Genomic DNA, 56,662 nt, shown 5'->3' with positions numbered 1-56,662 from the left:
GGCTAAACGGCTTCACGACATAATCGTCAGCCCCAACTTCAAAGCCTTGAACCCGGTTGATCTCCTCACCTTTGGCGGTAAGCATTAGAACCGGTGTGGATTTAACCTGTCTAAGCCGGTTGCAGACCTCCACCCCATCTATACCGGGAAGCATAACGTCCAGCAAAATAAGGCCGTAGTCTCCTGCACTAGCTTTACGCAGTGCAGTCTCCCCGTCTTCCGCTTCGTCAATTTCATAGCCTTCCTTCTCCAGGTACATCTTGAGCAGACGGCGGATACGTTCCTCATCGTCTACAACCAGAATGCGATTTAATTGATCTGACATCGACAACAACCCCTTTATCATCTTACCTATGGTCTTGTGCGGGACAAAGCCAATTTATCGTTATTATACTATTAATTCGTACCCGCGTAGGAGTGAAGACCTGCGATAACCAAATTGACCCCTACAAGAGTAAACATAATCACAAGGAAGCCAAGAACGGCCAACCAGGAGGCTTTGCGTCCCTGGAATCCGCGGGATAGGCGCAAATGCAGATAAGCGCTGTAATACAGCCAGCTGATAAGAGCCCACACCTCTTTCGGGTCCCATCCCCAGAACCTTCCCCAAGCCTGCTGTGCCCAGATCATGGCGAAGACAAGGGCGCCAAGCGTAAAAATGGGGAACCCAATAGCAATCGCCCGATAGCTGATTTCATCCAGATCATCCGGGTCCAGCCCTTTAAGCAGCGGAGAAACCAGCTTTCCTAGGGGTCTGCGCACAAGCAGGCGAAGCAGCGCATAAATAATGGCGCCTGCAATTACCGACCAGACAATTGTATTCAATTTACGGCCCGCTGTCACGCCTTCAATCCAAGAAGGCGCATGCAGCAGTGGACTGTTCATCCCGAGAAAGCTCTGCATGCTGTCTGTCTTGCTGTTATAAGGCGCTACAATCGGCGGCATATTATAGACAACGGAATCGCTTTTTGTGCTGACCTCAGGGGAAGTCTCGGTTGCTGCCACCACTTGTTCGCTTGAGAAGACGGCTTGATAGCCGGAAGCGCGGAATGCGAATACGACAACGATGAAGCCAATGACAATGACAATGGAGAACATGGTGAACTCCACCCACCATCTCTGGCGGCGGTCAGACTTCTCTCTTCCGTCAAAGTTCACCGTACGCAGCAAATACATGAAGGCTGCCGCAAAACCTACGGCAAAGAAGGACTCACCGGTTGCCGCAAGCGTAACGTGAATATACAGCCAAATGGACTGTAGGGACGGAATCAGCGGCTGCACCTCGGTCGGGAACACCGCTGCGTAAGCCATTACAATAATGGCAATCGGCAGTGCGAACAGGCCAAGCAGCGTTTTACGGTAGATGATAAACACGATCGTAAATGCCACCATGATCATCATCGACAGGAATGACATAAACTCATACATGTTGCTGACAGGAATCCGGCCCGCCGCAGCCCAGCGCGTTCCGAAGTACAGCAGGTGTCCAAGCAAACCTACCGTGGAAATAAAGAAAGAGAGCCGGCCCCACTTGCGCTCATGCTGCACGGGATCGCGGTTTCGCCAGCTTTTTCCGATGACTGAGACCGCAAAAGCAATAAATGAAATACAGTATAAGAAGAAAGAATACATAAATGCCTGTTTACTAATCTCAAGTAAGTCCGCTAAACTCATCCTTTGTTCCTCCCGTTATCCAGTGACTTCTCATCAACTTCGATTCCCATCGTTTTCAAAATGGCAACCACTTCACGGCGCAAGCCAAAGAAGTTCTTTGTGGTGTGTCCACCCAAAGTAAGCTGTCCGTCGTCAATCCGCAGCCAAATCCGGCGGTGTGTCCAATAGAATCCGAGCACAAGGCCTAACATGACGATGGCAAGCCCGGTCCAGACGAATGGCATCGCACGGTCCATGCGGATATTCAGATAACTCGATGCTTTCGAGAAGTCTACGTCGGTCATGTGCTTCACATCGAGTTCAAGCTTCTTCTCTACCCCGCCCAATTTCTCATTAATTAAATCCTGTTGGAAGCGTTCTTTGTCCACTTGTTTAGGAAAATAAAGGTATTGAGCCCCGTCTTTGGGTAGATCCGGACCTTTTACAAGAAAAAGAAATGCCGGAGCATTCGGGTTTGGAGACTTGGATGTCGGTTCCCCATCATCATTTAACATGAAGTCCATAAACTTGTTTTTCAGTTCAAGTGTATAAGGTCCAAGTGTAAAGCTTCGCTGGGGGTTCATCATGTCAAGCTTGAACTTGCCATATTCTTCACCAGTAACTTTATTAACCAGAACCGGCTGAACGGAACGAAGCTTCGGTGTAAGATCAAAGTCATATTGATAAGCAACCAAACCTTTATAATCCAGCGGTTTGTTGACCTCAATATCGTGACGAGTCACTTCTTTCAGCTGGGGGGTCTTGGAAGGATCATTACAATTCGATGTACATTCATACAAAACAGCTTTAGTCTGAAACAGCTTAGCCACAAGTTTGCCCTTGTTCTGAAATTCTTTCGGCAGCTCTTGTTCGGTATAATATTTAACAGTAAACTGTTCATTCTTCAAATAAAAGGTCGTACCGGGAATCCGCTTGATCTCGCCTTCCGGGAAGCTGACATATTCATCCATATGCAGTCCAGGCATTCCGCGGAATAACACCGCCAATAGAAAGATAATGAGTCCGATATGGATGACATAAGGCCCCCAACGGCTGAACCGCTGCTTCTCGGCAAGAAGCGCCGTTCCCTCCGTATGTACCCGGTAGCCCTTCTTCTTGATAACCGGAGCGGCACGCTGAATCCATTCTTCCGCGCTGCCCTCAACCTGCCCCTGATATACAACTCTTTGACGGGTAAGGAACTCCATGTGTTTCTTGATCTTTTGCTTGGAGAGCGCCTTATAGAGGGGCAGCACCCGGTCAAGGCTGCAAATGACAAGCGATGAGCCGATCATGACCAGCAGGAGGATAAACCACCAGGAATTATAGGTGTCCGCAAGTCCAAGCTGATAATAAATACTCCCAAGCGTACCATAAGTGTTCTTGTAATATTCTTCTGGGTTCTGAAGATTAACAAATGTGCTTACCTGGGGGTATATCGTACCAAGCATAGCTCCGAGCAATGTAAGAACGATCAAATAAACAGCGACCTTAACCGATGAGAAGAAATTCCAAACCAAATCGATAATGCCCGGATTGGCCCGTTGGGAGCGCCGGGCAGCCCCATCGTAACGCATCTCCAGAAGCCCGCCGGCTTCACCAAGCTCGATCAGCGGCTTGCCGCAGGCTTCACAGAGTACGGTGCCAACACGGTTCTGGTGTCCGCATTCACATTTCGTATTTTCAATCAACGTGCAGTCCCCTCCTGTCTCATCATGGCTTCACCAACTGGCTGATCTGACTGTCTAGGGTATCCAGATCAAGCTCGCCTTGATGAATGGAGGTGATTTCACCTTTAGCGCTTACAAAAAAAGTCGTGGGAAGAGGCGAGATGTTGTAATCCCGTTGAGCTTCGCTATCCGGATCCAGCAGAACCGGGAAAGTTACTCCGCGGCCCTCGGCAAAATTCTGAACCGTCATCTGATCTTCACCTGCGTTGATCCCGACAACGACTACGCCCTTGTCCTTCCATTTCTCCCACTGATGCTGCAATGCGGGCATTTCCTTCACACAGGGCTTGCACCATGATCCCCAGAAATTAATAACCATGGCCTTGCCTTCGTATTCCTTCAATTGATGTACACGGCCGTCAATACCAAGCAATGAGAAAGAAGGCGCCTTATCGCCTGTCTCCAGCCTGTCGTGGGAACCGAGCACAGCCGAGCTGATCGCATAGCCGCCCAAAATCACGATGAAGAGCAGAATCACGATTTGCACCGGTCGCCTGTATTTCTTCATACCAAAGTAGCTCCCCTTCTAATGACAATGTGATAAATACAGACACACAGCAGTAAATCACGATTTGTGATGTGACATTAGTCATAGCTGATTCTGTATTTATGGACATTCGGTGAATATCCTATGAATATTATATCGAATATCGACACATATTCAGCGCCGTAATTTGAAGATTATGTGACTACTGCCCTTTTCCGTGCTTCTTCTCTTTCTTGGCGCTCCGTTTGAGATCTTCTACTTCTGCCGGGGTCAGATGTCTATATAAACCACGCTTCATATTGCCGAGGTGAAGGTCTCCGAAAGATATTCTCTTCAGCCGTTGAACCGGATGATTAATCGACTCGAACATCCGTCGGACCTGACGGTTTCTGCCCTCATGAATCGTGATCCGGATTGTAGATTCCTTCCCGTCGGGATCAACGTCATAATAATCGACCTCTGCCGGCGCGGTCATACCATCCTCCAGCATGACACCTTTCTTCAGCTTGTCCAGCTCTGTGCCGTGCGGAACCCCTTTAACCGTCGCTAGATACGTCTTAGGCACATGGTGCTTGGGATGGGTAAGCAGGTAAGCAAAGTCCCCGTCATTCGTCAGCAGCAAAAGTCCTTCTGTATCATAATCAAGGCGTCCAACCGGGAATACCCGCTCGTTCACACCTTTTAAATAATCCGTCACGATCTTGCGCCCTTTCGGATCGGAGGCACTGGTAATCACACCTTTCGGCTTGTTGAATACCAGGTACAGCTTCTTCTCGATTCCGATGGCCTTTCCATTAACTGTGATCACATCCACAGCCGGGTCTGCTTTGGTGCCAAGCTCTGTCACCGTCTCCCCGTTCAGCTGTACTTTGCCAGCCAGAATCATTTCCTCGCATTTTCTTCTTGATGCCACTCCGGCCTGGGCCAAAATCTTTTGTAATCTTTCCATGTCTATAAGTCACCTCATCCTAATGATACCCACTAAGGTATAAAATCACAATAGCCCTCCGAAGAGGGCTATCTTAGCTTTACCATTATGGGACATGCTGATTCTTATCAGCCGAACACAAGAAGACATACGGCAATAGCGGCAACAAACCCTATTACGTCCGAGAATAGGCCTACTTTCAAGGCATACATGCCATTTCGGATGCCTACGGCGCCAAAATACACCGTCAGTACATAAAAGGTTGTATCCGTGCTGCCTTGAATAGTGGATGCAATTCGGCCGATCATAGAATCCGGACCATAGGTCTTGATCAAATCGGTGGTAAACGCCAGGGAACCCGTTCCTGTGAGAGGGCGCAGGAAGCCAAGAGGAAGAACTTCCGGCGGCGCGCCCAGCTTGGTCATCAGCGGAGCGATCCACCCGGTAAAGAAATCCATTGCTCCCGAGGCGCGAAATACACTGATCGCCACCATCATGCCGACCAGATGTGGAATAATTCCAATCGCCGTATTGAACCCATCCTTGGCCCCGTCCACAAATGATTCATAGACCGGCACTTTGCGTACAAATGCAAACAAAGGAATGAAGGCAATAATTACCGGAACCGCCCAGTTGGAGAATATATGAATCCAAGTCTGCACCTTGGGTCACCTCTCCGCCGACAAATTTGCGGCTGGCGGGATAACCGGAGGCCTTCTCCTCAAGTACCGGTTTCGGTACCACCGGTCCGCCATAATCGCCGCTAAAGTTGCAATCAGGGTTGCAAGCAGCGTCGGACCCACAATTTCCGCCGGATTTGCGGAATCAAACCCAAGGCGGATGGCAATCAGGGTAGTCGGAATCAAAGTAATACTTGCCGTATTCAGAGCGAGCAGCGTGCACATTGCCGGTGAAGCTGTTTCTTTATGAGGATTAAGTGTCTGTAGTTCCTGCATAGCTCTAATGCCCATTGGCGTTGCTGCATTTCCAAGCCCCAGGATGTTCGCGCTCATATTGGACAGTATGTACCCCATGGCTGGATGATTCTTCGGCACATCCGGGAACAGAAAGGAAACCACAGGTCCTAACAGCTTGGATAATCCACGGACCAAGCCCGATTCCTCAGCCAGCCTCATCATTCCCATCCAGAACACAAGGATGCTGATCAGGCCAAAACAGACGGTAACTCCGGTGGTAGCCCCATCAAATGCGGCTTCGGTCACGATGCCGATATTGCCTTTGGCCGCGGCGAAACCAAAACCGATTAGGATAAAGGCCAGCCAAATCTTGTTTACCATGTTAACTCCTCCCCCATGCTACTCATTTACCTTTTTTAATCAGATTGGATTCTCAGCGCTCCCCTTCCACCTGAGAATGCTTCTGGTCGTCCCCGCTCGAATATACGGGGACGCTTCCAATGGGCTTGTCAGCCAGATAAATTACAATTCGGGCACGGAGCTTGAAATCCGCCGGCTTTGGCGCAATTAACTTCAGCTTTTTGGTGATCATCTGCTCTTCCCCATCCCGCAGCGGATACTTAAAGTTTGCACCTGCATGCCAGCCCTGATGTCCTTCCACCAGTTCCCCCTTCTGTACGATGGACTTCAGCGGATAATTCTTGAAGCCATAATCGAGCAGCTTGGCATGATCATTCCAATCATCTCCGTCGTTTAAAGTCACCACGGCAAGCTGCTGGCTGTTTCTTGTGGCTGAACTTACCAGACAACGGCGGGCTATCTTGGTATAACCCGTTTTGACACCATCGGCTCCTTCATACAGACGGAGCATTTTATTTTTGTTAGCCCACTTATAATCCCAGGGGTCATTCGGGTTCGGCGCCGACTTGACTGGCGTACGAACGATCTCCCGGAAGACAGGATTATGAAGCGCATAGGCAGTTAACTTTGCTAAATCATTAGCAGAAGAATGATGCGTCTTGGCATCGAGACCATGAGGGTTCGAGAAATGCGAGTGTACGAGGCCAAGAGCTCTGGCCTTGGCATTCATTAGGAAGACAAACCCCTCTTCGGAGCCTCCAACATGCTCTGCAATTGCAGTCGCGGCATCATTACCCGAGCGCAGCATCAACCCATATAACAGATTTCTCAAAGTCATCTCTTCACCGAGTTTCAAGTACAGTGACGACCCTTCTTTGGCAAAAGCATTTTTACCGACTTTCACCTTATCATCCAATCTGCCCTGCTCAATAGCGACAATGGCCGTCATGATTTTAGTTAGACTAGCTATTGGCAGAACTTCATCACCTCTGACACTGTACAGCAAACGTCCAGAGGTGACATCAATCAAGGACGCAGCACGGGCATGCGTTCCCGGAACTGAAGGGGTTTCTTGGTTCCTCTCTGCAAAGGCCTCTGACGGCTGCAGGATAAGCACACTGAGCATGGCCGTAAACCAAAGTAGAACCAAAGGCTTGAGTTTGTTCATGTTGAAATTCCTCCGAGTGGGATAAGCCCAAATACTTATACCATAGTATGCGGCTGGACAAGACAGTATGTCCCTTTTTAAGATAGGAAAATCCCCTCCGCTACTGCAGAAGGGATTCGTAATCCAGCGGCGATTAGAGCAGAGTCTGCCCTTGCTGCGTATGTGGAACTTCATTCACAGTGACATTCATTTGACTGGCGGGATAAGCGTTCCCTGTACCTCCCCGTTGTTCACCTAATGTGCGATTGGTGCCCGAGTTCGGGAACAGGGATTGGATTTTATCGATAACGTTTGGAACGGAATCAATAATCTTCTCAACCACATGAGTCTGATTGTCCAGCGGTACAATATGGACTCCCTGCTTGCCAACAACCAGGAATGCAATCGGGTTGATGGATACTCCCCCACCACTGCCGCCTCCGAAAGGCCGGGCCTTGCTTTCACCTGCAGTCTTGTCATGTTCTTCAATATTAAAATCACTTCCTCCAGCCGCAAAACCAAAGCCTACACGGCTGATAGGCAAAATTACACTACCGTCAGGAGTTTCTACAGGCTCACCGACGATTGTATTCACATCTACCATCTCTTTAATATTCTCAAGCGCTGTATGCATCAGCCCTTGAATAGGATGTTCTGCCATTTTTTAACTCCTCCTTTCACTTTTAACACTCGAGCAATTAGCACCAGTCCAGCATATATAGCATATCCACAGCGAATTTCTGCTATACAGGTCATTTTCGTGGTAAAATGCGGCTTCCTCCCATAAATAGGTATCACAAACAGTTCAGGAGGAACCAGCAGCTTTAAATAGAAGGACAAGAGACCAACCAGGCTGTACTTAACTCCCCAGAGAGCCCCTGACAATTGGGCAGTATGAACCGCGTCAGATAAACCCACCTCGGTTGACCAATCCAGATGTTTGACCCTGACCCGCCTAAAGGTTCGCTGCATCCACACTTTCAAGTCATGGGTGGCATCCAGGATCCTATTCCAATTTTCCAGCCAGCCTTCTACTTTATCTTTGTCGATCTGCTGCTCATCTTCCTTATGATGCCCCTTCATCACGTTATCCTGCCGCTGCTGCTTTACCTGAATTCCCTGCTTCAGGTTCTCGAACTTAAGCATGGGAATTTCATATTTGTATTTGAACAAGCCAAATAAAGCCGAAACCTCAAGCAGGATCGTATCATCCTTACTATGCTTATTCACATTCAAAGTCAGCCTGATTCTGGAGATCAAAGCCGCGAAGATCAATAGCAGAAGCAGGAGTATCAAGCCTCCGAGCCAAATCCACACGCGCAACCCTCCATACCCGTTATCAAAATCAGATGCTTTGTTTATTATGTCAGCAGGGGGAGGAAATATTCACTAGTAGTGCAAAAAAAGGACCGCTCCTTGCCGGAGCGGTCCTGATTTATTATTTATCCACATCATCGAAGGTTAACTGCTGCTGTTCCTCAAGCTTCTGGAACAAGAGCTGAGTCTCTTCTTCCAGATTCTCTGTGTTCTCGAACTGTTCCATATCCGGCAGATCCACCAGGCTGCCTAGTCCAAAATAATCTAGAAACGCCTTGGTTGTCCCATACAGGATTGGTCGCCCTATAGCTTCCGCCCGGCCAACCTCTTCAATTAAGTCCTTGTTCACGAGCGTGTGAATTGCCCTCTCCGACTTCACCCCGCGAATCTCCTCAATCTCTACCCGGGTAATCGGCTGTCTGTAGGCGATAATCGATAGGGTCTCAAGTGCAGCTTGAGACAATGAGGAGCGGGAAGGCGAGTAAGCCAGCTTCTCGAAATAAGGTGCGTGCTCTGGAAGCGTGGCGAGCTGATATCCCCCTGCGATGGCAATAATCTGCAGGCCCCGTCCCTCTTTCTTAAATGATTTCTTCATATCCTTAAGCGCATCCTGAATTACCTCGGCACGCTGGTCCAGTACCTCAGCCAGCTGTTTGACTGTAAGCCCCTCATCCCCGGCCAGGAACAGCAGTCCCTCAATAATCGATTTCAACTTCTGAAAATCCATTCTTGCTTCCTTCCCCTTTCCACTCCATGACAATATCATCAAACAGCTTGTTCTGATAACAGACAATCTGCTTCATCTTCATAAGCTCAAGCACCGCCAGGAACGTTACCACGATTTCATGCCGGTGCATCTCTTCATGCAGCAGCCTGGAGAACAGTACCCGTCCGCCCTTGCCCTGCAGTTCTAGAATGTCCACGACTTCGCGTATCCGGTCTTTAACGGAGATCTCATCCCTCTGAATCCGGGCGACTGTATTACGCTTGACCGCCTTACGGATTGCTTTCTGGAACACGGCAATCAGATCTGCCGCATGAAGCCCTTTTACCGGATTCTCCTGGATTTCAGGCATGAATGGACTGAGATCCTCCGGCTCCTTGGAGAAGATCAGGCTGCGCTCCCATTCCTTATCGTGCAGATGCTCTGCAATGCCTTTATATTTGCGGTATTCAATCAGCTTGCGGATCAGCTCATCGCGCGGGTCTTCCTCTTCTTCATAATAATTATAATCTTCCTCTATTTCGATAACGGGCGGTTTTGGAAGCAGCTGCTTGCTCTTCATGGAGAGCAGCGTTGCGGCCATGACCAGGAATTCGCTTGTGATCTCAAGTTCCAGCTCCTGCATGCTGTTCAAATAGGCTAAATATTGATCTGTAATTTCACTAATGGATATTTGATGGATATCGATCTCTGCTTTATCAATAAGGTGCAGCAGCAGATCCAGCGGCCCCTCAAAGGTCTCCAGCTTGTAAAGTACTGTCACTTGTTGCTCCTCCGCCCGAATAAATAAAAATGTAGTACCATTATAACGGTACTACATTAAATAAGCACTATTTTAGCTGTTTCGTCAAGTTTGCCATTTCAATTGCTGCGGCCGCAGCCTCCCAGCCTTTATTACCTGCCTTGGTGCCTGCCCGCTCAATCGCCTGCTCGATGCTTTCTGTAGTAAGAACCCCGAAAATCGTTGGAATCCCAGTCTTAAGGCTGATCGAGGCTACACCCTTGGCCACCTCGTTGCATACATAATCATAATGGGAGGTTGATCCCCGAATCACCGTACCCAGGGTAATTACTGCGTCATATTTGCCGCTCTCTGCCAATTTCTGGGCAACCAACGGAATCTCAAATGCGCCCGGCACCCAGGCCACATCGACTTCCTCATCTTTCACGCCATGACGCTTCAGGGCATCCTGTGCTCCACCAAGCAGCTTGCTGGTAATAAATTCATTAAATCTGCCTACTACAATTGCATATCTAAGACCTTCCGATACTAAATTTCCTTCAAAGATGTTTCCCATTTCCAGATCAGCCTCTCTCTAGGTTTATATTATTGATTTGCGGATTCATTTTGTTCCAGGTCATCAAATTTCAGCAGGTGTCCAAGCTTTGCCTGCTTGGTGTGCAGATATCCCGTGTTGTCCACATTCTCTTTCATTTGAATCGGAACCCGTTCAACTACGCGCAGACCGTAGCCTTCAAGTCCTTTAATCTTCTTAGGATTGTTCGTCATCAGTCGAATTTCCCGGATTTCAAGATCCCTGAGGATTTGAGCTCCAATCCCATAGTCCCTCAGATCTGCCGCAAATCCCAGCTTCAAATTCGCATCAACGGTATCCAGCCCCTCCTCCTGGAGCTTATAAGCTTTCAGCTTATTGATCAGTCCAATTCCCCGGCCTTCCTGACGCATATAGAGCAGCACTCCGCTGCCGGCCTCCTCAATTTGCCTTAATGCCGCTTCGAATTGGGGACCGCAGTCACAGCGGTGGGAGTGGAACACATCTCCAGTCAGGCATTCAGAATGCACCCGTACGAGCACCGGCTTGCTGCTGTCTAGATTTCCTTTGACAAGGGCGACATGTTCTTTCTGATCCACTTCATTAGAGTAGGCCACGGCCTTGAACACTCCATAATCTGTTGGCATCCGTACTTCCACTTCACGCTGAACAAGCTTCTCCTTGGCATTGCGGTACGCAATCAAGTCCTTGATGCTGATCAGCTTAAGCTGATGCCGCTTGGCGATTTGCACCAGGTCTGGCAATCTTGCCATCGTTCCGTCTTCCTTAATTACTTCGCAGATGACCCCTGCCGGATAAGCTCCTGCAAGAATCGCCAAATCCACCGCAGCCTCTGTGTGCCCTGCTCTGCGTAGGACGCCGCCTTTCTTGGCAATCAGCGGGAACATGTGTCCAGGTCTGCGAAAGTCAGCAGGCTTGGCATCAGGGTCCATCAATCCTTGAATAGTGACCGAGCGCTCATAGGCCGAAATGCCGGTTGTGGTGTCTTTATGATCCACCGAAACGGTAAAAGCCGTTCCGTGAAAGTCTGTATTCTGGGCTACCATAGGCTTAAGATCGAGCTCTTCCGCACGCTCCTGACTGATCGGAACACAGACCAGGCCACGGCCTTCTGTAATCATAAAGTTGATCACCTCCGGAGTGGCCTTTTCCGCTAAGGCAATAAAGTCACCCTCGTTTTCCCGGTCCTCATCATCAACAACGATCACCACCTTCCCTTGCTGCAAATCACGAAGGGCATCCTCTACTAAATCAAGCTGTATTTCCATGGCTACCTTCCCCCTTATGACATAAGTTCCTCAGGCAAATCCATTCTCCACCAGGAGCTTCAAATCCACAGAAGAACGTTCCTTTGGCTTATCCGGTTCATGCTTCCCTCCGCCTAAACCCAGCAGGTGTTCGACATACTTGCCGATAACATCACATTCAAGATTCACCGTATCTCCCGTCCGTTTGAGCGCAAGGGCCGTTTCTGCCAGTGTGTGCGGGATGACCGACACCGTAAATGCTCCAGCTGACGACTGGACAACGGTCAGGCTAATTCCATCCACTGTAATTGAGCCTTGGGGGATAATATATTTAAAAATCCGCCCTTCCTCCGGGGCAATCTCGTAAACCACCGCGTTTTGGTCTCTTGATATGCCGGTGATTGTCCCGGTCCCATCTACATGTCCCTGTACAATATGTCCGCCAAACCTTCCGCCTGCGGCCATTGCCCGCTCCAGATTGATGCGTGATCCTGTCTTCAGCTCCCTTAGATTGGTATGCCTGTAAGTCTCCGGCATCACATCTACCGTAAAGGATGATCCTCCGTAAGAAGTCGCTGTGAGACAAACCCCATTTACCGCGATGCTGTCACCAAGCTTTAAATCACTCAAAATCACCTTAGCCTGGATATCCAGCACCATAGCTTCACCTTTACGCTGAATAGATTTCAGCGTGCCTACCTCTTCAACCAACCCTGTGAACATAGGTCATCCGCCCCTTCCATCTATGCAGCTATTATCTGTACCTAAGAATCAGACCATACTGGTGTCCCGGTAATAAGCATGTTATCCTCCAGAACCTCCACGCTAATTCCATCCAATTTCACGGCATCCTTCATCAGTTCAGGACCCTCAAACGAGAAATTGCCCGGTGAAGCCGTACCGCCGATTAGCTTTGGCGCCATAAACATATAAACCTCGTCCACTAACCGCTGAGTAATCAAGGAGCCGTTAAGCCGACCTCCACCCTCGGCCAGAATTGAGGAAATACCTGCATCGGCCAGCATCTTCATGGCAGCCCTCAGATCAACCTGCGGACCCTTTCCACATTCGAAGACTCGGATACCTTCGTCCTCAAAAGCCTTTTTTCGGCCCGGATCAGCAAGCTTGGTCGTCAAAAATAGGGTATTCTCCGGGTTAGCCTTGACCACCTTGGCATGATCCGGGGTCCTTAAGCGTGAATCTACAATGATACGAACCGGTGACAGGCCCGGAACAGATAACCGGGTTGTAAGTTCAGGATCATCGGCAATCACAGTCTCTACACCAACCATAATTCCCCGGTGCTGGTGCCTTAAGACATGGACATATTCCCTTGCCAGAGCATTTGTGATCCACTTGCTGTCACCTGAGCGGGAAGCGATCTTGCCGTCAAGCGTGCTGGCACTTTTTAGAGTTACAAACGGCAGCCCGGTGGTGATAAACTTAATAAACTTTTTGTTTAACCTTTTGGCCCGGTCTTCAAGAACTCCCACATCTACCTTGATCCCATGGGTTCTCAACATCCCGGTACCGCTTCCCGCTACCTTGGGATTGGGGTCTTCACATGCAATCACCACTCTGGCAACTTGTTCAGTTATAAGACGTCTGCTGCAGGGAGGAGTAAGACCATAATGGCTGCAGGGCTCTAGCGTCACATATACCGTGCTTCCCTTTGCCTGTTCTCCCGCCATATTCAGCGCGTGCACTTCCGCATGGGCAGTCCCCTGCTTAAGGTGGGTGCCTATCCCCACAATAGCTCCGTCTTTAACCACAACCGCACCAACGACAGGATTAGACCCTGTCTGCCCTAACGCCTTTTCCGCCATGTCCAGAGCAAGCGACATATAAAACTCGTCATTCATCCTTTCCAAGAAACAAACACCCTCCTTTCCCCAGCCTGGTGCCTAAATAAACGGTGTTTACGGTCTAAATCAACATAGAAAAACCCCAAACGGAAAATATCCGATGGGGTTAATGAGAGTTGTATTCAGCGAAACCAAAGTAACTCAAATATAAGCAGACCACGCTTTTAAAGAACAGAAAATCATCCCTTTATGCAGCAAGGTTAGATTCGTTCTGCACTAAATACGGGTTGCCCAAAAAAGTTACCTTAAAAAGCCCTTATAAGCCTAGGCTTAAAATTGCGTTCCGCGTTCTCCTTCTCCCATCCAGACTATACTGTCGGTCCCGGAGTTGCACCAGGTCAGCCGATGCGCATACACTTGCACACCGGGTCACGGACTGAGGTGTCATGAATACACCATCACCGCCGGTAGGGAATTTCACCCTGCCCCGAAGGATAAAACACTTATGATGCTGCCTTACTGTCATATCATAAACCAAAGCTGATGCACTGATTTAGGATTGCTGCAAGAATAACACAGCAAAAATAAAAAAACAACATAAGATGTTAAACAAAATAAATAATTAAAATTCATATATTTATTTATAAAATTGTATTTTACACAGCATAAACACGGAATAATTAGGCTTCCCGTCATCATCTGTAATGAAGATTTCTCCAAATTCAAATAGATCGCGGTTCGTTAAATCTCTTCGAACCTCATACAGTTTGCCTTCTGTTACTCTGCATCCTTTGAATAACACCTGCTTAATACCCACATACTTGGCTTCATTCTCCTTGGTCGTCGCCATTAACTTGAACTGTTCAACAATCTGATCGGGCATTCTCCACCTAACACCTCTCGTCTATAATATAAATATATTTACTTTATAAAAGTATCATTTTGCTACTTTAGTGTCAATAAATTATACAGAAGAATAAGACCCGCTTATTCTTCTGTATAAAGTTTATTAATTGTATTCAAATTCAGGAAATCCCTGGTTAAACGGGTTGTAATTTTCGAATCGACTCTAAACTGTCTGCACACCTCGACAACCTCTTCCCTTTCCAGCTTCCCGGATTGGTTCACAAGTTGTTTAGCCATCCATAACATGCCAGATTTCTTTATATTCATTGGAGTAAGATGCGGATAGTCAAACCATTCGCCAATATTCGTAATTCTTCTTGACACCAAATGACTGTTCGCCCGGCCATACTCCTTGGTATTCATCTTTACGGCTCTAAACACGAACTCGTTATCGATCAGTTCCCCATCTTTTGCTTTGAGATTAACATCAGGATTACCGTTGTTTTTATGATATATCGTTTCATTAGCCGCACTGAACAGCATATTCATCAGCCGGGAAGATACCGGAATCACCCGAGACTGCAACTCCCCTGACGCCGCAGCATTTCTAACCATCAAATTGTTCGAATCCCGGTCAATATCCTTTTTCAGTATATTTAAAATTTCGGAGTAGCCGTTCCCCATAATCCCCTCAAACAAACACTGTACCAGAGCAGAATCTTGGAAATTAACAAGTCCGCCTGTAAGCCTCTCAATCTCTCTCTTGGTGAAGAACATCTTGACTGAAGTATCCACAAATTTTCTAATAAATGAATCGCTCATCACCGTCTCCAAAGGATTTACATTATCTTTCCTCAAATCCTCTTGAATTGCCCATCTTATGTAGGCCCTTATAATCGATAACGCATCATTGCTGGAGGTCATTGTAGTTGGGGCAAGGAAATTCATGAACTGCTCGATTTCGGCAATATTAAAATCATACAGGTCTTTGTTCAATTGCTCCTCAATGTAAGAGGCTCTTTTTAAAATCCGTGAGTAAACGATATAGGTTCTTTCAGTTAGCCCCTTCAGATACCTCGTCTTTTGTTCCTCATTGTAGAACACATTATCATAGACACTGTTCACCTAAAGCTCACTCCCCACTTTATCCTGGAAATACTTGATCACCGAATTTCTTATTTTGCTGTTATTAATCCCTCTTCTGTCATGCAGCAGTTCATCAAGCTTCTCCTCCCTGAAATCCATGCTCTCGATAAAAGATTTAAGTTCAGCAAGTGAACGCCGGGTATCCGTGAAATGTTTGGCTATTACAATATAACCCAGAAAGATCAAAGGGTGATTCCTATTCGTGTTCCGGTACGCCTCTGGCTTACCCAAGAACTCATCCACAAAAGACCCGGCCAGATAATCAAAAAAGGTAATCAGGTTATCGGCAACTTCCTTGGCCTCCAGCTTACTCTTGGGATTATATACCGAGTCCACGCCAAAAGACATAATATCAAAGGTGGTCAGCTGACCCGCGATTTCGCTAATTTTTGACGCGGAGGCGATTTTTCCACGCAAATCAGATTTTTTCTGAATATCCCTGACGACAAGGTCTGAAAATTTCTCCTGTTTTAATTCCTTCAGCCTTTCCTTCTTGACCGTATTTACCGTATTAATCTGCCCAAAATATTTCTTCGCCGTTTCCGTATCATAAGATCGTACAGAAAGAATCATTTCAAGATCCAACTCTGGATTTATGGCCAAAGCCCTTACTCCACCCTGCAGCCGGTGAAAGCCATCCAGAATGGAAATCGTTGCCCCGCTAAGAATTTTGAGTGTTTGGGTATTTGGGTTATAGTCCAGGGCTTCCAAGTCTTCAGAATACACATTTAAAGTGATCATATCCTCAAGATACGTTTCGCTCAGCATACTCTTGGCAATATCCTTCACACTCTTCATATTGAGATCCGGCACAGGTACGACGCCTTCTTTTCCCCGTTTATACTTGGGACTCCGCTGTGTCTCATAATCATATACAATCAGTTGCGAGTGGAACAGACTCACCAGAAAAGACATCTTTACCTTGGTTATATAACTGTCCGGCAGAATCGAAATGACGTTCTCCATGGTCACAGGCAGTTCAACCCGGCTGCTTGACGGTCTCTCTGCGATGGATTCCAGAGAAACCCTGAGTTCCTTCTCCGTAAACCAGTCCCCAGGATTAATTTGGGCATCATTTGTCACATCAAACAAAACAACGGTTAGAATGCACAGCAATGGCATCTCCACCGAAGAGAGCGGTTTAATTCCTTTGGAGATCTCATCAAATACCCCAATCGGAACTCCTTTATTACTCAATCTTTTATTGACATCCAAAACTTTCTTCCTCGAAAGTTTAATTTCCTTTATCATTTCATGAAGGTAAAATTCTAAGTCTTGCCTATCTTTTCTCAAAGAACCACCCCATCTACAATTCTGACCCTGCTTAAGTGAGTTATAACATAAATATATTATATTATTTTTGTTTGTATGAATATACTTATTTTATAAACAAAATAAAAAACACTCATTTATCATCAAATGAGCGTCGATTTTTTACTGGGCAACATTTCGTATTTTAATATTAACTCCATCATTTGATCTTCAGGATTCCGCATATGAAGCCAATACATCTGCTCAGCAGTCATACCTGAACTTGCGAATCTGTGCATTTTCCCAGGCTGTATGTGCTCCTGCAGCATATTTTCCAGCGCTAAAATTGGGGCACTTCCATAGTCCGCCAAGAATTGTTCAAGCGATAGCGTTGTACTTTTCAACCTGCGAAGCCTAATTTCCCATAATAAATCCTTGGCTAATCTCCCCATCATGGTGACGGGATAATTAAATAACATCTGTTTATGCCTAGCTTCTCTAATAAAGTCAATTTTTTGCTGGTCAGATATCAAGAAATAATTTATTAAATTGATAAGTTCTTGTGCCTTAGGATTTAAGCCCAGTTCCTTCAGTACATAAGTATGAGATAGCATATCCATGTATTCCAGCCTCCAAGCGGCCTATCTTTTTTAACTTCAGTAGTTATAATATAATCTACAAAAGGCTGTGAGTCAATTAAAATTAACTCCTAAAGTTAAAATACATAACCCTATAAGATTGCCCTTGGGACCTTTGCATGGTATAATTATTTCTAAAATCTTAGTAGGAAGAGGCTTAATTTCCATGATTAAGTTTAATCTCGAACACACAATTCAACAAATTGGAATTACAAAGAATAAATTAGCTGTTCTATCCGAGGTGCGCCCAAACACGATTAATGACCTGGCTAACGGGACATCCAAACGGATTGAAATAGATACTCTCGAGAAAATACTGACAACCATTAATCAAATATCGGTCATGAGAGGACTTAACAAAAGGTTTAAAGTGTCAGATGTCGTTGAATTTGTTTCTCTGGATTTTCGCAGTGAAGATGCCGAGTCAGGCAAATTAATTTCCGATGAAGCTTTTCTCAAGATCAAAGAAATTTTATCCAAACATCATGTTCCCACTCCAATTGCAGGACTTGAGATCACCAATATCTTGCAGCTCATTGACTTATATGAAGATCATATTAAAGAAGGGGTTTATGAAGCTCTTGCAAGCAGATCCTCTTCTGCTCTTAGAACCCTTAACAGAATTCTGTATGGTATAGGGGACACTTTGGAATTATATGGGCTTGTAGAGTATAAGCAAGATACCTATGGCACTTTTTATACTTTTACAGATAAAGGTAATTTCTTCATAAAGCTTCTTAAAAATCAATAAAATAAATTTGTTTTATTTGCGGACTTCTTATAAAATAAATATATGAATAAAAAATGAAAGGAGGCGATTAATTATGGCAAAAGGAAACCAAGGCAATCACTCGATTGTGACGTGGCAGGACCAATATTTCGATGGACAAGAAGAATACATCTGTGAACAGACGTACTTAAATAAAAAAACTGATAAAACTCAAAAATTGATGACCAAGAAAGAAAATACCCAAACGCTTTGGCTTAAATACTATGCACACCAGAAGCACTTTCGGGAACCATTTGACCCTTCTTTATAAAATAAACATAACGATATTGTGAAATAAATTAAACCGCTTAGAAATTTCTACATACTCTCCCTGCACCCCCCGCCAAATCTGGGGTGTATGATCAGCCTCATTGTGGGAGTCTATATGTGTTCATTTTAAATTTACTCTGATCAATCCTTAAGGAGGCGTGAACCATGAGCAGACCCAAACCGGATAACCGTGCAGACAATGTAAAACATCTTCAGCAGCACATTCACAATTCGATCGAGAACTACAACGAAGCTGAGGACTACCTTGCTGAGCATGCGGATGAGATCACCGCAGATGAGAAAAGCGATATTCATGCCAAGAATCACAGACGCTTGGAGAGCATTAAAGGCTTCCGCGAAGAGATCAAAGACGAAGCCAGCCATGCCCGGGAATAGTCATAGCTGCTAAGGTGCCGTGTTATACGGACATTCAAACGCAATAAAATACTGCTATACAAAAGCCCCCTTGAGGATGTTATTCCTCCAAGGGGGCTTACGTTTGGTCAGATTACTCTTCCCAAACTTTTACTTCTTTCATTTTGTCACCTTGTTTGGTGTCGTCAATCAGATCCATACCTTTGGTAACTTTGCCAAACACGGTATGTACCCCGTCCAAATGAGGCTGTGGTGCGTAGCAAATAAAGAACTGGCTTCCACCTGTGTTGCGACCCGCATGAGCCATAGAAAGCACGCCCTTGGTGTGCTTGGTGGTGTTCGTAGCTGTCTCACAATCGATGGTGTAGCCTGGGCCACCCATACCTGTCCCTTGTGGGCATCCTCCCTGAGCCACGAAGCCAGGAATTACACGATGGAAGCTAAGTCCGTTGTAGAATCCGGAGTTTGCAAGCTTCTCAAAGTTGGCAACGGTGTTGGGAGCCTCTTCAGGGAAAAATTCGATTTCCACAATTCCGCCTTTTTCTAATTCAATTGTACCTTTTTTCATCTGGGGTCACCTCGTTAAGAATATTAGGGTAGGTTGTATTTGGAATCAACCATAATTCAACTGCTGTGTTTGTTACAGGGCTTAACGTACATTAGTGTACTATGAAACTTGTCCCAGTGCAAAAGCTGTTCATGTCATAATCTAAAAATAACAGCCCCCAGGGATTAAACCTGCGAGGCTGTTACTTTTATTACTCGGGGGTTCCGGCCTGCTCTGCCAGAACCGCCCCGGTTATTTAAACGAGGGCTGCTTCTGAATCCGCTCAGGAATTAGATCATTCGCCACAATATCATCCAGCGACTCCCTCTTCACAACCAGATCACTTGAACCGTCTTTGACAAAGACAACCGCCGGTCTGCGGATCCGGTTGTAATTGCTTGCCATCGCGTAGTTATAAGCACCGGTGCAGGATACCGCCAGCAAATCTCCGCTGCTCACCTTAGGCAGCTCCAAATCCCAAATCAGCATGTCGCCGCTCTCACAGCATTTGCCCGCAATAGACACGGTCTCTTCAGCTTCATCACGGCCGCGGTTAGCCAGCATCGCCTCATACTTCGACTCATAAAGGGCCGGACGCGGATTATCGGTCATTCCCCCGTCAACCGCAACATACTTTCGGACACCAGGGATATCTTTGCTGGTCCCCACGGTATATAAGGTAGTCCCCGCGTCACCGACAATGCTGCGGCCCGGTTCCACCCAGATCTCTGGAAGCTTGTCGTAGGCCCCTGCAAAATGCTGCTTCACTCCATCTGTAATCGCCTTTACGTACTCAGCTACTTGAAGTGGAGTATCGCCTTCCATATAACGGATGCCAAAGCCGCCGCCCAGGTTGACCACTTGGAATACTACCCCGATCTGCTCCTTAACCGACTTGGCAAACGCAGCCACCCGCTCAACTGCCATCTGAAAGCCTTCAACCTCAAAAATCTGGGAGCCAATGTGGGAGTGCACGCCAAGCAGGTTCAAATGAGACTGCCCACTCGACAGCTTCACCGCCTCAAATGCCGATCCGTTCCCAATATCAAAACCAAATTTGGAATCGGTCTGGCCGGTGGAAATATATTCGTGGGTATGAGCTTCAACCCCAGGAGTAACTCGAAGCAGGACGTTAACCTTCACCCCATTTTCCACAGCGATGGTGTTCAAGAGGTGAATCTCTGTGAAATTATCCACGACAAAACATCCAATACCAGCGGTAATCGCCATTTGAATCTCGTCAGGGGTTTTGTTGTTGCCATGGAAATGAATTCTTTCTACCGGAAATCCTGCCTGCAGCGCGGTGTAAAGTTCCCCTTCGGATACAACATCCAGGGACAGTCCTTCCTCTTCAGCCAGACGGCACATAGCGAGGGTGCAGAACGCTTTGCTGGCGTAGGCAACCTGGAACGAGAGGCCGGACTGCTTGAAGGCCTCGACATACTCGCGGCTGCGCTGGCGTACAAGCGCTTCATCCACAATATATAATGGTGTTCCATACTTTTCCTTTAGTTCAACTGTATCACATCCACCAATCTCTAGATGGCCTTTGGCATTAATCGTGCTTGTACCGTGTAGAAACATTTCCACAATCCTCCGATAAATTTGATTTTTTTTAGTATAACAAACAATTCGGAGTGTGAATAATGGATTTTTTCGTATTTGATTTGTGTTTTTTACCTACCGTGAGTACTCCGATTACTTTCCAGGAAGCCGTGTATTGTCACGAGTTTTGTTAAAGGATGGGCGTTTTTTGGAATATAACACCGGGACCCTAAACAATATACTGTACAATGCTTTTGCATTAAAAGGTATAAACGGCCACATATAAGAAGAATTAAACGAGCGGCGGATCGTCAGCAGCACGATAAATAAAGTGATTCCCCCGACAAAGCCTGGTATTCCGAAAATAGCTACCGCAAGAAGCAGAAGCAGCCGGACCAACCGGTTAGCCAGCCCAAGCTCATAGCTAGGCGTTGCAAACATACCGATAGCAGCGACAGCCATGTAAAGAACAACCTCATTCACGAACAGCCCGGTTTTGACAGCGATGTCACCGATTAGAATAGCCGCAATCAAGCCCATGGCTGAAGCTAACGGGGTCGGCGTGTGAACCGCCGCCATCCGCATAAGATCAACGCCAAACTCAACAAGCAGAAATTGCACAATAAGCGGGAGCTTAGCCTGGGTCTGCGGCCCGATGAAAGACAACGCTGGAGGCTTGATCTCAGGATGGATTACAACAAGCAGCCACAAGGGAAGCAGGATTAACGAGGCCAGTATCCCGGCAAAACGGATCCATCGCAGATAGGTGCCCATCGTTGAGGTTTGGCGGTTCTCCTCGGCATGCTGGCATAAATCAAAAAAGGTGGTGGGAAGAATCATGACACTAGGTGAGGTATCCACGAAGACAACGACCCTGCCCTCCATAATATGCGAAGCAACCACATCTGGACGCTCCGAATACCGAACCATCGGATACGGATTCCAGCCGCTTTCCATGATGGCCTCCTCTAACTGTTTATCCGCCAAAGGAATGCCATCCATATTGACCGCTTTGATCTTCTCCCGAATCTTGTCCACCTGAACCTTATCTACAATGTCATCGATATAAGCGATACTTACATCCGTCTGGGTTCTGCGGCCCACCTGGAGATACTCGAATTTAAGACCCGGATCACGAAGCCTGCGCCGGACCAGGGCAATATTGGACAGCAGCGTCTCTGTGAAGCCATCGCGAGCCCCGCGTACCACTCGTTCAAGCGATGGCTCCTCGGGACTTCTCATAGGATAAGTACGCGTATCCATCACAATGGCAGATTCTTCACCCTCAATGAAGAATGCGCTCATACCTGTCATCACCTTGTTGATGACCTCGCTCATTGTCTTCGCTTTAGAGACCTGGATATGAGGAATATAATAGGTGTACAGGTCTTCGAGCGCATTCCCGGAAAGCGATTCCGGCGCCAGAAAGGTTAGACGTTTGATGATCTCCTGCATGATATTATCTTTGGCGAATCCTGTAATAAAGAAGAGTGCCGCCTTCCGCCCGCCATAAGTCATTTCCCGAAAATTTACTTCAAAGCTTTCGTCCAGGCCGATGACTTTAACCAGTGTCTTGCGGACAGTGCTTAGATCCTCGCTAATCCGATCGGACCTCTGCCAATATTTAACGGATTCCTCTACATTTCCCGAGTGTTCCGTTTCCACTTTGCTCTGTTCACCTGAGCGGTCTGTATGTTCATTCTCCTGCCGGTCTTCAGCCAAAAATTCCGGAGGAGGCCCCATATCCCCACTATCCGCTGTATGCGTCTCATGTTCCCTCATGCTGTATTTGCCCTCCTATGATCCTAAGGTTGATAGATGAACCATTCAAATAGTGAGCCCGCCACCTTCCCGAACACCATTGCCAGCAGCAAGCCGAACAGATACTGCCCCATGTGCAGCCGTTTGGCAAGAATCGGGAGAACGTTTAATACCTCTGTCAACGCGGCGGCTAACATGCCTATGAAGATTCCGTTTAACATGCCAATGAAGGCGCTGAGCACCTCGGAATCAAGACCCAGCTTGAAATTCCAGAAGTCCGCCACCGTCCCTACAAAAGACCCGCTGACCATGGCTCCTTCATACCAGTGAACCTTATTGTATGTACGGCTTAGCTGGGCAAGCCGGGGAATAATATCTAGAACAACAAAGAGCGCTATAACTCCGCCACCCACGGCGATTCCCCCGGCAAGCCCCAGGAACAGGAGAATAAGGAGAGACAGCGCAGGTGTCATGGCTTCTCCCCCCTGGATTCCAGCTGGTGGATCTTTTTATATTCCTCAGTGATGACATAATGGTTCAAATTCTCCTGGTATAAGAACATTTCCACTTCAAGCGGCGTAGGCTCCTCATTCCATTTCTTCTTAAAAATGTGATTAAAGAACACAATCATCCCAAGGCCGATCCCTACGGAATATGCGGCTTGAAACGCATAGGGATGCTCATCCCGTGTCCCGGTGATCATCTCTACCAGTCTGACCTGAACCTCAGGCATACTCACATCGGCATGAAAATTCATAATGGTAAGTATGGACCCGAAGAACAGCAGCAGCCATACAACCGTAAACAACAAGACTGAAGGCTTCTTCTGATTCCCCGCAATCTCAATCAGGGTATGCGGCTCGCCGATATGCTCAATGCTGCAGCCCGGTATTACGGTATGGATTTTTCGGATAATTTGCAGCATATCAATAACAATCCGGTTGCCGTCCTGATGCTCAGGCCTGTCCATGACGAGCTTCTTTAATTTATCCTCCCATTCACCGGGAGCCAGAATTTGAGCAATATCTCCAAGCCTTATCATATGGCCTTCGCGAAGCTTGACATTTTTGCGGAGCCTTAGATATACGGTGAGGGCAGGATCATTGCCCATCCAGATCACCCCTTTGCTGCCGTAATGGCCATAGTATGCCAAGGGAAGTATTCTTTTAACCGGAATGCCTGAGTACCCGGCTTAAGCCAATCCGGTCCTACGCTTAGCCACACCAAGTAAAAAGCTGTTCCTGCGGCTGCGTTAGAGCCGTGGAACAGCTAATTTTTACTGTGCGATCTGGTCGCGGATATTCTGCAGAATTTTCTTCTCCAGCCTGGAGACCTGAACCTGTGATATACCCAGCCGGTGTGCCACTTCAGACTGAGTCTGATCCCGGTAATAACGCAGGTAGACGATCAGCCTCTCCCGTTCGCTAAGGCCATCAATCGCCTCATGAAGGGCAAGCTTATCGAACCAGCGCTCCTGGGATTCATCGGCGATCTGGTCCATCAAGGTGATCGGGTCTCCATCATTCTCGAAGACGGTCTCATGGATGGACGCCGGAGGCTTGTTCGCCTCCTGGGCAAAGACCACGTCCTCAGGCGTAACCTCAAGCGCTTCGGCCACTTCTTTAATCGTTGGAAGACGGCCCAGCAGCTTGGCCAGCTCGTCCTTTTTCTTGCGGACTTTATTAGCCATTTCCTTGAGCGAGCGGCTTACCTTCAAGGTACCGTCATCCCGCAGAAAGCGCTGAATCTCCCCAATAATCATGGGAACCGCATAGGTGGAGAACTTGACGTCGTAGCTTAGATCGAATTTGTCGACCGATTTAAGAAGGCCGATACAACCGATCTGAAACAAATCTTCGGGCTCGTACCCCCGGTTCATAAACCGCTGTACGACGGACCAGACAAGACGGATATTACAGTTCACTAACGTATCCCTGGCGACTGAGTCCCCTGTCTGGCTCAGGGCGATCAGACGCTTCACTTCCGCGTCATCCAAGTAGGTCTGTGAGGTTTGCTTCACATCGGCATTCATATACCCAACCCCTAATTGTATAAAGCTTTCTTAGATTCGATCCTCTTCTTCATGCGGATGGAGGTTCCCCCACCAACTTCACTTACCAATTCGAATTCATCCATGAAATTCTCCATAATCGTAAAGCCCATTCCCGACCGTTCCAGTTCCGGCTTGGAGGTGTACAGCGGCTGTTTGGCCAATTCCATATCCTCAATGCCCCGCCCTTTATCCTCAATCACCAGGGTAACTACATCCAGCTCAATTTCAGCATGTATATAGACAATCCCGCTTGGATCGTTGTCATAACCATGAATGATGCAGTTGGTGACGGCTTCAGAGACAACGGTCTTCAGATCAGTGATCTCCTCCATAGTCGGGTCCAGTTGCGAGACGAAAGCGGCAACGGTCACCCGGGCGAAGGACTCATTCTCCGACTTGGCCGCGAACTGCAAATTCATGAAATTTCCAGACTTCTCGCTCATAGGGCAACCTCCAGTTCAGAGAGAGCGGCGCCCTCATCATCAAATACAGGCATAATCTTGAATAAACCTGACATCTCGAACAGTCGGTACACCGGTGGGTTCACATCGCAAATCGCCATTCTCCCGCCTTTTTGCTTAATCAGCTTGTACCGTCCGAGAATGACACCAAGTCCCGAACTATCCATGAACTGAAGTGACTTTAAGCTGAATATCAGATCTTTACAGCGCCCGCGGGCAATCTCCTCATCAAGCTGCAGTCTGACGGAATCCGCGGTATGATGATCCAGTTCCCCTTGCAGCCTTACAATCAGCGTATCGCGGCGTTGTTCCATTTCCAAATGAAGATTCACGTCTGTTCACTCTCCTCTCTGACAATGAACACTCATTTCTACAATTTGACGGCCTATTCCTGCACCCCGACAAAACTAGAAGAAAACTCCTATCAATCTACAAAAAACAGTTTCGAGGTTGTCCGCTTGAACAATGTCCACCAGCCCGCTTTCTCAATCTGGGCGGAAGACTTCAACTCGAACTCCTTAAGCATCTTGTCCCCTTGGTAAACCACCAGCTTGCCGAGCACTTGCCCTTCTTTAACCGGGGCGGACACTTCTGTAGGGATCAACAGTTTATGTGTGATCTTATCCGCTGCTCCGCTTTTCTTCACCAGCACGGTATAAGGATGGGAAGCGGCCAGCTGAAGCTCCTTGGTGTCCCCCTTACGGATCTTGACCGTACCGATAACATCCCCCTTCTTAAACAAGGACTTCACCGTATATTGGGAAAATGCATAATCGAACATCGTGCCTACTTCGCTATTCCGGGTCTTGGTATTCGGCTCGCCGAGCACCACGGCAATCAATCTCAGCCCCTCACGAACTGCTGTTGCCGAGAGACAGAATTTGGCTTCAGAAGTGTAACCCGTCTTAAGACCATCTGCGCCGCTGTAGAAGCGGACCAGCTTGTTGGTATTAACCAGCCAGAACGGTTTCTCCGTATTCTTGCGTAGGTAATCCTGGTAAGCACCCGTGTACTTGGTAATCTGCGGATACTTGAGAAGCTCCTTGCTCATAATCGCAATATCATGCGCGGAGGAGTAATGATTGTCCGTAGGCAGCCCGTTACAATTCATGAAGTGGGTATCGTTCATCCCAAGGTCCTTGGCTCTCTTGTTCATCAGCTTGACGAACTCCACCTCGGACCCTGCCAGCTTCTCGGCCATGGCTACGGATGCGTCATTCCCGGACGCCATCGCAATTCCCTTCAGCATTTCATCCACGGTCATTTCCTCGCCAGGCTCCAGGAAGATCTGGGAGCCTCCCATGGATGCGGCATATTCGCTGGTAGGAACCTTATCTGTAAGCTTCAGGGTTCCCTTGCTGATCGCCTCCATGGTGAGCAGCATAGTCATAATCTTTGTGATACTTGCAGGAGGCAGCTTCTCATGACTTTTCTTCTCATAAAGAACAGTTCCGGTGTCTGCATCCATCAGGATGGCTGATCCTGCGTTCGGAGCCAGATCAGACACCTCGGATGATTTTGGTGCAGTCTCCTCTTTGGCCAGACTGGTGGCCGGCGTGGCTGCGGATGTCAGCATTAGTGCGGCTGTGCATATCAGTAGCCATTTTTTCATTAGGAATATCCCCCTCTCAAAACTTCAACTGATAGCCTATTATCGTCCAATCCGAACCAGAATATTCCTGAAAATACAAAAAAAGCACAGAGCCATCCATATATACGGACGGGTCTGCACATTCATTCAAATCTTATATCATCAATTCCAGGCCTACAATTTAGGAATGATTGAAGTAACTAATCCGAGAAACTTCTCCTTAACCAGCTCGGTTGTCTCCATAACCTCATCGTGGGAGAGAGGCTGATCCAAAATCCCCGACGCCATATTGCTGATGCAGGAAATTCCAAGCACCTCAATGCCGGCGTGACGGGCAACAATCACCTCCGAAACCGTGGACATGCCTACGGCATCCGCGCCAAGCGTACGCAGCATCCGGATCTCCGCCGGAGTCTCATAGGCTGGTCCAATCATGCCCGCATAAACACCCTCCTGCAGCGGAATCTGGTGTTCACCGGCAACCTGACGGGCCAATTCACGAAGGCGTCTGCTGTAAGCCTCTGACATATCCGGAAAGCGGGGACCGAGCGCGTTGTCATTTGCCCCGGTTAACGGGCTTTGGCCAGTAAGGTTCAGATGATCCGAAATCAGCATCAGATCACCTGGCTTGAAGGAGGTGTTCACCCCTCCTGCCGCATTGGTAACGAGCAGCTTGGTCGCGCCAAGCGCTTTCATCACCCGCACTGGAAATGCGGTAACTTCGGGCCCATACCCCTCATACATATGGAAGCGCCCCTTCATCAGCACTACTTGACGTCCTCCCACAGTGCCAAGCACCAGCTCACCCGCATGTCCTTCAACAGTAGATTGTGGAAAATGAGGGATATCACGATAGTTAATTACGACCGGATTCTCGATATGATCCGCCAGAACCCCAAGTCCCGAGCCGAGGATCAAGCCAACCTCCGGCTTCACTTTGGACTTGTCCAATATGTAAGCAGCTGCTTCCTGGATGATTCCTTGATTTAATGTTGTCATGTTCATCTCTCCATTCTTATTCATCCATCAATGAGTACAGTCTTAGTCGTGCTGGGAACCGAGTTTCGCCCTAGGATGATAGCTTTGATAGACAGATTTCAGGTTTTCCTTGGGTTTCCGTAGATATACCTGGGTTGAACTTAAATCGGCGTGGCCCAGCATCTCTTGAACGGACCGCAAATCAGCCCCATTATCCAGCAAATGCGCCGCAAAAGAGTGCCGAAGAGTATGTGGGGTAATATCCGCTTCGATACCAGCCTCCGCCCCGTACTTCTTGATCGCCTTCCAAAACCCCTGCCGGGAGATTCTTCCCCCGAGCCGGTTCGGGAACAAAGCCTCTTCCTCCTCATCCGCCAAGGCTTCCCACGCTTCACTTAAGTACTTCTCCACCCAGCCGCTCGTTACCCTGCTTACAGGAATAATCCGCTCCTTGCCCGTGTCCCCTCCGCAGCGGACGAAGCCAAGGGAAATATCCACATCAGACCTGTTGAGCAGGATTAATTCCGTCACTCTGATTCCAGTCCCATATAACAGCTCAAGCATTGCTTTATCCCTAAGCCCCACAGGCGTGGTCAGATCCGGCCGATCCAGCAATCTGGCCACCTCAGTCTCACTCAGAATCTGCGGGGCTTTTTTCTGATGTTTGGGGCTCTCCAGGTGCAGGAAAGGATCGTGTACAAGATCCTGCTCCACCATAAGATAGCGGAAGAATGAACGAATTGAGACCGAGGCACGGGTAACTGAAGCAGAAGCCCTGCCTGCCTCCTTCAGACCGGCAAAATACAAGGTCAAGTGAGTCTTGGAAACCTGACTGGCTTCGGTCAATCCCCGGTCCTCCATGGCCTGGATAAATTGCTCCAGATCTTTCTGATAAGATGACAGCGTTGCGGTGCTTAAACCCCGCTGATCCCGTAAATAGTCCATAAAGAAAGGCAAGTGCCGCTTCATCCCCATGTCTCCTTCCCATCATTACTCCCCGTACCAATAGAACGTTCTCAACCGGTCTATTACTGTCCCGCCTTCGGGTTTAAAGCCGCCATCATGCACAAATGCCTTTACAGCAGCACCCTGGGGTGTCCCGTATTTATCGGCGGGAAATACCCAGGCATCCAGCCAATGGATTGCTTTGTAGAATAACAGCGATAGACCCAGAAACACAATCAGCAGCCTGATGGAACAAAGCCATTTGCGAAGTGAAATGACCATTCCTCTCCCTCTTTCTATACCCGATTTTGTCCTGTTTACAAATAAGAAAATTCATATTCATAAAAAGATGGTATAGATTATGTATACAGACAAGAGATCAGGATTATGAACGCTTGACCAGGATTCGACTGTGAAACCGGCCTGAATATAGACAGGCCCAAAAAAAAGCCCCCGGCGGCCAAGCGGCCGAAGAGAGCTTACGGTAACCCTTGTTATTCTTTGGAATTCTTGTCGGCGTCACCGTTCTTGTCTTTATCTTTGTCCTTACAGCGGTAGCAAATCCCTTGAAAATCAAGCCGGTGATCCAGAACTGTAAAATTAAATTCCTTCTCCAACCGTTCCTCCAAAGGGCCCAGCCAGTCTTCTCTGATCTCGTCCATGGCACCGCATTGCACACAGATCAAATGGTGATGATGATGCTTGGATGTATCCGTACGAAGGTCATAACGGGCAACACCGTCGCCAAAGTTAATCTTCTCCACCACATGGAGCTCACTTAACAGCTCAAGTGTACGATATACTGTCGCAAGACCTATTTCCGGAGCTTTATCTTTAACGAGCATGAACACATCTTCCGCGCTCAAATGGTCGTCTTCGTTCTCAAGCAAAACCCTTACCGTGGCTTCCCGTTGGGGCGTAAGCTTATAACCATGGGATTGCAGCTGCTGCTTAATTTTATCGATCCGTTCTTCCATGTAATCTCCCCCTTGGAAAAAAGCCGACCACCTTCTGGCACAAATCACTTCTTTCATTATAGGGGGTTAAGATCAACAAAGTCAAACATTTTACTAGAGTGAGGAGGCCGTGGAAGCCTGTTCCAACACTGGGGCAACCCATCCTATCAGAACCGGGGTGACCCAGGTTTCAAAAGAAGAAATCCCTAAAATCAGCACCGCCATCATGAGCACCAGACCGGAGTAATTGAAAAAAGGCTTGGCAAGCGAGCCGTGGCCTCTCAGCATTACCCTGCTGCGGATAATGTTCAGTGAGAAGGTCACCGCCGCCACACTGCATATGAGCAGGACAGGGATTAGAACCAGGTTATGAGGTGCTATGGAAACCAGGGCGAACAGCATGCCTTTCCAAGTGAACTGGCCGACGAGACAGCCCACCGAGAAGCCAATCAGGACTCCCTTCAGGAAATCGATAATCAGAATTCCAGGGAGCCCGATGACCGAGAGGCCCAGAACCCAAATTAATCCGATCCACTTCAGATTCAGCACGGCAATGCTCCAGAATGAAGAGAGCCCCGCTGAATCCTCCTGGTTAAAGGAGGTGAAGAAATCCCCCAAATAGCGGGAAAGATCCTGCTGCTGCTCCAGTGTCAAAGCATTGACCATAAGCGCACCAAAGATAACGCCCATCAGAAAAAGGACGGTAACAAACACATACAGCGGGGTTTGGTCTTTAAGGGTATGACTGAAAGCTTTAAACATAGGGCGGCCTCCTTCCTTGTCCATAGAAGTCTCTATCATTCTATGTACAGGCTGGTCCGCCTATGCCCGTGGGATTTACGGTTTCCTTACCTTTCCGTAAGTTCCCCCGCCTCCTGCGGTCAGCTGGGTTCTTCCCTCCCTGGCATCCACAATCGCGGCCGACAGCTCCGGCCCTACAACAGATGCCAATTCCTCCGCGCTGACTCTGTGAAGAATGTTCATTTCGGTACCAAAAGCTTCAAGCAGTGCCGTAAGCTTTGCCGGCCCAAGCCCTGGAATGAACTCCAGTGGAATCTGGTATTTATAAGGGGGCCGATGCGCTGGAACCTCTGGTACTTCCCTGTCGGCAATCGAACGGATCCGGTCAAGTACCCCCTTGGTCAGTTTAGTGCTTCCACAATAAGAGCATCTTTGGACCGCAATGTTCTGCTCGTCCAGAATACTCTGACACCCACTGCAGTATGTCCGATGATATTTCCCAAGCCGGGGATTGAGCCCATAATTGGCGGTAACCGCACGACCATCCTGCCGATTAAGGGCCTTCTCGAATTCAAAATAGTTCGGCTTCGAGAGAGCCAGCTCATTGTATTCCCGTCCAATCTTTCCAAGGGAATGAGCATCTGAATTGGTGAGAATAGTGAACGGATCCAGCTCACTCAAATAACCGGCCATTTCCGAATCGGCGCTAAGCCCAAGTTCTACAGCCCTGATCAAGGACAAATCCAGAACATCTTCCATGCGTGGTGCCGCGCTGCCATAAATGCTTTTATGAGGTGTGAAAATATGAGCAGGAATCAGCATCCCACCCCTTGCAGCAACCTCCTCTTGTAGGGTACGGGCCGGAGCGTGCAGACGTTGAGAGCTTAAGCCCACATTTTTCATCCGCTTGCTTAACCAGCCGGTGAACTCCTCCATCACTTTCAAATGTGGAAAATAGACAAGCAGATGTGCCGGGCCCATGCCAGGCTCCCGAATCTCAATTTCACTCCCGAGGAGAATGGTTGTCCTGCCATAAGTAATACCGCCTTCTTCAAGCTCAACCATATCCCCGCGATCAAGACTTTGGTGGATGTCATATTGAACTCCTGGCGAGTGACAATCGATAATCCCGATCAACTCAATTCCCTTGCGGTCACTGGCTTCACTTGCGATTTGGGCAAAGGTCAAGTTGCGGCTGCCGCTGATCTTGACCGGCTCTCCACGCTCCGTTCTGCCGATGTGAATATGCAGATCCGCATAATACCGCTGAAGTCCCGCGTTACTCATGACCGAATCGCCCGGTATGGGCGGCCAATTCCCAAATGTATACGGCCATAATAGTTTTCGCATCCGATATCCAGCCTTCGGATATATACTTCTTCGCTTCCTGAAGGGTGATCTCATGTACCTCTAGGAATTCATCCTCATCCGGGGATGCCTTTCCCTTCTTCAAATCCTCTGCGAGATACAGATGAATCAGCTCGTCTGCGAATCCGGGTGAGGTGTAGAACGAATGCAGCAGCGAAGTCTTGCCAGCGCTATACCCGGTCTCTTCCTGCAGCTCACGCTTCGCGGCTTCAAGGGGATCTTCGCCCTTCTCCAGCTTGCCGGCTGGGATCTCCAGCTCACCTCTGCCAATGGATTGACGGAATTGATCCACCAGCAGCAGCCGTCCGTTACGAACAGCCAGCACCGCTACCGCACCTGGGTGTTTAACAATTTCACGTTCACCGGTAGATCCGTCAGGCAGCTCGACAGTATCAATCTGCAGAGAAATAATTTTGCCCGTATAAATGGATTTGGACGAAAGGGTCTTCTCATTAAGTGCGGAATTTGCAGACTTTGTCATGGAATTTTGCCTCCTTTTGATTAGAAAAAGCATAGCTTGTCACTTCTGAACATATGGTGTTATTATACCAAATCGTTCTCGAAAAGGAGTAATCGCGAGTATGAAGAGTTATTTTGCCAAGGACCAACTCCATCTATCCGGTAAAGCTTGGGAAGTTCGGGCCGTTCTGGCCATGTGGAAGAAAAAAGCAGCACAAGGCACCGAAATGAGACAATTTATTGCAGATCAGACCTACAGAAAGTAGATTATTTTACGTTTTTGACAAAATAAGAATACTTTTGATACCAATATGTGTTATTAAGAAGAGAGGAGGGTTGCCGAGTGGAAAAAAACCGTCTATTTCGATCGAATAGAACCGATTCCAAATCTTTGTCCCTTCTTTATCAGAGAAGCCTCAGGCACAGGGACCGGGGAGATATTGCGAAAGCGCTGTCATGTCTGGAGGAAGGATTGCTGAACGTGTTCAGCCAGGACTCTACCCAGATTAGCGAACGGGGAAGTCTGGCCGATTGCTGGCTGGAATACGGCAGACTGCTGCGGCTTAACAATCAACATGCCAAAGCCATTTATGCATTAGAACAATGTTCGGTATACCCTGGTTATGAAATCGAAGCCATGACCGAGTGGGGGGACCTGCTGCATGAGCAGGGTTACAGCGATGAAATTATTGCGGACCGGCTTAAGCACAAGCTGGCGCACCTGCCCGAAGCAACTGAGCTTCTCATCGACATCCTGTGCCGTATTGGAGCATTCCACACGGCTTTTACATACTTTGCGGAGAATCTTATGGACAAAAGCGGGCGGATGCTTGAACTGTATTCGCAATGCCTGATCCGTGAGGGGATGTATGAACAAGCCCTAAATCTGGCTTCCAGTGCGGTTGACGCAGGCCAGCTCAGGCCTGAACTCACAGACCCGCTTGCCATGGATGCGCTCCTGTGCAAGTGGAAGCTGGGCGAGGAGGACCGGCTGGCGGTGGAGAACCGGCAGTTGTTATCTGAAAGCTTAAAGCGGTCTGTGCATCTTGGGCTCTTGGACTTGAGCCATCAGATTGCGGGGGACGATCCCTATCTTCAGAACGAGCTTACCCTAGGTCTATACCGAGAAGGTTATACGGAGCTTGCGGAGCAAAAGCTCAGAACCTATGACCTCAACTCTTTGAACTTATGCGAACCCTTAAGCAAGGAAATGGCGTTTATTACAGCTGAAATAGATTACGACGAAGGGCGGTATGATCAGGCTGCCCAGATTTTTGAGTGTTTGATCGAGCATGATCCCTTAACAGCCTCTTACCGGTTCGCCGCGGCCTCCTGTTATCTTCAGATATCCTACCGACAAATGGAGCAGCGGAGCGGGCTGCTCATGCATGACCCATCAAACCTAATAAAAACACAGCAGTATATGGAGACAATGACACAATCCTTGTTCATTGTGCACCGCTCCAAATGGCATACCGAATGGACTCCAGCCCAGCGGCGGAACCGGCAGGTACGCTCATTTCAGTAGTATTAAAAAGAGACAAGCTCCCTATAAAAATAGGAACTTGTCTCTTTATATTTCTAATTCAGCATTCAATCATCTGCTATTTCCGATCTGTTGTAACTTTAACGATCTGCAGCACGTATTCAGCAGCCTTAACAATATCCTCAGCCTTGATCCGTTCTGAAGTGGTGTGGATATTCTCATACCCCACAGCCAGATTTACGGTAGGTATGCCCAGCCCGTTGAAGATGTTCGCGTCACTGCCGCCGCCGGACATGAACGTTCTACCGGAAAGCCCTAATTGATCGGCCGCTTTCTTCGCCAACTGAACAACCGCGTCCGTCTCGTTATGCTGAAATGCCGGGTAGATGATATTGCTCTTGAACTCCCCTCTTGCCCCATAATCGCGGCAAGCGGATTCAACCGCTTCTTTCATGCCCGCAATCTGCTTCTCCACCTTTTCTTGTACTATGCTGCGCGCTTCTGCATACAGCTTGGCGTAGTCTGTCACAATGTTGGTGGCTCCGCCTCCTTCGAACTTGCCGATATTAGCAGTGGTCTCCGCGTCAATCCGTCCGAGCTTCATTCTGGAGATCGCTTTGCCCGCAACCTGAATCGCGCTGATACCATCTTCCGGATTCACACCCGCATGCGCGGATTTGCCAAAAATCTCTATTTCAATCCGCGCCTGGGTAGGTGCCGCCACACATATTGCCCCTACCTCGCCATTGGAATCCAGAGCGAATCCATACTTGGCATCAAGCTTGCTGCCGTCAAGGGCACGCGCGCCCATGAGTCCTGATTCTTCTCCAGCTGTAATTACAAACTGAATTTGGCCGTGAGGTACCTGCTGCTCATTCAGCACCTGAATCATCTCCAGCAGTGCGGCCACTCCAGCTTTATCATCTGCACCAAGGATGGTGGTTCCGTCACTGCGGATCCAGCCGTCTTCGCCCACAACCGGCTTAATTCCAACACCAGGAGTTACCGTATCCATATGGCAAGTGAACAGGATCGGCTCCGCCTCCTCCGCCCCTGCCGGTTTCAATGTGGCAATCAAATTACCCGCGCCATGTCCGGTAACCGCGGCAGAATCATCCTCGATAACTTCCAAGCCGAGCGCCTCAAATTTCTTCTTAAGCACATCCGCAACGGCTCTTTCGTGCTTTGTCTCACTGTCTATCTGAACAAGCTCCAGGAACTGCCCGATTACTCTGTCTTTATTGATCATGGACTTTCTTCTCCTCTCGCATTACGCTAAAATGATGAAGTAAGGACTAGCTGTTGCTAATTATATAAAATGAACTTTAGAATGATTAACCTCTCTCAGCTTCGATCCCGAGTGATTCTGAAGAAGCGGAGCGTCCGCCTTTGTCTCCGAAATGCCCCTGCTTGGATAGCTAGTTCAAGCATTTCGGGGACAACAGCGGCCTTAAAGAACACTCGGCATCGCAGCGCCCCTAAAGGGTAACCTTCATAAGTTCATTTTATATAGCAATTATTATTGTACATAAAGGAGTCTGTGTTATGCCTAAGAAATGGATGAAGGTGTTCGTTTATATCATGCTTATCGCCTTGATAGGTTCCTCATTACTCATGATTTTTGAACCATTTATCAGATAGTCTCTTTCGGCCAAACGGCATCATAGCCAAACACCTCTTCGAAATATGGAACGATGTCCTTGGCCGTCTGCTCCACTGAAAATTCTCTTCCCACAGCGTCTTCAAGTGAAGTGACTCCGTATTCTTGTATCCCGCAAGGAATAATCCCCTGGAACCCTTCATGCTGAATCCCGGATTTGATATTAAAGGCGAATCCGTGACTGGTCACAAACCCTCTTCGGCCGCGGCATTTGTTGAACTTGACCCCAATTGCGCAAATCTTCACATTTCCAATCCATACACCAGTGTATTCGGACTTACGGCTTCCCTCGATCCCGAACTGTGCCAGATAGTTAATAATGACCTGTTCCAGCTTCCGCAGATAATCGTGCAGATCAAGCCCCTTCGATCCGTCCAGCATGAGAATGGGGTACCCGACCAGCTGGCCAGGACCATGATATGTAATATCACCACCCCGGTCAATTTCGAACACGGAAATTCCTTGTTCTTTCAACTGCTCGGGACTTAACAGCAAATGTTCAGGATGCCGCTGGGAACCAATCGTATAAGTCGGCGGATGCTGCAAAAGCAGCAGGGTTTCCTGCTGCTCCTCACGATCCACACGCTTTACGATTTGCTTCTGGAGTTCCCAGGCTTCCCCATAGTCGACGGTAGGGATATAGCGGACTTCCAGTGTTCTCGTCATGATGGATACGCCTCTTTTCAGTTAGTTGTCGTCTTGAGCAGCTCAATCTTCTTCTATATATAATGAACTTATGAAAGTTACCCTTTTGGGGCACTGCAATGCCGAGTGTTCTTTAAGGCCACGGTTGTCTCCGAAATGCTTGAACTAGCTATCCAAGCAGGGGCATTTCGGAGACAAAGGCGGACGCTCCGCTTCTTCAGAATCACTCGGGATCGAAGCTGGGATCGGTTAATTCTAAAGTTCATTTTATATAGTTGGAGGGACGTTTAGTTCTAGGTCCTGCGAGCGGGTTAATAAACTTGAGTGTCCAGCGAGTAGCCTTCAATATTGTCCTTCACCCGCTGCATAAAGCGTCCGCAGATGACACCATCCAGAATCCGATGGTCCAGGGACAGGCAAATATTGGCCATGGAACGGACACCAATCATATCGTTAATCACAACAGGTCTTTTCACAATGGATTCAAATGTAAGAATAGCGGCCTGAGGATAGTTGATGATCGGCTGGGAAAGAATGGAGCCGAATGAGCCAGTATTATTAACGGTAAAAGTACCACCCTGCATATCGTCCAGCTTCAGCTTGCCCTCGCGGGTCTTGCGGGCCAATTCCTCAACTTCGCGGGCCAGGCCAGCGATATTCTTCTGATCGGCTTTCTTGATGACTGGTGTAAGCACCGAATCTTCCGTTCCCACCGCCAGGGAAATGTTAATATCCCGCTTCACGATGATTTTGTCAACGGCCCATACCGAGTTCATAATCGGGTAATCCTTGATGGCGTTCACCACAGCTTTGATCATAAAAGCAAGGTATGTCAGGTTTACGCCCTCTTTGGCTTTGAAGTCGTTCTTAAGCTTGTTGCGAAGCTGCACCAGGTTCGTGACATCAACCTCGATCATCATCCAGCCGTGCGGAATTTCAGATACGCTCTGTCTCATCCGCGTGGCAATCGTATTTCGGACAGGCGTAATATCGATATAATGCTCCGACTGACCGCCCTCTACCTCGATTGTTGGAATCTTCGGCGTATCGCTCAAATGGATACCCGTATTCCGAACAGGCTCGGCAGCACCAGGTGCAGGCGGAATAACTGGAATAGTCTGCTGAGGAGGAGCCTGGTTATATGATGGCTGTGGAGTTGGGGCTGCAGGAGCAGCAGGAGCAGTCTGAGATGCCTGCTGCATTCCTATGGATGCCGCAGCCGCCCCCCCGTTTGCAATATAGTTTAGCACATCTTTACGGGTGATGCGTCCTCCGAGGCCGGTTCCTTGGATTGCATTCAAATTCAGTCCATGCTCAGCTGCCAGCGTCTGGACAGCTGGTGAATAGCGGCTGCGCTGTGACACATCCGCGCTACCTGGACTGCTTGATGAAGCTGGTGCTTCAGGCTGGGGTGCAGTGGCAGCCTCGTTCAGCTCGGCTCCCTCTACACCAATCCTGCAGATCACAGCTCCGACATCAATAGTCTCGCCTTCCTGGGCCAGGATCTCTCCCATCACTCCATCCAGCGTAGACGGAAGCTCGGCATTTACTTTATCAGTTATAACCTCACAAATCGGTTCGTACTGCTCCACCTTGTCTCCCGGCTTCTTGAGCCATTTGCCAATCGTCGCCGACACCAGAGATTCAGCCAGCTGAGGCATGAGGACATCGGTCCATGTTTTGTTCGATGACATTGTTCTCACTCCTAGGTTTATAGCGCTTCAGATTCCAATAATGCGGTCTTGAGGCTTAATATAAAGCCAGCTCCAGCATGGCTTCCTTCACTTTATCCTTGCTTAACATGAAGAATTTCTCCATCGGCGGGCTGATCGGCATAGCCGGAACATCAGGACCGCATAAGCGCTTGATAGGCGCATCAAGCTCAAACAAGCATTCCTCGGATAAAATCGCCGACACTTCAGCACCTACACCGCCGGTCTTGTTATCCTCATGGATAATTAGAACCTTACCGGTACGGCGGGCCGCTTCAACGATCGCATCACGGTCAAGCGGCTGAAGTGTGCGAAGATCGAGAATATGCGAGCTGACACCATGCTCGCTAGCCAGCTCTTCAGCCGCCTGCATGGCAAAATGAAGCGGAAGACTGTACCCGATCACCGTAATATCGCTGCCCTCGCGGATAACGTTGGCTTTTCCGATAGGCACGATGTAATCCTCCAGTGGAACATCCTCTTTAATCAGCTTGTAACATTTCTTGTTCTCGAAGAACAATACAGGGTCCGGGTCCCGGACAGCCGCTTTAAGCAGGCCTTTGGCATCGTAAGCCGAATACGGGGCAATAATCTTGATCCCCGGCGTACCGAAGAAGATCGATTCTGGACACTGGGAGTGATACAATCCGCCGAATATTCCTCCACCGATCGGTGCGCGGACCACCAGCGGACAGTTCCAATCATTATTGGAACGGTAACGGATCTTAGCGGCTTCGCTGATAATCTGATTTGTAGCCGGCAGCATAAAATCTGAATACTGCATCTCCGCAATCGGCTTCATCCCGTACATTGCCGCCCCGATGGCTACACCGGCGATTGCGGATTCAGCCAAAGGCGTATCAATGACCCGCTCTTCCCCGAACTGCTCCTGAAGTCCTTTCGTTGTGGTGAACACGCCGCCTTTAAGGCCGACATCCTCCCCGAGCACAAAAACATTCTCATCCAGCTCCATCTCTTCTTTCATGGCAAGGCGGATGGCATCAATATATTCCATTACCGGCATTAGCGAGCTCCTCCTTCATTGTCGGCATACACATGCAGCAGAGTATCCTCCGGTTTAGGGAACGGCGCTTTATCCGCGGCATCAATGGCTTCCTTGAGCTGCTGCGCAATCTCGGCAGACAGACCGGCATCCTGCTCTTCACTCCAAATTCCGCAGTCGATCAAATACTGCTTCATCTTCGGCAGGCTATCTTTCTTCCAGTTCTCTTCCACTTCTTCCTTCGTCCGGTACACCAGATCGTTGTCAGATGTAGAGTGCGGAGACAGACGATACATCATAGCCTCAATCAGAGTTGGCCCTTCTCCGCGAATAGCGCGTTCACGCGCTTCCTTCACAACCCGGTACACTTCCAATGGGTCATTGCCGTCCACACGCACGCCTGGGAAGCCATACCCCAGGGCCCGGTCGCTAACCTTGCCGGCCAGCTGCTTCTGAACGGGCACAGAGATTGCATATTGGTTATTCTCACACATAATAATGACCGGAAGTTTATGAACCCCGGCAAAGTTGCAGCCCTCGTGGAAATCCCCCTGGTTGCTGGAGCCTTCTCCGAAAGTGACAAAGGAGACGATGTCCTTCTTCTGCATTTTGGCAGCGAGTGCAACACCGACAGCATGAGGAACCTGGGTGGTCACAGGGCTTGAACCGGTAACAATCCGAAGCCGCTTGCTTCCAAAGTGACCCGGCATTTGGCGGCCGCCGCTGTTCGGGTCTTCCGCCTTGGCAAAGGCCGAGAGCATGAGCTCCTTAAAGGTCATGCCGGCAGCAAGCACAAATCCGTAGTCGCGATAATACGGAAGGAAATAGTCACGGCTGCGGTCCAGCGCGAAGGCCGCGCCCACCTGTGCAGCCTCCTGGCCGATCCCGGACACGTGGAAGTTGATCTTGCCCGCCCGCTGCAGCAGCAGGTTGCGCTCATCAAATTTACGCGCCATAAGCATATATCTGTACATGTCAATCACTTCAGCATGGGTGAGTCCCAACTGCTCGTGTCTGGCTTTCGTTTTTATCGTTGATTTCGCATTCATTGGGGAGTTACCTCCTTCATTTTAGGAGCCTTCAGATTCGTTAGGGCTCATCTTATAACCTGGTACTAAGACTAGAGATAACTCTATTATAAACACTTTCCATGTAAAAAGAAAATATTATCTCGCTTTAAATTCCAGTAGCCCGTCCATCCACAGCCAGCGCGGCTTCGCCAATAATTTCAGACAGCGTAGGATGGGCATGTACGGCCTGCCCAATCTCCCACGGTGTTGCATCCAGAACTTGGGCAAGCGTGGCTTCTCCGATCATATCGGTCACATGGGGACCGATCATATGCACTCCCAGAATATCCTGAGTTTCCGCATTTGCAATCACTTTGACAAAACCTTCCTTTTCACCATATACAAGCGCCTTCCCGATGGCGGAGAACGGAAATTTCCCTGTTTTGATCGAATACCCTTTCTCGCGGGCTTCCTTCTCCGTCAATCCCACCGAAGCTACTTCAGGACGGGTATACACACAGCGCGGCACATGAACAGGATCATATCCGTGCGGCTTCTCCCCGCTCAAATGCTCTACTGCCACGATCCCCTCATGGCTGGCTGCATGTGCAAGCTGAAGGCCGCCAATACAGTCTCCGATGGCGTAAATATGAGGCTCGGTTGTCTGCATGTGCTCATTTACACGGATAAAACCATTCTTAATTCCAACATCCGTATTCTCCAGCCCGATATTCTCCACATTGGCCTGACGGCCGATCGAGACCAGCATCTTCTCCGCCGCGAGCTCAACAACCTTGTCCCCCTGCTTTGCGGACAGGGTAACTCCTTGAGCTTTTTGCACAGAGTCCGGTATTACGGCCGTTCCCGTTAACACCTTAATTCCGCGTCTGACCAAGATCCGCTGAAGTTCCCGGGATACCTCTTCATCCTCTGCCGGGATCAGCTGGGAAGCGGCCTCAACGACGGTAACCTCTACGCCGAAATCATGGAGAAGGGAAGCCCATTCCACGCCGATGACACCCCCGCCCACAATCAGCATAGACGCTGGAAGCTCGTCCAGCACCAGTGCCTCATCACTGCTTAGGACATGGCCGCCATCAGGCTCTAGACCAGGCAGGACACGGGGTCTGGAGCCTGTTGCAATGATCAGATGCGCCGGAACCACGGTCTCCATCTCGCCATCCGCGAGTTCAACTGCAACAGCTCCACTCTTCGGGGAGAAGATGGACGGTCCAATCACTCGCCCTGTACCTTGGATTACCTTGATATTATGCTTGCGCATCAAATATTGAACCCCTCCGTGCAGCTGGTCCACAATAGCCTGCTTACGCTGCTGCACCTTGGGAAATACCAGCTTCACTCCGCTGGTCTCTATGCCAAAGCTCTCGCTCTCTTTCATTTGGGCAAAAAGTTCCGCACTGCGAAGCAGACTTTTACTGGGAATGCAGCCCCGGTGAAGGCAGGTGCCGCCGAGCTTGTCCTGCTCTATAATTACAACTTCCTTTCCGAGCTGAGCTGCCCGGATCGCTGCCACATACCCCCCTGTGCCGCCTCCTAAAATTGCCACATCGCACGAAATTGTCATATGTACCCTCCACTAACGTGATCATAGTTCTTCTTCGGATAATATTGTACCTCGTTTTTGCCGGATATGGAATTCGGCTAGCCTCATCACGTTTTCAAATGGACAGGATAACCCGAACAAGTTATGATAAAAGGGATAGGCTTTGTCTTTACGAATACGGACGACAGGAAGGTTTTTACCAATGAATACGAGAATTCTGACCGCCCGGTTTATTGCCGTGCTCATTCTGGTCATTCCAGGGATTATCGCCATGACTGGCTTTCTGTTTATGAAAGATGCTTTATTTGAGTATATGTACATGCACGGGGACGATTCATTAACCCGCATCACCTTTGACTGGCTGCATTTTGCTCTCGGCTTGATCATGTTCCTTGCTGGAATCTCCTTCCTGGGCGGATGGATCTTCTTCCGGGACCGGAAGCGGGGTTACGTTGGACCCCGTTTTAAAGAGACCAAGAACAAGAAGCGTCCACCAGATCCAAGCGCCTAATTTTGATCGAGTTAATTGGATAACTAATCGTAAACAAATCAAGCCTCCGGAACTTTGAAATTCCGGAGGCTTGTGTTATTTCTGCTTAGTCAGCTTTAAGTAGGAATCGGCACCATGCTGGAAACGGTAGGATGTGTTCTTCTCTTCCACAGCCCATCCCCTGGATGCAGCCAGCATCAACATACGATCCATGGCTTTATAACGCTGGCTGCTGAGATCAATCAACGGAAAAATCCGGATCTCTTCTCGTGTTATCCGAAGCAGCTCCAGCAGGGATTCCTCATGAAAAGGCTCACTCAGCCGGTCCGCATACATAAACAGAAAGTGGGCTGACAAAGTTAAGTCAAAGGATTGATCCGCAAAAGGAAGCGCCGGAAACGACGCGAAAATATACCGGTCCCGATGTCGTCTTCTGTGCTCAATATTAAACTGCAGCGCTTCCTCTCTCATCTGATTATGACGCTCCATCGTTCCATAGAAGTCCCAGTTGTACTGTCCTCTAGACTGAAGAAGACGTTCTTCCGCATGAAGCAGGTCACGCTTTCCTTTAGCTTCAAGTTCATCTGGACCATACTGATAGGCAATGTCCGCCGCAGTTATATTAAACCCCCGCCCACTTCCTTCGGCCGTAAACGAGCAGGCCCCTGCGGGACAGTCCAATATCACACGTCCTTGAAGTTCGGATTCCTGCAAATCGAACATTGCCAGATACTCTCTGTATGTCCGTCCAATAAACACAATACGTTCCAAATCCAATTTCTTACTCCCTTTGCTCAGCTCATCTCTGCTCATCTAGGCTCACCTCATCTAAAATTATTCATACAAGGCACTCTTCAGCTTGCTCGACATTTTAGGAAGATTGCTTGAAGCCTTAAGCAGCGCTTTGCGAAGACGGGCGTTCTCAGCCTTCAACTCCTCAATTTGCTTCTGCAGCTCTGCGATCTCCACTTTTACACGAGCGTCCATCTCAGCTTCACTGGTAATGATGTTATTCATGAAGCATCTTCACCTCATTTCTTAAATACCAAATTAAGTATTTGATTTTTTGGAAATTCTGTCAAGGAGGTTAACAATTTCACCCATACCATAGAAGAATGCCGCAGACATTAACGCAAGCATCCACCACTCCATGGCTATCTTGGTATAAAATCCGCTCTCCTGACCAGCACGGCCCGTAACGATTCCAATTAGAAACCCACCAGCCAGCACGAGCACTCCAATAGCTTTAAGCATGATGCCCACGATATTTGGAAACCCCGGCTTACGGCGTGGTGATTCAAGGACCACATCCTCATGTCCGTGATCATCCAGCCTCCTTGCTTCCTGTTCAGCCGCGGTAAAATTCGTAAAAACTTTTTTCTGAACAGACTGATCTTCCTTATCTTTATACGTTACTTTGTAAGCCATCTAAGTTACCTCCTGTAATAACCTTAGCCACCAGTCTAAGAACATATGTCTTAACCTCGTGCAAACCTGATATCCGCTTCACAGTCAAGAACCTATATACATAATTGAATATTAGACTGATCTATATTTTATATTATACAGCAGCCTAAACACAAAATTCTTTCACCGATTGGCCTTCGTCAGTTCATGATTATATAACGCAAACCGCCTAAAAAAGTTACTTATTGTAATGACTCTTAAGTTTTTGAATTCACCTTTGCTATGTAAATCATGTTGGTTAAGCAGCTATCAAAGCTGCTTTGACTTATAATATTATTGAAATATATCCCAGGGGGTGATTTGTTGAAACTTGTTATTATATTTGGTCCACAGGCTGTAGGAAAAATGACCGTTGGACATGAACTGGAAAAGACAACCAATCTTAAGTTATTCCATAACCACATGACTATTGAATGGCTAGCCCCGCTTTTTGGCTTTAGCCAAGATATGTGGAGATTAGTAAATAAATTTCGTTAAGATATATTTGAAGTAGCCGCAGCAAGTGATATGTATGGGATGATTTGAACACAAACCAACAAAAAGGGATGTCACTCGTTCTGAACAGGACCTATTACGTACGATGGAGCAGCATCGCTTAAACTCATTAGAAGGAGAAATTAATAGAGAAAATTATCTCAGAATTAACAACACGAATTTATCTGCTTGTGAAGTTGCCGAAATTATAAAATACAAGTTTAATCTATAACTCCTTTAAATATAGACACCGATATATTCAACCCCAAAAATTTGTACTATAATAAGCTTGTGTAAAATAACGAAAGCGGTTTCGAATCAAGTGCAGCAAGATTTACTACTGTTTCTGATTTCTTCGAAGGGAGTTTTAAACCATGGCAAAAATCTCTTTTCCCAATGACTTTCTGTGGGGTTCTGCTACCTCCTCCTATCAAATTGAAGGGGCCACAAGGGAAGATCAGCGTGGGCAATCCATCTGGGACGTCTTTTCCAGGACCCCTGGCAAGGTGTATAACGGCGATACCGGAGATACGGCCTGCGACAGCTACCACCGCTATAAGGAAGATGTTGCTCTCCTGAAACAGCTTGGAGCCAAAGTATACCGCTTCTCGGTTGCCTGGCCGCGTATTTACCCTAATGGTGTTGGGGAAGTCAATCCACTGGGTCTTGAGTATTATCACCGTTTGGTTGACGAGCTGCTCGCTAACGGCATAGAGCCGATGTGCACACTTTATCATTGGGACCTTCCCCAGGCTCTGCAGGACAAAGGGGGATGGAATTCAAGGAACACAATTGAGGCATTTGTTCGGTACGCTGAGACGATGTTTAAATCTTTTGACGGAAAAATAAAAAAATGGATTACCTTCAACGAGCCATGGTGTATCTCGTTCTTGTCCAATGAGCTTGGTGATCATGCTCCTGGCAACAAGGATTTCCAGTTGGCCCTGAACGTAGCCCACCATATTATGGTGGCCCATGGGGAGACTGTTAAAGCCTTTAGACAGCTGGGGGTTTCTGGTGAAATCGGGTATGCCCCGAATACCGAGTGGTTTGAGCCATTCAGCAGACAGGAGGCTGATGTGGAGGCAGCAGCAAGAAGGCTGGAGTACTTTAATAACTGGTTCTTCGATCCGGTATTCAAAGGGGAATACCCACAGAGGACACTGAGCTGGTATAAAGCGAAAGGGTATGAACCACCCGTTGAACCTGGCGATATGGAGACGATTAGGCAGCCGATTGATTTCCTTGGGATCAATTATTACACCGGCGGTATTGGCCGGCACAATCCAGAAGCGGGACTGCTTGAATTTGAACCGCTTTCCGGCGCTTTGGATCAGACGGACTTCGAGTGGAATATTTATCCACAGGGCTTCTTAAGTGTACTCGAATGGGTGAATGACCGCTACGGCTCTATTCCAATCTATATTACTGAGAATGGCGCTTATTATGAGTCTACCGTGGGGGAAGATGGTAAACATCATGATCCGAAGCGGATTTCTTACCTGCAAAAGCATTTATTCCAGCTTTCCAGAGCCATTGAATCGGGTATTCAGGTTAAAGGATATATGCTGTGGTCCTTAATGGACAATTTTGAATGGGCCTTTGGCTATAGCAAGCCGTTTGGGCTGGTTCATGTTGACTTCACAACTTTCAAGCGCACTCCTAAAAACAGCTATTACTGGTATCAGAACGTAATTGCTTCAGACGGCTTTGAAGTCTAACACACTTGGAATTTATATTGAAATATATAATAAGCACCTGATCAGATAATGAAGACGGGGGCAGTCCCATCTCTGATCGGTGCTTTTTCTTTTTCATCTCTATTGTCCCTATTCCCCTTGGGAAATGTGTTACCGCCCCTATCAACTTCTGAGTATGGGAAATACGTAAAAGAAATATCAGGCATCTTAGCTACTGGACAGACCGCCTGCTTGACTCGAACTGAATCTAAGCTCACTATGCCCCGTCTGCTCCGCAGCAGGGTTCACTGCCAGCCTATAGCACTTCACAAGCACATCCCCGTTATACATCTCCTGCTCACGTGCCCGCTCAAATCCAAGGTGCTCATATAATCGGATGGCAGGAGCCATCATATCTGAAGTGTGCAAATAAATGTACTCCGCTCCCATAGATCTTGCACGGGCTGCGGTTTCGTCAATAAGACGAGTCGCCACTCCTTGTCCTCTGACTTGTGGAGATGTGGCAAGCAGTCTGATAATCGGGTCCTGAATGCTTAGATCATCTCGGCCATATGCGGTTTCCGAATCTAGGAACACAAGCAAGCTGCCCACAATATCCCCTGCCTGCTCAGCTATGATCCTCGCGTAAGGCCCTTCCTTGTATACGGACTCCTTGATCGACTCCAGGTACAGCCTCCACCGTTCCGGTGCCATCGTCGCCTCATACTGGCTGTAGGCTTCAACCACCAGCTTCTGAATTTGCTCCCGGTCTTCTTCCCGGGCATCCCGGATGATAATAGGTGCTGTTATTTGTCCCATAATATATGCACACCTCCAGCTAAAGAATCGATTCACGAATATTTAACTTATTATACCACTTGGCATAATCGGTATATTTATGTATTGTACCCGTAAATGACAAAATCTTATTATAAGAAGAACCAATTTGGCAATAGAAAGATTCTATACTGCCCCTTTTTGCTAAAAGAAGCCAATAAAACCTGGCATCCCCTAAGAAGGGAGCCAGGTTTTATTTTCATGTAACATAACTAGGATTACCATTTGATAAAACTTTGATATTCCTAATTCTAGTTAAGGATGAACGAAGTTGAGAAGCTTGTCATGCGGATTAACGGACTAATTCTTCTAGGTTTTAAAGACTGGATTGACAACTCACTGCTCCTAACCCTTTCAGCTAACCTTATGCTCAATCCGCAGCTTATCTGCAACCATCGCGATGAACTCGCTATTCGTCGGCTTTGACTTGCTGATGTTGATCGTGTAGCCGAACAGGTGGCTGATGGAGTCAATGTTACCGCGGGTCCAAGCAACCTCAATGGCGTGGCGAATCGCACGTTCCACCCGAGAAGGAGTTGTTTTGAACTTCTCTGCAATGGCTGGATACAGCGTCTTGGTGATCGCCCCAAGAATTTCGATATTGTTGTACACCATGGTGATGGCTTCACGCAGGTATTGATATCCCTTAATATGCGCAGGCACACCGATTTCATGTATGATCGAGGTAATATTCGCATCCAGATTCTTGCCCTTGGCCATAGGCACAACATTGGATTTAAACAAGGAGGACGACGATGCAGAAATCTGACCGGAACTGCTGGATTGAGAAGGAGCACCTACGAGCTGACGAATACGGTTAGCGAGAACCTCCATATCAAACGGCTTAAGGATGTAATAAGAAGCACCAAGCTGAACCGCACGCTGAGTTATGTTCTCTTGTCCGAAGGCCGTCAGCATGATGACCTTAGGCTGTGGTGATAAATTCATATCACGAAGGCGTTCCAACACGCCGAGACCATCCAGATGAGGCATAATGATATCAAGAATCAGCACATCAGGAACTTTAGAGCCGTTCTCGATCATTTGCAGGGCCTCTTCGCCGTTGTAAGCGATGCCCGTAACATTCATATCATCTTGACCTGAAATGTACTCTGCTAATAAATTTGTAAATTCCCGATTATCATCCGCTAACAATACCTCAATGTTTTGCAATTTCCATGTCCTCCTTCAGATATTAAGTATTTATGTCGGTTGCATTCTCATGTCCTAATATATGGATTCGACACAAAGATCTGAATCCCTGCGTCGAAAATTATTTTTCTTTATTTTTTTTAACACGTAGTTTATAATAAATTATTTGCTACACAACATGACTGGAAATTTGTTTATTCGACAAAAAAATCTTAAGGCGCTAGCTGGCCTTAAGATTTTTGTTTTGCCCCGGCTTCAGCATCACACCGGCGTCTTGAAGCATCCATTCAATAAAACATCCATAACCTGATTTCGGGTCATTCACAAATACGTGCGTCACTGCACCAATAAGCTTGCCATTCTGAATAATAGGGCTGCCGCTCATGCCTTGAACAATCCCGCCAGTCTTGCTCACAAGTCTTGGATCGGTAATGCGTATGACCATGCCTTTGGTTTGAGGTACATTCTGAGTAGAGACGTGAACAATTTCAATAGTGTACCTCTCCACCTTCTGACCATTGACCACGGTTAGTATTTCAGCAGGGCCTTCTTTGACATGCTCTGCGAAAGCGACGGGTATCGGCTCTCCGTACAGGCCGTGCTCTGGATTTAGAGACATTTTGCCGAAAATCCCAAAGTCCGTGTTCTGCTCAATGGTTCCCAAAACCCGGCCCTCTTTCAGGAAATGTGCCCTCTTCTCTCCAGGCTCACCACTTTCACTCTTGGAGATTGAAGTGACACTGGACTCAACGATGTGTCCGCTTCCCACAACAATCGGCGTCTGTGTGTTCATGTCTGTAATGACATGGCCTAAAGCTCCGTACACCCCCTGCTCAGGAGCATAGAAAGTTAGGGTTCCAACCCCTGCGGCGGAATCACGAATATATAGACCCATCCGCCAGGTTTTGTCCTGCTCATCATACGCGGGAGACAGCGACGTTGTGTAGACACGGTCACCCCGCTTGTAAGTAACCTCAATCGGTTTCTTTTGCTTGCCTGCCTGGTCTACGATAGACGCAACATCCCGCACGTCTTTGAGCTGAATTCCATTAAGATGGGTAATGCGGTCTCCGAGCTTCAATCCGGCTTTTTCACCAGGGGATTGTTTCGTTTCACCGGGCGAGCTGACCAAATGATGTCCAACCACGAGTATTCCTGATGATTTCAATTTCACGCCAATCGTCTGCCCGCCAGGGATCACCTTTAAATCGGGGATAACATTCACCTTTACGGTTTTGAGAGGAATTTGACCGAATAATTTCATACGCAGATGGGCTTCTCCGGCAGATTGGGAACTGAGCAGCAGTGGTTTTCCTTTGCCAAAATCCGCATTTGCTCCCATCCGGCTGGAGCCTCCGCCCTTAAGCTGCACAACATCCGGGCGGTCAACACTGACCTGTGCTTGAACCGGAAGCGCTGATTCAATTCGGGCCTGTTCCCCTTCAAAGAGCCTCAGCTCATTAGGCATTAGAGGGTTGCCGATCTCACCGGCTGCGGCCGTCCCAAGGAAACAAAAGAAGAAAGCAAATAAAAGGCCGAGCAATCTCTTCCTGAGGTTCGGGTTCAATGGCTGTCACGCTCCCTTAGCTTCTTTCGCTTGACGAAAAGGTGGTCGCCAATTGCGTACCTATAAGATACCCCCGAGCAGGCCATTTATTACTGTCAATCATTACTCCGCACTTACAGCATTACGCTTTCTGGGCCTTAGCCAGGCCGAGCATTTCCTGAGCATGATGAAGGGTCTTCTCCGTAATTTCCACGCCTCCAAGCATACGGGCGAGTTCTTTCACCCGTCCTTCCTCTGACAACGCCTCAACTTGGGTCATGGTCCTGCCGTCATGAACCGTCTTCTCGATCAAATATTGGTTGTCGGCCATACAGGCAACCTGTGGCAGGTGGGTGATCGAGAACACCTGGCAAGAAGCAGACAGCTTGTACAGCTTCTCAGCGATCGACTGGGCAGCACGTCCACTTACCCCTGTATCCACCTCGTCAAATATAAGCACGGGAACTTCATCATGCCTTGCAAAAATACTCTTCAGCGCAAGCATCATACGCGACAGCTCACCACCAGAAGCAATCTTGCTCAGCGGCCTTAGCGGTTCCCCCGGGTTAGGGGAAATCAGGAATTCCGCAGTGTCCAAGCCCTGCCTGCTAAGCCTGATCCGCTTGCCTTTCCATTCCACACCCGATGGATCTTCCAAGCGACCAAGCTTCACTTCAAGAGATGTTCTGCCCATCTGAAGATCTTTAAGCTCCCCTTCGATCTGGGCAGCCAGATCCTCAGCACACTGGCGTCGCGCCTGACTCAGTTCTTCCCCTTCTTCAAGAAGCTGGGCAAGCAGCTTCTCCCTCTTCTCCTTCAGTTGTTCCATAATTTCATCTTTGTTCTCCAGCGTATCTGTCTCCAGCTTGATCTGATCGTGGTAAGCCAAGATACGCTCAATGCTCTCCCCATACTTTCTCTTTAGGGAGGAGATAAAGTCCAGTCTTTCCTGTACCTCATCCAGCCGGCCCGGATTCACTTCAATGCCATCCCGGTAGCTGCGAAGTGCAAAAGACGCGTCCTCCAGCTGGTAATACGCAGACTGCAGCTGCTCGAGTATAGGCTGAATGCCTTTATGATCATAGTCCACAATATCCTCAAAGAGGGAGATGGCCTTGGCTACCGCCTCCATCCCTTGAGAGCCGTAGAGCAGTTCATAAGCACCGGAAATGGAATCCATCATTTTCTCACTATGGGATAGCTTGACCTTTTCATCGGCAAGTAATTCATCTTCACCAACTTTAAGCTTAGCGGCAGCTATTTCCTCCAGCTGATACCGGTACATATCCAGCATTTGAAACGTCTGCTGACTTGTTTTCTGAAGCTCATTCCACTCCTTCTCCACTTTAACAAATGCGGAATACGTCATCTGATACTTGGATTTGAGTGGCGCAAGGACTGCGGCCCCATAGGCGTCAAGCAGGTGTAAGTGTCTTTCGGGACGGAGCAGCGTCTGGTGCTCATGCTGGCCATGGATGTTGATGAGCTGATCGCCCACTTCCCTAAGCATGCTTAAGTTCACCATTTGACCATTAACTCTTGAAACGCTTTTGCCTTGGATGCTGATCTCTCTTCGGATAATCAGGGATTCAGCCGGATCGGCGTGAATGCCGTATCCTTCAAGCGTGTTCCATACCGGATGTGCAGGCCGCAGATCGAACGAAGCCTCGATTTCAGCTTTATCGCAACCGTAACGGATCAGATCCGCAGAGCCCCTGCCCCCGGCAATAAAACCGAGCGCGTCAATGATAATGGATTTTCCGGCTCCCGTCTCCCCGGTAAGCACATGGAACCCTTCATGGAAGGTAACATCCACCGACTCCACCACAGCCAGATTTCTAATTGATAAATGAGCTAACATTAGCGCACCTCCGTCCGCCTCTTAAGAAATAAAACTCATAATTTGATTAATCATGGATTTGCTGTTCTCCTCAGTTCGGCAAATAATCAGAATGGTATCATCCCCGCATATGGTACCGAGAATTTCCGGCCACTCCATATTATCAATCAGCACGGCGACTGAATTGGCTGTACCCGGTAAACATTTCATAACAACCAAATTCCCCGCATGATCGATATGTACAAAGCTGTCAACCAAATAACGCTTTAGCTTCTGGATCGGATTGGCCCTCTGGTCGATCGGAAGCGAGTACTTGTAACGCCCATCGTCCATAGGGACCTTAATCAGCAGCAGCTCCTTAATATCTCTGGAAACTGTGGCCTGTGTGACTTGATAGCCTGCATCCCTTAGTGCCTCAACCAGCTCGTCCTGAGTTTCGATTTCCTGACTGGAAATAATTTCACGAATCTTAATATGTCTTTGACCCTTCATAAATTCCTCCGTCATGCCTAGTAATCGGCTTATTCATCATCAGAGTCCAGCACGATGACTTTAATCTCACTATAGTCGGCATCAATATATAATAAACCTGAACAATCCGGATACAACAAAAGAAATGGGAGCAGCTCCTTCCGAACCCCGCTCCCTGTCCAATCAACAGGCTGCCTGGGCCGCTCCAAACGGACAAGGAACAACTCCTCGCCTTGGACTACAACATAATCAATAAAGAGCCGGCTGTGAAGCTCCATCCGGTTGACTTTAAAGGTTAGCGGAACCTTAAGTTTGCCGCTGATGACCTCATACCCTGCCGACTTTAACAAGTCAACGGCCGGGTGATCCTCTATCTCCTCATTCAGTTCAAACCGTAAACCGCGTCTTAACACGGCAGGTTTGCGGAGCCATGATTGAATACCACGGTAAAACAGGAACAACAGCAAAACGGTGATTATAACCATTAAATATCCGTCAACCTGCATATTCACTCATCACCTCAGGATGTCTATTCGACATCCCTGGGACTGGCTCCTGTCTTGTAGCCATAATTATGAGGACAAAATCCGAAAACAAAACACTTGTTCCCATTATACAAGATACATTAAACAAGTATCAATCCCAAAAAAAAGCCGCTGGGGTCAGCGGCTCTTCTTCACTTGTGGCCTGTAAACGTGGCTGATGCTTCCTGAACCACATTCCGCACCAGTTGGATAATCTCATCCTGCTTGCCCAAGGAATCGCCCTGCGGCTCGTCCTCCAACCGAAGATGGACCAGGAATTCAATGTTCCCCTCCCCGCCTGTGATGGGCGAGAACGTAAGCCCCTGAATAAGGTATCCTTCCTCAGCAGCGAAAGTCAAAACCTGCTCAAGGACTTCTTCATGAACCTTTGGTTCGCGGACTACACCTGTCTTCGGCACCTTTTCCCGTCCAGCTTCGAATTGGGGCTTGATCAATGCTGCAATGTCCGCCGGCTTCTTCAGAAGAGCCTTTAACGGCGGCAGAATTAGCTTCAAAGAAATAAAGGACACATCAATACTGGCAAAATCAGGTGCCGGCCCGTCCAAGTCCTCCGGGGTCATATACCTGAAATTCATGCGTTCCTTCACATTAACCCGCTCATCATTACGCAGGGACCAATCCAGCTGATTATAACCGACATCGATTGCATACACATATGAGGCCCCGTTCTGGAGCGCACAATCTGTGAAACCACCGGTGGAAGCCCCAATATCCAGCATAACCCTCTCTCTCATGTCCAGCCCAAACACCTGAATCGCCTTAGCCAGCTTCAGCCCTCCGCGGCTGACATAAGGATGAATAGCACCTTTAACGGTGAGCTGTGTCTCCCGAGGGATTTTGGTTCCGGCCTTCTCGATCCGCTCCGTATCCCCGTATACCAGACCCGCCATAATGGCGGCCTTGGCCTTTTCCCTGCTTTCAAAAAAACCTTGCTCTACGAGCAGAACGTCAATTCGTTCCTTAGCACCAGCCATACTCATCCCCTGTATTCTTGACGTAATGAAAGAAGCTGCCTATGAAGGCAGCGTCTTCTTTCCAAATGCGTAATGATGATCATTCCGCAGCTTCTGAACTTGCTCAACAAGCGCCTCCGTCGTAAGGCCGACTTCCTGGCACTGCTCCTTAATGCTGCCGTGTTCAATGAACCGGTCAGGAACACCCATCAGCCTGATGTCCAGACCGTAAATCCCGTGCTCAGCGTAAAATTCCAATATAGCACTTCCGAGACCTCCGGCGATTGAAGCCTCTTCGATCACGATCATTTTACCATGTGTTCTTGCAAGTTCGAGCAGCATAGCTTCATCAAGCGGCTTGATAAACCTTGCATTAATAACCGCCGCCTGGATACCCTCACGTTTCAGCACATCAGCTGCGTCTTCGGCAACCTGCACCATCGTACCCACAGCAATGATGGCTGTGCCTTCCCCTTCCCGAACTTTCTCCCACGTGCCAATCGGAATAGGAGTCAGCTCCTTATCAAGATGAACTCCTTGTACATTGGTTCTAGGATAACGGTAAGCAATCGGACCTTCATTGTAGTCCAGAGCAGTCTTCATCATGTGGCGGAGCTCATTCTCATCCTTAGGCATCATCATGACCATATTCGGGATATGCCGCATAAACGCAATATCAAATACGCCCTGATGTGTCTCGCCATCCGCACCGACAAATCCGGCGCGGTCTATCGCAAACATTACGTTAGCATTGTGGCGGCATATGTCATGCACAATCTGGTCATACGCCCTCTGCATAAAAGTCGAATAAACCGCAAACACCGGCTTTAAGCCTTCCATTGCCAGAGCCGCACACATGGTGGCCGCATGCTGCTCTGCGATGCCCACATCGATCATCCGGTCCGGGAACCGGTCTGCAAATTTCAGCAGGCCCGAGCCACCCGGCATAGCCGGTGTAACCGCCACGATACGGGAGTCCTGCTCAGCAAGCTCAATCAAAGTCTCGCCAAACACCTCGGTGTACATCGGATTGCCAACAGCTTTAAGCACTTGACCGGACTCGATTTTGTACGGGGATATGCCGTGCCATTTATGCGAATCCGCTTCGGCCGGTGAATATCCTTTACCTTTGGTTGTAAGCACATGAACCAGAACCGGTCCAGTGACATTGTCAGCCTGCCTGAACGCTTCGATCAACTTAGGGAGATCATGACCGTCAACAGGCCCGAGATAAGTGAATCCCAGCTCCTCGAACAGCACACCGTTCATCAGCATATATTTCAAGCTGTCCTTAAAGTTCGCAGCAGTCTTGGCAAGCTTGTCACCAATAGCCGGAATCTTCTTGAGGATCAGCTCCACTTCATCCTTGGCTCTGAGATAGGTCTTGTCAGAACGGATTTTGCTTAAATAATTGTGCATTGCTCCCACATTGGGGGCAATGGACATCTCATTATCATTAAGCACCACCATCAGGTCCTTCTTCTCATGACCGATATGGTTCATGGCCTCAAAAGCCATACCGCCCGTCAAAGCACCGTCCCCGATAATCGCTACCACTTTGTTCGTTTCACCCTTGAGATCGCGGGCTAAGGCCATGCCCATTGCTGCAGACAAGGAGGTGCTGCTGTGGCCAGCTTCCCACACGTCATGTTCACTCTCATTGCGTTTAACAAATCCGCAGAGTCCCTTGTACTTGCGGAGCGTATCGAACTGATCCATACGCCCGGTTAACATCTTATGGACATACGCCTGATGACCGACATCAAATATAAACTTGTCCTTCGGGCTGTTATAACAATAGTGAAGAGCAAGCGTTAACTCAACCACACCCAGGTTGGACGCGAGATGTCCACCCGTGGAGGACAGCTTCTCAATTAGAAACTGACGGATTTCAGCGGCCACCCGGCCGAGATCTTCAACAGAATATTTTTTTAAGTCATTGGGTTCATGGATTTGTGAAAGCAGCACATGAATTCCCCGCTTTCCTAATTGGATTTATCATGATGTAGTGCAGATTCCTCTGCTCTTAATGGATTAACGTATAGGATTATTATGGCCCATTTAACAAGAAGAACAGGTCATAAGCCCATGAAATCTGTTAGCCAATCCACGTAATGTTGTATATTATACCACAAAAGTAAGCGCTGCAATAATCCCCTGCCTGCTTACACTAATCTGAACGTCCTAAATCTTCTATCAATGATCCCGGTTCAGGAGAAACTCAGCAATCTGAAGCAGCCTCTCCGGATTGGGAATAACCCCTCCGCTAACGGCTTCCTTAGCCAGCTTGGTTAACCGGTCAACTTCAGCCTTGGACTCATCCAGCCCAATAAAATAGGGATAGGTCACTTTATTCATAGCCACATCGCTTTGTGTCTTCTTACCCAGCTTCTGCTCATTGCCAATCAGATCGAGAATGTCATCTTGAATCTGAAAAGCCAAACCGATGCTGCGCCCGAACGTTTCTAAGGCTCTGAGCTGCTCCTGCGAAGCTGAAGCGATCCGTCCTCCGGCCTTGAGCGAGAATACAATCAAATCTCCTGTCTTGTGCATATGAATGTACTTGAGCTGTTCCAGGTCCGTAATCCCCTGTTCCCCTTCCATGTCCGCCGCTTGACCGCCGACCATGCCTTTTGGCCCCGCATACACGGACAGCTCCTCTACGATAGCCAAAGTCTGCTCTGCAGGAACATGGAACTTCCGGCTTGCCTCCGTAATGCTGTAAAAAGCATGGGTGAGGAGACCATCACCAGCCAGGATCGCCGCTGCCTCTCCGAATACTTTATGATTCGTCGGCTTGCCGCGCCGGAAATCATCATTGTCCATGGCTGGAAGGTCATCATGAATCAAGGAGTAGGTATGCACCATTTCCACAGCACAGGCGACAGGCAGTGCCGCTTCCCGGCTTCCTCCCATCGACTCTGCCGCAGCAATGACTAACAGCGGCCGTATCCGCTTGCCTCCGGCAAGAAGGGAGTAATGCATCGCTTCCCGCAAAGAGGATGGAATGCTCCAATCCCCCGGAATCGACTGCTCCAGACCTTGGTTAACGAGTCTCCCGATTTCGTTCATATACGCTTCAAAAGAAGACTTATTCAACAGGTTCACCGCTTTCTTCTGGAGCTGCAAATGGCTTCTTGGTGACTTCCCCATCTGTTTCTACGATCATTTCTATTTTACGTTCCACCTGCGCCAGTTTCTGGCCGCACAGTTGGGACAGCTGCATTCCCCGCTGAAACAGATCGATGGCTTTCTCTAAAGGCACATCCCCATGCTCCAGCTGGGATACGATCTCTTCCAGCTGTTCCATTGCTTCTTCAAAATTAATGTCATTGTTAAGTTCCACGATCTTCTCCTTCCCGCTGCATCCCCCATACCTGACAATCCAACTCTCCGTCGGTAACCTTGATCTTGACCATATCTCCAGGCTGGACATCGTTGAGCGATTTAATCAAACGCTTACCTTGTTCATCGTAAACCAGGCTGTAGCCTCTGCCCATCACCTTAAGCGGGCTGAGGGCGTCAAGCTGCCGGACGCCGGCGCTGAGCTGGGCTGAGCGGTCCTTCAGCACCGCCAGCATCCCTTGGCGAAGCGCCTTCGTGGCGTCCTGCTGCCGCCGCGCGGCGTACTGCAGCTGCTCCTGCGGATGGAACCGCAGGAGCCTCGCATGCAGCCTGCCCCGGCGCTCGCTGGTCAGCAGCGCACGGGAGTGCATGCGGCTTGCGAGACGGTGCTTCAGCATGTCGAGCCGCTCCGCGTGCTGGAGCAGGCTCCGCCGCGGATGCACCAGCACCGGCGAGCGCTGCAGGCGCGCGAG

Annotated in this window: 64 protein-coding genes, 1 pseudogene and 1 riboswitch (1 of these 66 running past the window's edge); of the genes and pseudogenes, 9 read left to right on the top strand and 56 right to left on the bottom strand. The window is 48.4% G+C overall.

Going from position 1 to position 56,662, the window contains the following annotated elements; translation table 11 throughout:
- From BN6628_RS10230 to BN6628_RS10135, 20 genes are all read right to left on the bottom strand, one after another.
- Positions 1–325, bottom strand: the start of a protein-coding gene (locus tag BN6628_RS10230) for a response regulator transcription factor (protein WP_068617042.1). Its footprint begins 392 nt before the window's first position; only the first 325 of its 717 coding nucleotides appear in the window; its start codon is at positions 323–325; its stop codon lies beyond the left edge, outside the window.
- 71 nt (positions 326–396) lie between these two features.
- Positions 397–1,674 carry a cytochrome c biogenesis protein CcsA gene (gene ccsA, locus BN6628_RS10225; protein WP_068617039.1) on the bottom strand — a complete coding sequence of 426 codons (1,278 nt, stop codon included), beginning with the start codon at positions 1,672–1,674 and terminating at the stop codon, positions 397–399.
- Entirely contained in the window at positions 1,671–3,344 is a 1,674-nt protein-coding gene (gene resB, locus BN6628_RS10220) for a cytochrome c biogenesis protein ResB (protein WP_068617038.1), read from the bottom strand. Before resB ends, ccsA begins: the two co-directional genes overlap by 4 nt.
- A gap of 22 nt (positions 3,345–3,366) precedes the next feature.
- Positions 3,367–3,891: a thiol-disulfide oxidoreductase ResA gene (gene resA / locus BN6628_RS10215; protein WP_068617035.1), complete on the bottom strand. Its 525-nt coding sequence runs from the start codon at positions 3,889–3,891 to the stop codon at positions 3,367–3,369.
- Between the two features lie 181 nt (positions 3,892–4,072).
- Entirely contained in the window at positions 4,073–4,819 is a 747-nt protein-coding gene (locus BN6628_RS10210; protein WP_068617033.1) for a pseudouridine synthase, read from the bottom strand.
- 107 nt (positions 4,820–4,926) lie between these two features.
- Positions 4,927–5,460 (bottom strand): spore maturation protein, encoded by a 534-nt coding sequence (locus BN6628_RS10205; RefSeq protein WP_068617032.1) that lies wholly within the window; start codon positions 5,458–5,460, stop codon positions 4,927–4,929.
- A gap of 6 nt (positions 5,461–5,466) precedes the next feature.
- Positions 5,467–6,096: a nucleoside recognition domain-containing protein gene (locus tag BN6628_RS10200; protein WP_068617030.1), complete on the bottom strand. Its 630-nt coding sequence runs from the start codon at positions 6,094–6,096 to the stop codon at positions 5,467–5,469.
- Positions 6,097–6,148: 52 nt separating this feature from the next.
- Entirely contained in the window at positions 6,149–7,243 is a 1,095-nt protein-coding gene (locus BN6628_RS10195; RefSeq protein ID WP_082926869.1) for a D-alanyl-D-alanine carboxypeptidase family protein, read from the bottom strand.
- A gap of 133 nt (positions 7,244–7,376) precedes the next feature.
- Complete coding sequence (ytfJ, locus tag BN6628_RS10190) at positions 7,377–7,883, bottom strand: GerW family sporulation protein (protein WP_082926868.1); 507 nt, start codon at positions 7,881–7,883, stop codon at positions 7,377–7,379.
- On the bottom strand, positions 7,856–8,539 hold the full coding sequence (locus BN6628_RS10185) for a DUF2953 domain-containing protein (RefSeq protein WP_068617028.1): 684 nt from the start codon (positions 8,537–8,539) through the stop codon (positions 7,856–7,858). Before BN6628_RS10185 ends, ytfJ begins: the two co-directional genes overlap by 28 nt.
- Before the next feature lie 121 nt (positions 8,540–8,660).
- The gene (gene scpB, locus BN6628_RS10180) at positions 8,661–9,266 is read right to left on the bottom strand and encodes an SMC-Scp complex subunit ScpB (protein ID WP_068617026.1); all 606 of its coding nucleotides are present in this window, start codon (positions 9,264–9,266) and stop codon (positions 8,661–8,663) included.
- On the bottom strand, positions 9,235–10,026 hold the full coding sequence (locus BN6628_RS10175; RefSeq protein WP_068617025.1) for a segregation and condensation protein A: 792 nt from the start codon (positions 10,024–10,026) through the stop codon (positions 9,235–9,237). Before BN6628_RS10175 ends, scpB begins: the two co-directional genes overlap by 32 nt.
- 67 nt (positions 10,027–10,093) lie before the next feature.
- On the bottom strand, positions 10,094–10,561 hold the full coding sequence (gene ribH / locus BN6628_RS10170) for a 6,7-dimethyl-8-ribityllumazine synthase (RefSeq protein WP_068617024.1): 468 nt from the start codon (positions 10,559–10,561) through the stop codon (positions 10,094–10,096).
- Between the two features lie 29 nt (positions 10,562–10,590).
- The gene (locus tag BN6628_RS10165) at positions 10,591–11,826 is read right to left on the bottom strand and encodes a bifunctional 3,4-dihydroxy-2-butanone-4-phosphate synthase/GTP cyclohydrolase II (RefSeq protein ID WP_068617022.1); all 1,236 of its coding nucleotides are present in this window, start codon (positions 11,824–11,826) and stop codon (positions 10,591–10,593) included.
- A 30-nt stretch (positions 11,827–11,856) separates the two neighbouring features.
- The gene (ribE, locus tag BN6628_RS10160; RefSeq protein ID WP_068617021.1) at positions 11,857–12,528 is read right to left on the bottom strand and encodes a riboflavin synthase; all 672 of its coding nucleotides are present in this window, start codon (positions 12,526–12,528) and stop codon (positions 11,857–11,859) included.
- A 41-nt stretch (positions 12,529–12,569) separates the two neighbouring features.
- Entirely contained in the window at positions 12,570–13,676 is a 1,107-nt protein-coding gene (gene ribD / locus BN6628_RS10155) for a bifunctional diaminohydroxyphosphoribosylaminopyrimidine deaminase/5-amino-6-(5-phosphoribosylamino)uracil reductase RibD (protein ID WP_068617020.1), read from the bottom strand.
- A 281-nt stretch (positions 13,677–13,957) separates the two neighbouring features.
- Positions 13,958–14,109: riboswitch (FMN riboswitch) on the bottom strand.
- Positions 14,110–14,247: 138 nt separating this feature from the next.
- Positions 14,248–14,493: a hypothetical protein gene (locus tag BN6628_RS10150; protein WP_068617018.1), complete on the bottom strand. Its 246-nt coding sequence runs from the start codon at positions 14,491–14,493 to the stop codon at positions 14,248–14,250.
- Between the two features lie 104 nt (positions 14,494–14,597).
- Complete coding sequence (locus tag BN6628_RS10145) at positions 14,598–15,581, bottom strand: phage lytic cycle repressor MrpR family protein (protein ID WP_068617017.1); 984 nt, start codon at positions 15,579–15,581, stop codon at positions 14,598–14,600.
- Positions 15,582–16,799 carry a DNA sulfur modification protein DndB gene (locus BN6628_RS10140; protein WP_157692472.1) on the bottom strand — a complete coding sequence of 406 codons (1,218 nt, stop codon included), beginning with the start codon at positions 16,797–16,799 and terminating at the stop codon, positions 15,582–15,584.
- A gap of 218 nt (positions 16,800–17,017) precedes the next feature.
- A complete protein-coding gene (locus BN6628_RS10135) occupies positions 17,018–17,473 on the bottom strand; it encodes a hypothetical protein (protein WP_068617015.1) in 456 nt (151 codons plus the stop codon).
- 184 nt (positions 17,474–17,657) lie between these two features.
- On the opposite strand from BN6628_RS10135, the gene BN6628_RS26120 reads away from it, so the two are divergent.
- The 3 genes from BN6628_RS26120 (at position 17,658) to tlp (ending at position 18,926) form a co-directional block, all read left to right on the top strand.
- Positions 17,658–18,242 carry a helix-turn-helix domain-containing protein gene (locus BN6628_RS26120; protein ID WP_068617013.1) on the top strand — a complete coding sequence of 195 codons (585 nt, stop codon included), beginning with the start codon at positions 17,658–17,660 and terminating at the stop codon, positions 18,240–18,242.
- Positions 18,243–18,315: 73 nt separating this feature from the next.
- A complete protein-coding gene (locus BN6628_RS10125; RefSeq protein ID WP_068617012.1) occupies positions 18,316–18,531 on the top strand; it encodes a hypothetical protein in 216 nt (71 codons plus the stop codon).
- Positions 18,532–18,695: 164 nt separating this feature from the next.
- The gene (gene tlp / locus BN6628_RS10120) at positions 18,696–18,926 is read left to right on the top strand and encodes a small acid-soluble spore protein Tlp (RefSeq protein ID WP_068617011.1); all 231 of its coding nucleotides are present in this window, start codon (positions 18,696–18,698) and stop codon (positions 18,924–18,926) included.
- 112 nt (positions 18,927–19,038) lie between these two features.
- Here the strand turns inward: tlp and BN6628_RS10115 are convergent, their stop codons facing one another.
- The 16 genes from BN6628_RS10115 to BN6628_RS10040 form a co-directional block, all read right to left on the bottom strand.
- Positions 19,039–19,473, bottom strand: a complete 435-nt coding sequence (locus BN6628_RS10115; RefSeq protein ID WP_068617009.1) for a peptidylprolyl isomerase — start codon at positions 19,471–19,473, stop codon at positions 19,039–19,041.
- 231 nt (positions 19,474–19,704) lie between these two features.
- Entirely contained in the window at positions 19,705–21,036 is a 1,332-nt protein-coding gene (gene lysA, locus BN6628_RS10110) for a diaminopimelate decarboxylase (RefSeq protein WP_068617008.1), read from the bottom strand.
- 114 nt (positions 21,037–21,150) lie between these two features.
- Positions 21,151–22,779, bottom strand: coding sequence for a spore germination protein (locus BN6628_RS10105; protein ID WP_068617005.1), 1,629 nt, complete (start codon positions 22,777–22,779; stop codon positions 21,151–21,153).
- 23 nt (positions 22,780–22,802) lie between these two features.
- Positions 22,803–23,231 (bottom strand): stage V sporulation protein AB, encoded by a 429-nt coding sequence (locus BN6628_RS10100; protein WP_068617004.1) that lies wholly within the window; start codon positions 23,229–23,231, stop codon positions 22,803–22,805.
- Entirely contained in the window at positions 23,228–23,869 is a 642-nt protein-coding gene (locus tag BN6628_RS10095) for a stage V sporulation protein AA (RefSeq protein ID WP_068617001.1), read from the bottom strand. The genes BN6628_RS10100 and BN6628_RS10095 overlap by 4 nt, the downstream gene beginning before the upstream one ends.
- A gap of 165 nt (positions 23,870–24,034) precedes the next feature.
- Complete coding sequence (sigF, locus tag BN6628_RS10090) at positions 24,035–24,790, bottom strand: RNA polymerase sporulation sigma factor SigF (protein ID WP_068617000.1); 756 nt, start codon at positions 24,788–24,790, stop codon at positions 24,035–24,037.
- A gap of 11 nt (positions 24,791–24,801) precedes the next feature.
- Complete coding sequence (gene spoIIAB, locus BN6628_RS10085; RefSeq protein WP_068616997.1) at positions 24,802–25,254, bottom strand: anti-sigma F factor; 453 nt, start codon at positions 25,252–25,254, stop codon at positions 24,802–24,804.
- The gene (gene spoIIAA / locus BN6628_RS10080) at positions 25,251–25,604 is read right to left on the bottom strand and encodes an anti-sigma F factor antagonist (RefSeq protein ID WP_068616995.1); all 354 of its coding nucleotides are present in this window, start codon (positions 25,602–25,604) and stop codon (positions 25,251–25,253) included. The genes spoIIAB and spoIIAA overlap by 4 nt, the downstream gene beginning before the upstream one ends.
- A gap of 92 nt (positions 25,605–25,696) precedes the next feature.
- A complete protein-coding gene (locus tag BN6628_RS10075) occupies positions 25,697–26,884 on the bottom strand; it encodes a D-alanyl-D-alanine carboxypeptidase family protein (protein WP_068616993.1) in 1,188 nt (395 codons plus the stop codon).
- Positions 26,885–27,037: 153 nt separating this feature from the next.
- Complete coding sequence (locus tag BN6628_RS10070) at positions 27,038–27,862, bottom strand: purine-nucleoside phosphorylase (protein WP_068616991.1); 825 nt, start codon at positions 27,860–27,862, stop codon at positions 27,038–27,040.
- Positions 27,863–27,904: 42 nt separating this feature from the next.
- Positions 27,905–28,810, bottom strand: a complete 906-nt coding sequence (locus BN6628_RS10065; protein WP_068616989.1) for a site-specific tyrosine recombinase — start codon at positions 28,808–28,810, stop codon at positions 27,905–27,907.
- Between the two features lie 21 nt (positions 28,811–28,831).
- Entirely contained in the window at positions 28,832–29,068 is a 237-nt protein-coding gene (locus tag BN6628_RS10060) for a DUF4227 family protein (protein ID WP_068616987.1), read from the bottom strand.
- A gap of 212 nt (positions 29,069–29,280) precedes the next feature.
- Positions 29,281–29,763 (bottom strand): ferric iron uptake transcriptional regulator, encoded by a 483-nt coding sequence (gene fur, locus BN6628_RS10055; RefSeq protein WP_068616985.1) that lies wholly within the window; start codon positions 29,761–29,763, stop codon positions 29,281–29,283.
- 93 nt (positions 29,764–29,856) lie between these two features.
- Entirely contained in the window at positions 29,857–30,504 is a 648-nt protein-coding gene (spoIIM, locus tag BN6628_RS10050) for a stage II sporulation protein M (RefSeq protein ID WP_068616983.1), read from the bottom strand.
- Between the two features lie 75 nt (positions 30,505–30,579).
- The gene (locus BN6628_RS10045) at positions 30,580–31,770 is read right to left on the bottom strand and encodes an endonuclease Q family protein (RefSeq protein ID WP_068616981.1); all 1,191 of its coding nucleotides are present in this window, start codon (positions 31,768–31,770) and stop codon (positions 30,580–30,582) included.
- Positions 31,763–32,332 (bottom strand): NUDIX hydrolase, encoded by a 570-nt coding sequence (locus BN6628_RS10040; RefSeq protein WP_068616979.1) that lies wholly within the window; start codon positions 32,330–32,332, stop codon positions 31,763–31,765. Before BN6628_RS10040 ends, BN6628_RS10045 begins: the two co-directional genes overlap by 8 nt.
- Before the next feature lie 100 nt (positions 32,333–32,432).
- On the opposite strand from BN6628_RS10040, the gene mciZ reads away from it, so the two are divergent.
- A complete protein-coding gene (gene mciZ, locus BN6628_RS25615) occupies positions 32,433–32,576 on the top strand; it encodes a Z-ring formation inhibitor MciZ (RefSeq protein ID WP_082926865.1) in 144 nt (47 codons plus the stop codon).
- Positions 32,577–32,653: 77 nt separating this feature from the next.
- Complete coding sequence (locus BN6628_RS25610) at positions 32,654–33,838, top strand: tetratricopeptide repeat protein (protein WP_082926864.1); 1,185 nt, start codon at positions 32,654–32,656, stop codon at positions 33,836–33,838.
- Between the two features lie 76 nt (positions 33,839–33,914).
- On the opposite strand, the gene BN6628_RS10030 is transcribed toward BN6628_RS25610, so the two are convergent.
- Positions 33,915–35,045 carry a M20/M25/M40 family metallo-hydrolase gene (locus BN6628_RS10030; RefSeq protein WP_068616977.1) on the bottom strand — a complete coding sequence of 377 codons (1,131 nt, stop codon included), beginning with the start codon at positions 35,043–35,045 and terminating at the stop codon, positions 33,915–33,917.
- A 296-nt stretch (positions 35,046–35,341) separates the two neighbouring features.
- On the opposite strand from BN6628_RS10030, the gene prli42 reads away from it, so the two are divergent.
- Positions 35,342–35,437 (top strand): stressosome-associated protein Prli42, encoded by a 96-nt coding sequence (prli42, locus tag BN6628_RS26830; RefSeq protein WP_089153545.1) that lies wholly within the window; start codon positions 35,342–35,344, stop codon positions 35,435–35,437.
- Here the strand turns inward: prli42 and lipB are convergent.
- The 5 genes from lipB to lpdA form a co-directional block, all read right to left on the bottom strand.
- On the bottom strand, positions 35,430–36,122 hold the full coding sequence (gene lipB / locus BN6628_RS10025) for a lipoyl(octanoyl) transferase LipB (protein WP_068616974.1): 693 nt from the start codon (positions 36,120–36,122) through the stop codon (positions 35,430–35,432). The two genes, prli42 and lipB, sit on opposite strands and share 8 nt — an antisense overlap.
- A 290-nt stretch (positions 36,123–36,412) precedes the next feature.
- Complete coding sequence (locus BN6628_RS10020; RefSeq protein WP_068616972.1) at positions 36,413–37,795, bottom strand: dihydrolipoamide acetyltransferase family protein; 1,383 nt, start codon at positions 37,793–37,795, stop codon at positions 36,413–36,415.
- A gap of 55 nt (positions 37,796–37,850) precedes the next feature.
- Complete coding sequence (locus BN6628_RS10015; protein WP_068616970.1) at positions 37,851–38,837, bottom strand: alpha-ketoacid dehydrogenase subunit beta; 987 nt, start codon at positions 38,835–38,837, stop codon at positions 37,851–37,853.
- Complete coding sequence (locus BN6628_RS10010; RefSeq protein ID WP_068616968.1) at positions 38,837–39,865, bottom strand: thiamine pyrophosphate-dependent dehydrogenase E1 component subunit alpha; 1,029 nt, start codon at positions 39,863–39,865, stop codon at positions 38,837–38,839. Before BN6628_RS10010 ends, BN6628_RS10015 begins: the two co-directional genes overlap by 1 nt.
- A gap of 127 nt (positions 39,866–39,992) precedes the next feature.
- Positions 39,993–41,411: a dihydrolipoyl dehydrogenase gene (gene lpdA / locus BN6628_RS10005; RefSeq protein WP_068616966.1), complete on the bottom strand. Its 1,419-nt coding sequence runs from the start codon at positions 41,409–41,411 to the stop codon at positions 39,993–39,995.
- 181 nt (positions 41,412–41,592) lie between these two features.
- Here lpdA and BN6628_RS10000 point away from each other — a divergent pair, with 181 nt between their 5' ends.
- Positions 41,593–41,901 (top strand): DUF2627 domain-containing protein, encoded by a 309-nt coding sequence (locus BN6628_RS10000; RefSeq protein WP_068616964.1) that lies wholly within the window; start codon positions 41,593–41,595, stop codon positions 41,899–41,901.
- Between the two features lie 75 nt (positions 41,902–41,976).
- Here the strand turns inward: BN6628_RS10000 and BN6628_RS09995 are convergent, their stop codons facing one another.
- From BN6628_RS09995 to BN6628_RS09985, 3 genes are read right to left on the bottom strand one after another with little or no spacing between them, the layout of a single operon-like run.
- Entirely contained in the window at positions 41,977–42,693 is a 717-nt protein-coding gene (locus BN6628_RS09995; RefSeq protein ID WP_068616962.1) for a class I SAM-dependent methyltransferase, read from the bottom strand.
- 21 nt (positions 42,694–42,714) lie between these two features.
- Positions 42,715–42,897, bottom strand: coding sequence for a hypothetical protein (locus tag BN6628_RS09990; RefSeq protein ID WP_068616960.1), 183 nt, complete (start codon positions 42,895–42,897; stop codon positions 42,715–42,717).
- 33 nt (positions 42,898–42,930) lie between these two features.
- A complete protein-coding gene (locus BN6628_RS09985; RefSeq protein ID WP_068616958.1) occupies positions 42,931–43,308 on the bottom strand; it encodes a hypothetical protein in 378 nt (125 codons plus the stop codon).
- A 342-nt stretch (positions 43,309–43,650) separates the two neighbouring features.
- Between BN6628_RS09985 and BN6628_RS09980 the strand changes: the two are divergent.
- Positions 43,651–44,053 (top strand): annotated as a pseudogene (locus BN6628_RS09980) (shikimate kinase).
- A 142-nt stretch (positions 44,054–44,195) separates the two neighbouring features.
- Entirely contained in the window at positions 44,196–45,542 is a 1,347-nt protein-coding gene (locus BN6628_RS09975; protein WP_068616956.1) for a GH1 family beta-glucosidase, read from the top strand.
- 186 nt (positions 45,543–45,728) lie between these two features.
- On the opposite strand, the gene BN6628_RS09970 is transcribed toward BN6628_RS09975, so the two are convergent.
- The 11 genes from BN6628_RS09970 to BN6628_RS09920 all read right to left on the bottom strand — a co-directional run.
- Complete coding sequence (locus BN6628_RS09970; RefSeq protein ID WP_082926863.1) at positions 45,729–46,319, bottom strand: GNAT family N-acetyltransferase; 591 nt, start codon at positions 46,317–46,319, stop codon at positions 45,729–45,731.
- 372 nt (positions 46,320–46,691) lie between these two features.
- The gene (gene spo0A, locus BN6628_RS09965) at positions 46,692–47,510 is read right to left on the bottom strand and encodes a sporulation transcription factor Spo0A (RefSeq protein WP_068616954.1); all 819 of its coding nucleotides are present in this window, start codon (positions 47,508–47,510) and stop codon (positions 46,692–46,694) included.
- A gap of 199 nt (positions 47,511–47,709) precedes the next feature.
- The gene (gene spoIVB, locus BN6628_RS09960) at positions 47,710–49,056 is read right to left on the bottom strand and encodes a SpoIVB peptidase (protein ID WP_068616952.1); all 1,347 of its coding nucleotides are present in this window, start codon (positions 49,054–49,056) and stop codon (positions 47,710–47,712) included.
- A gap of 121 nt (positions 49,057–49,177) precedes the next feature.
- Positions 49,178–50,896 carry a DNA repair protein RecN gene (recN, locus tag BN6628_RS09955; RefSeq protein WP_068616950.1) on the bottom strand — a complete coding sequence of 573 codons (1,719 nt, stop codon included), beginning with the start codon at positions 50,894–50,896 and terminating at the stop codon, positions 49,178–49,180.
- A gap of 21 nt (positions 50,897–50,917) precedes the next feature.
- Positions 50,918–51,367 (bottom strand): transcriptional regulator AhrC/ArgR, encoded by a 450-nt coding sequence (gene ahrC / locus BN6628_RS09950; RefSeq protein WP_068616948.1) that lies wholly within the window; start codon positions 51,365–51,367, stop codon positions 50,918–50,920.
- Between the two features lie 29 nt (positions 51,368–51,396).
- Entirely contained in the window at positions 51,397–51,852 is a 456-nt protein-coding gene (locus BN6628_RS09945) for a hypothetical protein (RefSeq protein WP_082926862.1), read from the bottom strand.
- A gap of 170 nt (positions 51,853–52,022) precedes the next feature.
- Entirely contained in the window at positions 52,023–52,865 is an 843-nt protein-coding gene (locus BN6628_RS09940) for a TlyA family RNA methyltransferase (RefSeq protein ID WP_068616945.1), read from the bottom strand.
- A gap of 39 nt (positions 52,866–52,904) precedes the next feature.
- On the bottom strand, positions 52,905–54,812 hold the full coding sequence (gene dxs, locus BN6628_RS09935; RefSeq protein ID WP_068616943.1) for a 1-deoxy-D-xylulose-5-phosphate synthase: 1,908 nt from the start codon (positions 54,810–54,812) through the stop codon (positions 52,905–52,907).
- A 228-nt stretch (positions 54,813–55,040) separates the two neighbouring features.
- A complete protein-coding gene (locus tag BN6628_RS09930) occupies positions 55,041–55,916 on the bottom strand; it encodes a polyprenyl synthetase family protein (protein WP_068622160.1) in 876 nt (291 codons plus the stop codon).
- A 19-nt stretch (positions 55,917–55,935) separates the two neighbouring features.
- Positions 55,936–56,190: an exodeoxyribonuclease VII small subunit gene (gene xseB, locus BN6628_RS26615; protein ID WP_262363152.1), complete on the bottom strand. Its 255-nt coding sequence runs from the start codon at positions 56,188–56,190 to the stop codon at positions 55,936–55,938.
- Positions 56,180–56,662: exodeoxyribonuclease VII large subunit (locus BN6628_RS09920; RefSeq protein WP_392397635.1), on the bottom strand; the 483-nt coding region annotated here is incomplete at its 5' end. The genes BN6628_RS09920 and xseB, both read right to left, overlap by 11 nt.

The organism is Paenibacillus tuaregi (genome assembly GCF_900086655.1).
Classification (GTDB): domain Bacteria; phylum Bacillota; class Bacilli; order Paenibacillales; family Paenibacillaceae; genus Fontibacillus; species Fontibacillus tuaregi.
Note: the sequence above shows the minus strand (reverse complement) of the source record. Positions and strands in the feature narration are given on the sequence as shown.

What these genes read in the sequence shown, in the direction of transcription:
- scpB (WP_068617026.1), bottom strand. Translation starts at nt 9,266, where the DNA reads ATGGATTTTCAGAAGTTGAAATCGATTATTGAGGGACTGCTGTTCCTG.
- resA (WP_068617035.1), bottom strand. Translation starts at nt 3,891, where the DNA reads ATGAAGAAATACAGGCGACCGGTGCAAATCGTGATTCTGCTCTTCATC.
- BN6628_RS10010 (WP_068616968.1), bottom strand. Translation starts at nt 39,865, where the DNA reads ATGAATGCGAAATCAACGATAAAAACGAAAGCCAGACACGAGCAGTTG.
- sigF (WP_068617000.1), bottom strand. Translation starts at nt 24,790, where the DNA reads ATGAATGCCGATGTGAAGCAAACCTCACAGACCTACTTGGATGACGCG.
- BN6628_RS10200 (WP_068617030.1), bottom strand. Translation starts at nt 6,096, where the DNA reads ATGGTAAACAAGATTTGGCTGGCCTTTATCCTAATCGGTTTTGGTTTC.
- BN6628_RS10000 (WP_068616964.1), top strand. Translation starts at nt 41,593, where the DNA reads ATGAATACGAGAATTCTGACCGCCCGGTTTATTGCCGTGCTCATTCTG.
- BN6628_RS09930 (WP_068622160.1), bottom strand. Translation starts at nt 55,916, where the DNA reads ATGAACGAAATCGGGAGACTCGTTAACCAAGGTCTGGAGCAGTCGATT.
- ccsA (WP_068617039.1), bottom strand. Translation starts at nt 1,674, where the DNA reads ATGAGTTTAGCGGACTTACTTGAGATTAGTAAACAGGCATTTATGTAT.
- lpdA (WP_068616966.1), bottom strand. Translation starts at nt 41,411, where the DNA reads ATGACAATTTCGTGCGATGTGGCAATTTTAGGAGGCGGCACAGGGGGG.
- BN6628_RS09985 (WP_068616958.1), bottom strand. Translation starts at nt 43,308, where the DNA reads ATGGCTTACAAAGTAACGTATAAAGATAAGGAAGATCAGTCTGTTCAG.
- mciZ (WP_082926865.1), top strand. Translation starts at nt 32,433, where the DNA reads ATGAAGAGTTATTTTGCCAAGGACCAACTCCATCTATCCGGTAAAGCT.
- BN6628_RS10125 (WP_068617012.1), top strand. Translation starts at nt 18,316, where the DNA reads ATGGCAAAAGGAAACCAAGGCAATCACTCGATTGTGACGTGGCAGGAC.
- BN6628_RS10135 (WP_068617015.1), bottom strand. Translation starts at nt 17,473, where the DNA reads ATGGATATGCTATCTCATACTTATGTACTGAAGGAACTGGGCTTAAAT.
- BN6628_RS10065 (WP_068616989.1), bottom strand. Translation starts at nt 28,810, where the DNA reads ATGAAGCGGCACTTGCCTTTCTTTATGGACTATTTACGGGATCAGCGG.
- BN6628_RS26120 (WP_068617013.1), top strand. Translation starts at nt 17,658, where the DNA reads ATGATTAAGTTTAATCTCGAACACACAATTCAACAAATTGGAATTACA.
- BN6628_RS09970 (WP_082926863.1), bottom strand. Translation starts at nt 46,319, where the DNA reads ATGGGACAAATAACAGCACCTATTATCATCCGGGATGCCCGGGAAGAA.
- BN6628_RS09975 (WP_068616956.1), top strand. Translation starts at nt 44,196, where the DNA reads ATGGCAAAAATCTCTTTTCCCAATGACTTTCTGTGGGGTTCTGCTACC.
- BN6628_RS10075 (WP_068616993.1), bottom strand. Translation starts at nt 26,884, where the DNA reads ATGAAAAAATGGCTACTGATATGCACAGCCGCACTAATGCTGACATCC.
- BN6628_RS10210 (WP_068617033.1), bottom strand. Translation starts at nt 4,819, where the DNA reads ATGGAAAGATTACAAAAGATTTTGGCCCAGGCCGGAGTGGCATCAAGA.
- ribE (WP_068617021.1), bottom strand. Translation starts at nt 12,528, where the DNA reads ATGTTCACAGGGTTGGTTGAAGAGGTAGGCACGCTGAAATCTATTCAG.
- BN6628_RS10045 (WP_068616981.1), bottom strand. Translation starts at nt 31,770, where the DNA reads ATGAGTAACGCGGGACTTCAGCGGTATTATGCGGATCTGCATATTCAC.
- fur (WP_068616985.1), bottom strand. Translation starts at nt 29,763, where the DNA reads ATGGAAGAACGGATCGATAAAATTAAGCAGCAGCTGCAATCCCATGGT.
- BN6628_RS10150 (WP_068617018.1), bottom strand. Translation starts at nt 14,493, where the DNA reads ATGCCCGATCAGATTGTTGAACAGTTCAAGTTAATGGCGACGACCAAG.
- tlp (WP_068617011.1), top strand. Translation starts at nt 18,696, where the DNA reads ATGAGCAGACCCAAACCGGATAACCGTGCAGACAATGTAAAACATCTT.
- BN6628_RS10195 (WP_082926869.1), bottom strand. Translation starts at nt 7,243, where the DNA reads ATGAACAAACTCAAGCCTTTGGTTCTACTTTGGTTTACGGCCATGCTC.
- spoIIM (WP_068616983.1), bottom strand. Translation starts at nt 30,504, where the DNA reads ATGTTTAAAGCTTTCAGTCATACCCTTAAAGACCAAACCCCGCTGTAT.
- BN6628_RS10040 (WP_068616979.1), bottom strand. Translation starts at nt 32,332, where the DNA reads ATGACAAAGTCTGCAAATTCCGCACTTAATGAGAAGACCCTTTCGTCC.
- BN6628_RS09945 (WP_082926862.1), bottom strand. Translation starts at nt 51,852, where the DNA reads ATGCAGGTTGACGGATATTTAATGGTTATAATCACCGTTTTGCTGTTG.
- BN6628_RS10105 (WP_068617005.1), bottom strand. Translation starts at nt 22,779, where the DNA reads ATGAGGGAACATGAGACGCATACAGCGGATAGTGGGGATATGGGGCCT.
- recN (WP_068616950.1), bottom strand. Translation starts at nt 50,896, where the DNA reads ATGTTAGCTCATTTATCAATTAGAAATCTGGCTGTGGTGGAGTCGGTG.
- ytfJ (WP_082926868.1), bottom strand. Translation starts at nt 7,883, where the DNA reads ATGGCAGAACATCCTATTCAAGGGCTGATGCATACAGCGCTTGAGAAT.
- BN6628_RS10060 (WP_068616987.1), bottom strand. Translation starts at nt 29,068, where the DNA reads ATGGTCATTTCACTTCGCAAATGGCTTTGTTCCATCAGGCTGCTGATT.
- ahrC (WP_068616948.1), bottom strand. Translation starts at nt 51,367, where the DNA reads ATGAAGGGTCAAAGACATATTAAGATTCGTGAAATTATTTCCAGTCAG.
- BN6628_RS10030 (WP_068616977.1), bottom strand. Translation starts at nt 35,045, where the DNA reads ATGATCAATAAAGACAGAGTAATCGGGCAGTTCCTGGAGCTTGTTCAG.
- ribH (WP_068617024.1), bottom strand. Translation starts at nt 10,561, where the DNA reads ATGGGAAACATCTTTGAAGGAAATTTAGTATCGGAAGGTCTTAGATAT.
- BN6628_RS10095 (WP_068617001.1), bottom strand. Translation starts at nt 23,869, where the DNA reads ATGGGCAATGATCCTGCCCTCACCGTATATCTAAGGCTCCGCAAAAAT.
- lipB (WP_068616974.1), bottom strand. Translation starts at nt 36,122, where the DNA reads ATGACGAGAACACTGGAAGTCCGCTATATCCCTACCGTCGACTATGGG.
- BN6628_RS10070 (WP_068616991.1), bottom strand. Translation starts at nt 27,862, where the DNA reads ATGACAACATTAAATCAAGGAATCATCCAGGAAGCAGCTGCTTACATA.
- BN6628_RS10015 (WP_068616970.1), bottom strand. Translation starts at nt 38,837, where the DNA reads ATGCCGGTAATGGAATATATTGATGCCATCCGCCTTGCCATGAAAGAA.
- prli42 (WP_089153545.1), top strand. Translation starts at nt 35,342, where the DNA reads ATGCCTAAGAAATGGATGAAGGTGTTCGTTTATATCATGCTTATCGCC.
- BN6628_RS10115 (WP_068617009.1), bottom strand. Translation starts at nt 19,473, where the DNA reads ATGAAAAAAGGTACAATTGAATTAGAAAAAGGCGGAATTGTGGAAATC.
- lysA (WP_068617008.1), bottom strand. Translation starts at nt 21,036, where the DNA reads ATGTTTCTACACGGTACAAGCACGATTAATGCCAAAGGCCATCTAGAG.
- BN6628_RS10165 (WP_068617022.1), bottom strand. Translation starts at nt 11,826, where the DNA reads ATGGAAATACAGCTTGATTTAGTAGAGGATGCCCTTCGTGATTTGCAG.
- BN6628_RS10020 (WP_068616972.1), bottom strand. Translation starts at nt 37,795, where the DNA reads ATGTCATCGAACAAAACATGGACCGATGTCCTCATGCCTCAGCTGGCT.
- BN6628_RS09990 (WP_068616960.1), bottom strand. Translation starts at nt 42,897, where the DNA reads ATGAATAACATCATTACCAGTGAAGCTGAGATGGACGCTCGTGTAAAA.
- spoIIAB (WP_068616997.1), bottom strand. Translation starts at nt 25,254, where the DNA reads ATGAGCGAGAAGTCTGGAAATTTCATGAATTTGCAGTTCGCGGCCAAG.
- BN6628_RS09940 (WP_068616945.1), bottom strand. Translation starts at nt 52,865, where the DNA reads ATGGCTGGTGCTAAGGAACGAATTGACGTTCTGCTCGTAGAGCAAGGT.
- BN6628_RS09995 (WP_068616962.1), bottom strand. Translation starts at nt 42,693, where the DNA reads ATGAGCAGAGATGAGCTGAGCAAAGGGAGTAAGAAATTGGATTTGGAA.
- BN6628_RS10100 (WP_068617004.1), bottom strand. Translation starts at nt 23,231, where the DNA reads ATGACACCTGCGCTGTCTCTCCTTATTCTCCTGTTCCTGGGGCTTGCC.